This is a genomic window from Streptomyces griseofuscus (assembly GCF_014673495.1).
Lineage (GTDB): Bacteria > Actinomycetota > Actinomycetes > Streptomycetales > Streptomycetaceae > Streptomyces > Streptomyces murinus.
The window spans coordinates 6,709,461-6,766,278 of record NZ_CP051006.1; the positions used below are offsets into that span (position 1 = coordinate 6,709,461).

The 56,818-nt window shown below is 72.3% G+C and carries 54 protein-coding genes and 1 pseudogene (2 of these 55 only partly in view); 43 read left to right on the forward strand and 12 right to left on the reverse strand.

Going from position 1 to position 56,818, the window contains the following annotated elements; translation table 11 throughout:
- The 15 genes and pseudogenes from pafA to HEP81_RS30590 form a co-directional block, all read left to right on the forward strand.
- Positions 1-584: the end of a Pup--protein ligase gene (gene pafA, locus HEP81_RS30520; RefSeq protein ID WP_037651260.1), read on the forward strand. 778 nt of this gene lie to the left of the window's left edge; only the last 584 of its 1,362 coding nucleotides appear in the window; the start codon falls outside the window, past its left edge; it ends in the stop codon at positions 582-584.
- 148 nt (positions 585-732) lie between these two features.
- Positions 733-1,734, forward strand: coding sequence for an FKBP-type peptidyl-prolyl cis-trans isomerase (locus HEP81_RS30525; RefSeq protein ID WP_037651258.1), 1,002 nt, complete (start codon positions 733-735; stop codon positions 1,732-1,734).
- Positions 1,735-1,816: 82 nt separating this feature from the next.
- On the forward strand, positions 1,817-2,188 hold the full coding sequence (locus HEP81_RS30530) for an FKBP-type peptidyl-prolyl cis-trans isomerase (RefSeq protein ID WP_037651256.1): 372 nt from the start codon (positions 1,817-1,819) through the stop codon (positions 2,186-2,188).
- A gap of 148 nt (positions 2,189-2,336) precedes the next feature.
- Positions 2,337-3,314, forward strand: a complete 978-nt coding sequence (locus HEP81_RS30535; protein WP_037651254.1) for a helix-turn-helix transcriptional regulator — start codon at positions 2,337-2,339, stop codon at positions 3,312-3,314.
- A gap of 14 nt (positions 3,315-3,328) precedes the next feature.
- Positions 3,329-4,348: a helix-turn-helix transcriptional regulator gene (locus tag HEP81_RS30540; protein ID WP_051849852.1), complete on the forward strand. Its 1,020-nt coding sequence runs from the start codon at positions 3,329-3,331 to the stop codon at positions 4,346-4,348.
- Between the two features lie 124 nt (positions 4,349-4,472).
- Positions 4,473-4,775, forward strand: coding sequence for a CpXC domain-containing protein (locus HEP81_RS30545; protein WP_190276048.1), 303 nt, complete (start codon positions 4,473-4,475; stop codon positions 4,773-4,775).
- Positions 4,776-4,838: 63 nt separating this feature from the next.
- Complete coding sequence (locus tag HEP81_RS30550) at positions 4,839-5,033, forward strand: hypothetical protein (protein WP_037651252.1); 195 nt, start codon at positions 4,839-4,841, stop codon at positions 5,031-5,033.
- Positions 5,034-5,266: 233 nt separating this feature from the next.
- The gene (tatA, locus tag HEP81_RS30555) at positions 5,267-5,554 is read left to right on the forward strand and encodes a Sec-independent protein translocase subunit TatA (protein ID WP_037651250.1); all 288 of its coding nucleotides are present in this window, start codon (positions 5,267-5,269) and stop codon (positions 5,552-5,554) included.
- A gap of 47 nt (positions 5,555-5,601) precedes the next feature.
- Complete coding sequence (gene tatC, locus HEP81_RS30560; protein WP_172427346.1) at positions 5,602-6,543, forward strand: twin-arginine translocase subunit TatC; 942 nt, start codon at positions 5,602-5,604, stop codon at positions 6,541-6,543.
- 85 nt (positions 6,544-6,628) lie between these two features.
- Complete coding sequence (locus tag HEP81_RS30565) at positions 6,629-9,481, forward strand: DEAD/DEAH box helicase (protein ID WP_037651247.1); 2,853 nt, start codon at positions 6,629-6,631, stop codon at positions 9,479-9,481.
- 315 nt (positions 9,482-9,796) lie between these two features.
- The gene (locus HEP81_RS30570) at positions 9,797-11,455 is read left to right on the forward strand and encodes an ATP-binding protein (protein ID WP_243279630.1); all 1,659 of its coding nucleotides are present in this window, start codon (positions 9,797-9,799) and stop codon (positions 11,453-11,455) included.
- Positions 11,452-11,856 carry a roadblock/LC7 domain-containing protein gene (locus tag HEP81_RS30575; protein WP_037651243.1) on the forward strand — a complete coding sequence of 135 codons (405 nt, stop codon included), beginning with the start codon at positions 11,452-11,454 and terminating at the stop codon, positions 11,854-11,856. The genes HEP81_RS30570 and HEP81_RS30575 overlap by 4 nt, the downstream gene beginning before the upstream one ends.
- A complete protein-coding gene (locus HEP81_RS30580; RefSeq protein ID WP_078967128.1) occupies positions 11,853-12,380 on the forward strand; it encodes a DUF742 domain-containing protein in 528 nt (175 codons plus the stop codon). Before HEP81_RS30575 ends, HEP81_RS30580 begins: the two co-directional genes overlap by 4 nt.
- Positions 12,361-12,981 (forward strand): GTP-binding protein, encoded by a 621-nt coding sequence (locus HEP81_RS30585; protein ID WP_037651241.1) that lies wholly within the window; start codon positions 12,361-12,363, stop codon positions 12,979-12,981. Before HEP81_RS30580 ends, HEP81_RS30585 begins: the two co-directional genes overlap by 20 nt.
- A gap of 37 nt (positions 12,982-13,018) precedes the next feature.
- A pseudogene (locus tag HEP81_RS30590) lies at positions 13,019-14,518 on the forward strand (cytochrome P450).
- Positions 14,519-14,528: 10 nt separating this feature from the next.
- On the opposite strand, the gene HEP81_RS30595 reads toward HEP81_RS30590, so the two are convergent.
- Positions 14,529-15,476 carry an RluA family pseudouridine synthase gene (locus HEP81_RS30595; RefSeq protein ID WP_037651238.1) on the reverse strand — a complete coding sequence of 316 codons (948 nt, stop codon included), beginning with the start codon at positions 15,474-15,476 and terminating at the stop codon, positions 14,529-14,531.
- A gap of 47 nt (positions 15,477-15,523) precedes the next feature.
- On the opposite strand from HEP81_RS30595, the gene HEP81_RS30600 reads away from it, so the two are divergent.
- Together HEP81_RS30600 and HEP81_RS30605 are read left to right on the forward strand one after the other, a co-directional pair.
- Complete coding sequence (locus HEP81_RS30600) at positions 15,524-16,105, forward strand: GNAT family N-acetyltransferase (protein WP_037651349.1); 582 nt, start codon at positions 15,524-15,526, stop codon at positions 16,103-16,105.
- 56 nt (positions 16,106-16,161) lie between these two features.
- Positions 16,162-17,094 (forward strand): 5'-nucleotidase, encoded by a 933-nt coding sequence (locus HEP81_RS30605; RefSeq protein ID WP_037651237.1) that lies wholly within the window; start codon positions 16,162-16,164, stop codon positions 17,092-17,094.
- Between the two features lie 26 nt (positions 17,095-17,120).
- On the opposite strand, the gene HEP81_RS30610 is transcribed toward HEP81_RS30605, so the two are convergent.
- Together HEP81_RS30610 and HEP81_RS30615 are read right to left on the reverse strand one after the other, a co-directional pair.
- Complete coding sequence (locus HEP81_RS30610; RefSeq protein ID WP_037651235.1) at positions 17,121-17,966, reverse strand: siderophore-interacting protein; 846 nt, start codon at positions 17,964-17,966, stop codon at positions 17,121-17,123.
- A gap of 142 nt (positions 17,967-18,108) precedes the next feature.
- Complete coding sequence (locus HEP81_RS30615; protein ID WP_243279832.1) at positions 18,109-19,038, reverse strand: 5'-3' exonuclease; 930 nt, start codon at positions 19,036-19,038, stop codon at positions 18,109-18,111.
- Between the two features lie 246 nt (positions 19,039-19,284).
- On the opposite strand from HEP81_RS30615, the gene HEP81_RS30620 reads away from it, so the two are divergent.
- The 4 genes from HEP81_RS30620 to HEP81_RS30635 all read left to right on the forward strand — a co-directional run bounded on the left by HEP81_RS30620 (position 19,285) and on the right by HEP81_RS30635 (position 23,829).
- Positions 19,285-20,370, forward strand: coding sequence for a quaternary amine ABC transporter ATP-binding protein (locus tag HEP81_RS30620; protein WP_037651233.1), 1,086 nt, complete (start codon positions 19,285-19,287; stop codon positions 20,368-20,370).
- Complete coding sequence (locus HEP81_RS30625) at positions 20,363-22,165, forward strand: ABC transporter permease/substrate binding protein (RefSeq protein WP_037651232.1); 1,803 nt, start codon at positions 20,363-20,365, stop codon at positions 22,163-22,165. The genes HEP81_RS30620 and HEP81_RS30625 overlap by 8 nt, the downstream gene beginning before the upstream one ends.
- A 372-nt stretch (positions 22,166-22,537) precedes the next feature.
- Positions 22,538-23,110 carry a helix-turn-helix domain-containing protein gene (locus HEP81_RS30630; protein WP_037651230.1) on the forward strand — a complete coding sequence of 191 codons (573 nt, stop codon included), beginning with the start codon at positions 22,538-22,540 and terminating at the stop codon, positions 23,108-23,110.
- Complete coding sequence (locus HEP81_RS30635; protein WP_037651229.1) at positions 23,107-23,829, forward strand: helical backbone metal receptor; 723 nt, start codon at positions 23,107-23,109, stop codon at positions 23,827-23,829. The genes HEP81_RS30630 and HEP81_RS30635 overlap by 4 nt, the downstream gene beginning before the upstream one ends.
- On the opposite strand, the gene HEP81_RS30640 is transcribed toward HEP81_RS30635, so the two are convergent.
- The gene (locus HEP81_RS30640; RefSeq protein ID WP_037651228.1) at positions 23,741-24,910 is read right to left on the reverse strand and encodes a TDT family transporter; all 1,170 of its coding nucleotides are present in this window, start codon (positions 24,908-24,910) and stop codon (positions 23,741-23,743) included. The two genes, HEP81_RS30635 and HEP81_RS30640, sit on opposite strands and share 89 nt — an antisense overlap.
- Before the next feature lie 71 nt (positions 24,911-24,981).
- Here HEP81_RS30640 and HEP81_RS30645 point away from each other — a divergent pair, with 71 nt between their 5' ends.
- Positions 24,982-25,914, forward strand: coding sequence for a LysR family transcriptional regulator (locus HEP81_RS30645; RefSeq protein WP_037651226.1), 933 nt, complete (start codon positions 24,982-24,984; stop codon positions 25,912-25,914).
- Positions 25,915-26,518: 604 nt separating this feature from the next.
- Here the strand turns inward: HEP81_RS30645 and HEP81_RS30650 are convergent.
- Positions 26,519-27,205: a gamma-glutamyl-gamma-aminobutyrate hydrolase family protein gene (locus tag HEP81_RS30650; protein ID WP_037651221.1), complete on the reverse strand. Its 687-nt coding sequence runs from the start codon at positions 27,203-27,205 to the stop codon at positions 26,519-26,521.
- 44 nt (positions 27,206-27,249) lie between these two features.
- On the reverse strand, positions 27,250-27,987 hold the full coding sequence (locus tag HEP81_RS30655) for a FadR/GntR family transcriptional regulator (RefSeq protein ID WP_037651220.1): 738 nt from the start codon (positions 27,985-27,987) through the stop codon (positions 27,250-27,252).
- A gap of 95 nt (positions 27,988-28,082) precedes the next feature.
- Here HEP81_RS30655 and HEP81_RS30660 point away from each other — a divergent pair, with 95 nt between their 5' ends.
- From HEP81_RS30660 to HEP81_RS30670, 3 genes are read left to right on the forward strand one after another with little or no spacing between them, the layout of a single operon-like run.
- Positions 28,083-29,441 (forward strand): glutamine synthetase family protein, encoded by a 1,359-nt coding sequence (locus HEP81_RS30660; RefSeq protein ID WP_037651219.1) that lies wholly within the window; start codon positions 28,083-28,085, stop codon positions 29,439-29,441.
- Positions 29,442-29,499: 58 nt separating this feature from the next.
- A complete protein-coding gene (locus HEP81_RS30665) occupies positions 29,500-30,873 on the forward strand; it encodes an aldehyde dehydrogenase family protein (RefSeq protein WP_037651217.1) in 1,374 nt (457 codons plus the stop codon).
- Complete coding sequence (locus HEP81_RS30670) at positions 30,870-31,652, forward strand: 3-oxoacyl-ACP reductase (RefSeq protein ID WP_037651215.1); 783 nt, start codon at positions 30,870-30,872, stop codon at positions 31,650-31,652. The genes HEP81_RS30665 and HEP81_RS30670 overlap by 4 nt, the downstream gene beginning before the upstream one ends.
- 17 nt (positions 31,653-31,669) lie before the next feature.
- Here the strand turns inward: HEP81_RS30670 and HEP81_RS30675 are convergent, their stop codons facing one another.
- The gene (locus HEP81_RS30675) at positions 31,670-32,872 is read right to left on the reverse strand and encodes an amino acid deaminase/aldolase (protein WP_037651345.1); all 1,203 of its coding nucleotides are present in this window, start codon (positions 32,870-32,872) and stop codon (positions 31,670-31,672) included.
- A 196-nt stretch (positions 32,873-33,068) separates the two neighbouring features.
- Between HEP81_RS30675 and HEP81_RS41700 the strand changes: the two genes are divergently transcribed.
- From HEP81_RS41700 to HEP81_RS30690, 3 genes are read left to right on the forward strand one after another with little or no spacing between them, the layout of a single operon-like run.
- On the forward strand, positions 33,069-34,622 hold the full coding sequence (locus tag HEP81_RS41700) for a hypothetical protein (protein WP_243279632.1): 1,554 nt from the start codon (positions 33,069-33,071) through the stop codon (positions 34,620-34,622).
- Positions 34,619-35,779 carry a type VII secretion-associated serine protease mycosin gene (gene mycP / locus HEP81_RS30685; protein WP_037651213.1) on the forward strand — a complete coding sequence of 387 codons (1,161 nt, stop codon included), beginning with the start codon at positions 34,619-34,621 and terminating at the stop codon, positions 35,777-35,779. Before HEP81_RS41700 ends, mycP begins: the two co-directional genes overlap by 4 nt.
- 56 nt (positions 35,780-35,835) lie before the next feature.
- Complete coding sequence (locus HEP81_RS30690; RefSeq protein WP_037651341.1) at positions 35,836-36,612, forward strand: SseB family protein; 777 nt, start codon at positions 35,836-35,838, stop codon at positions 36,610-36,612.
- Position 36,613: 1 nt separating this feature from the next.
- On the opposite strand, the gene HEP81_RS30695 is transcribed toward HEP81_RS30690, so the two are convergent.
- Positions 36,614-36,970 (reverse strand): DUF1844 domain-containing protein, encoded by a 357-nt coding sequence (locus tag HEP81_RS30695; protein ID WP_037651211.1) that lies wholly within the window; start codon positions 36,968-36,970, stop codon positions 36,614-36,616.
- A gap of 383 nt (positions 36,971-37,353) precedes the next feature.
- Between HEP81_RS30695 and infC the strand changes: the two genes are divergently transcribed.
- From infC to HEP81_RS30745, 10 genes are all read left to right on the forward strand, one after another.
- Complete coding sequence (infC, locus tag HEP81_RS30700) at positions 37,354-38,025, forward strand: translation initiation factor IF-3 (protein ID WP_161257709.1); 672 nt, start codon at positions 37,354-37,356, stop codon at positions 38,023-38,025.
- A 114-nt stretch (positions 38,026-38,139) separates the two neighbouring features.
- Entirely contained in the window at positions 38,140-38,334 is a 195-nt protein-coding gene (rpmI, locus tag HEP81_RS30705) for a 50S ribosomal protein L35 (RefSeq protein ID WP_004933563.1), read from the forward strand.
- Between the two features lie 98 nt (positions 38,335-38,432).
- A complete protein-coding gene (gene rplT, locus HEP81_RS30710) occupies positions 38,433-38,816 on the forward strand; it encodes a 50S ribosomal protein L20 (RefSeq protein WP_037651207.1) in 384 nt (127 codons plus the stop codon).
- 203 nt (positions 38,817-39,019) lie between these two features.
- On the forward strand, positions 39,020-39,880 hold the full coding sequence (locus HEP81_RS30715; RefSeq protein ID WP_037651205.1) for a TrmH family RNA methyltransferase: 861 nt from the start codon (positions 39,020-39,022) through the stop codon (positions 39,878-39,880).
- A gap of 50 nt (positions 39,881-39,930) precedes the next feature.
- Positions 39,931-41,061: a sensor histidine kinase gene (locus HEP81_RS30720; protein ID WP_037651203.1), complete on the forward strand. Its 1,131-nt coding sequence runs from the start codon at positions 39,931-39,933 to the stop codon at positions 41,059-41,061.
- 131 nt (positions 41,062-41,192) lie between these two features.
- A complete protein-coding gene (gene pheS, locus HEP81_RS30725) occupies positions 41,193-42,314 on the forward strand; it encodes a phenylalanine--tRNA ligase subunit alpha (RefSeq protein WP_037651201.1) in 1,122 nt (373 codons plus the stop codon).
- Positions 42,314-44,830, forward strand: a complete 2,517-nt coding sequence (gene pheT, locus HEP81_RS30730; RefSeq protein WP_037651200.1) for a phenylalanine--tRNA ligase subunit beta — start codon at positions 42,314-42,316, stop codon at positions 44,828-44,830. The genes pheS and pheT overlap by 1 nt, the downstream gene beginning before the upstream one ends.
- A gap of 251 nt (positions 44,831-45,081) precedes the next feature.
- Positions 45,082-46,131 carry a PP2C family protein-serine/threonine phosphatase gene (locus tag HEP81_RS30735; RefSeq protein ID WP_037651199.1) on the forward strand — a complete coding sequence of 350 codons (1,050 nt, stop codon included), beginning with the start codon at positions 45,082-45,084 and terminating at the stop codon, positions 46,129-46,131.
- 194 nt (positions 46,132-46,325) lie between these two features.
- Complete coding sequence (locus HEP81_RS30740) at positions 46,326-47,666, forward strand: NsdA family TPR-like regulatory protein (RefSeq protein WP_037651197.1); 1,341 nt, start codon at positions 46,326-46,328, stop codon at positions 47,664-47,666.
- A gap of 65 nt (positions 47,667-47,731) precedes the next feature.
- A complete protein-coding gene (locus HEP81_RS30745; protein ID WP_172427347.1) occupies positions 47,732-48,268 on the forward strand; it encodes an NUDIX hydrolase in 537 nt (178 codons plus the stop codon).
- 26 nt (positions 48,269-48,294) lie between these two features.
- Here HEP81_RS30745 and HEP81_RS30750 read toward each other — a convergent pair whose 3' ends face one another.
- The gene (locus tag HEP81_RS30750) at positions 48,295-48,555 is read right to left on the reverse strand and encodes a hypothetical protein (RefSeq protein ID WP_037651194.1); all 261 of its coding nucleotides are present in this window, start codon (positions 48,553-48,555) and stop codon (positions 48,295-48,297) included.
- A gap of 195 nt (positions 48,556-48,750) precedes the next feature.
- Positions 48,751-49,611: a 3-hydroxybutyryl-CoA dehydrogenase gene (locus HEP81_RS30755; protein ID WP_037651192.1), complete on the reverse strand. Its 861-nt coding sequence runs from the start codon at positions 49,609-49,611 to the stop codon at positions 48,751-48,753.
- 173 nt (positions 49,612-49,784) lie between these two features.
- Here HEP81_RS30755 and HEP81_RS30760 point away from each other — a divergent pair, with 173 nt between their 5' ends.
- The gene (locus HEP81_RS30760) at positions 49,785-51,068 is read left to right on the forward strand and encodes a glycoside hydrolase family 10-like protein (RefSeq protein WP_037651190.1); all 1,284 of its coding nucleotides are present in this window, start codon (positions 49,785-49,787) and stop codon (positions 51,066-51,068) included.
- A 39-nt stretch (positions 51,069-51,107) separates the two neighbouring features.
- Here the strand turns inward: HEP81_RS30760 and HEP81_RS30765 are convergent, their stop codons facing one another.
- Entirely contained in the window at positions 51,108-51,305 is a 198-nt protein-coding gene (locus HEP81_RS30765) for a DUF1918 domain-containing protein (RefSeq protein ID WP_037651188.1), read from the reverse strand.
- A gap of 20 nt (positions 51,306-51,325) precedes the next feature.
- Positions 51,326-52,240 carry a DMT family transporter gene (locus HEP81_RS30770; RefSeq protein ID WP_037651187.1) on the reverse strand — a complete coding sequence of 305 codons (915 nt, stop codon included), beginning with the start codon at positions 52,238-52,240 and terminating at the stop codon, positions 51,326-51,328.
- Between HEP81_RS30770 and HEP81_RS30775 the strand changes: the two genes are divergently transcribed.
- The 4 genes from HEP81_RS30775 to HEP81_RS30790 all read left to right on the forward strand — a co-directional run.
- Positions 52,239-53,672 (forward strand): aminotransferase-like domain-containing protein, encoded by a 1,434-nt coding sequence (locus HEP81_RS30775; protein WP_172637007.1) that lies wholly within the window; start codon positions 52,239-52,241, stop codon positions 53,670-53,672. The genes HEP81_RS30770 and HEP81_RS30775 overlap by 2 nt on opposite strands.
- 82 nt (positions 53,673-53,754) lie before the next feature.
- Positions 53,755-54,198 (forward strand): GNAT family N-acetyltransferase, encoded by a 444-nt coding sequence (locus HEP81_RS30780; protein WP_037651183.1) that lies wholly within the window; start codon positions 53,755-53,757, stop codon positions 54,196-54,198.
- 73 nt (positions 54,199-54,271) lie between these two features.
- On the forward strand, positions 54,272-54,865 hold the full coding sequence (locus HEP81_RS30785; RefSeq protein ID WP_037651182.1) for a histidine phosphatase family protein: 594 nt from the start codon (positions 54,272-54,274) through the stop codon (positions 54,863-54,865).
- A gap of 225 nt (positions 54,866-55,090) precedes the next feature.
- Positions 55,091-56,818, forward strand: partial view of a YfhO family protein gene (locus tag HEP81_RS30790; RefSeq protein WP_037651181.1) — the 5' portion only. It continues 858 nt past the right edge of the window; the window shows 1,728 of its 2,586 coding nt (coding positions 1-1,728); its start codon is at positions 55,091-55,093; the stop codon falls past the right edge of the window.

Consider the following 56,818-nt stretch of genomic DNA (forward strand, 5'->3'; position numbering starts at 1 on the left):
CGGGGCGGCGCAAGGTGCGTCTGGCCAGTGGCCGGGAGGCGTCGGCGCTGGAGGTGCAGCGCGAGTACTTCGACAAGGCGGTGGACTTCTGCGAGCGCCGCGGGATCCGTACGGGCACGGTCGAGCGGGTCCTGGAGCTGTGGGGCCGCACCCTGGACGCGATCGAGTCGGAGGAGCTGGACCGGATCGAGACCGAGATCGACTGGGTGATGAAGTACAAGCTCATCGAGCGGTACCGGGCCAAGCACAATATGACGATGTCGCATCCGCGGGTCGCGCAGATAGACCTCGCGTATCACGACATCCACCGTCGGCGCGGGTTGTACTACCTGCTGGAGAAGAAGGGTCAGGCGGCGCGGGTCTGCAATGACGTGCGGATCTTCGAGGGCAAGTCGGTTCCGCCGCAGACGACTCGGGCGCGGCTGCGCGGTGACTTCATCCGGCGGGCGCAGGAGCAGCGCCGGGACTTCACGGTGGACTGGGTGCATCTGAAGCTCAACGACCAGGCGCAGCGCACCGTGTTGTGCAAGGACCCGTTCCGCTCGGTGGACGACCGGGTGGAGAAGCTGATCGCCGGAATGTAGCGATCGGGCTGGTCGTGGTGGGTGTGGCGTTGCGGTGGTGTGTGCCGCAACGCCACACGCGCGTCGTGCGTTTCGTGTGCGGCGCGCGTGTCGGTCGTAGAGTTGCGCGCACGTCATCCGCAAGACCGACCGATTACGAGGCTCTTCCGTGCGCCGACGTTCGCTTCTTCTCGCCACCGTTCCCGCTGGACTGGTCACGCTCGCCGGGTGTGGCGGCAAGTCCGGTTCGAGTCAGGCCGGTGCGTCTCCGTCGCCCTCGGCGCCGAGCGCGCCGCCGCCCAAGATCGTGGACGGTCCGCTGCCGGCGATCACGGCGGGGACGCGGTTCGGTGAGAAGCCGACGGTGGCGAAGGGCGCGGGTGCGCCGTCGAAGAATCTGGCGGTGCGGACGGCGATCCCGGGGACGGGCCGTACGGTCGCGGAGAACGACTTCGTCCAGGCGAACTATCTGGGTCAGATCTGGGACACCGGCAAGGTGTTCGACAATTCGTACGACCGGCATGCGCCGCTGGTGATGCAGTTGGCGCAGGGCAGTCTGATCGACGGCTGGCGGTACGGTCTGGTCGGGAAGAAGACGGGCAGCCGGGTGGAGATCGCGGTGCCTCCGACCTGGGGTTATGGCAAGGCGGGCAATCCGCAGGCGGGGATCAAGGGGACGGACACGCTGGTGTTCGTCGTCGATGTGATCGATTCGTTCAACTCGAAGAGCTCGGCGCGCGGCAGGGCCGTTCCGCAGAACGATCCGGCGCTGCCGAAGGTCGCCACGGTCACCAATGGCACGATTCCGGTGGTGAAGGTCCCGCACACGGCCGCGCCGGACAAGCTGGTGTCCACGTATGTGCTGGAGGGCGACGGTCCGGAGCTGAAGGCGGATCAGACGGTGCTGTGCCAGTTCCAGGGGCTGGTGTGGGAGGGCGGCAAGACGTTCCAGCGGACGTACGGTTCGGGGCGGTTGAGCCAGTTCTCGCTGCCGCAGATGCAGGAGACGGTCAAGGGCCTGGCCCAGGGGCTGGTCGGCAAGAAGGTGGGCAGCCGGGTGCTGGTGGTGGTGCCGCCGCAGCTGGGGTACGGCGACAATCCGCCGAGCGGCGGCCCGGTGGGCAAGGGGGCGACGCTGGTGTTCACGGTGGACATCCTGGCCGCGATGTAGGGGGTGTCCGTGTAGGGCGGTGGGGGTGCGGGGATGAAAGACTGTCCGTGTTTCGTGTCGTACCTACGCAGGAGCTTTTGACGTGAACATCGAGAAGCCCGAGATCGACTTCCCCGAGGGCGATGCCCCGAAGGACCTTGAGATCAAGGACATCTGGGAGGGCGAGGGGCCGGTCGCCGAAGCGGGTCAGAACGTGACCGTGCACTACGTCGGTGTCGCCTTCAGCACCGGCGAGGAGTTCGACGCCAGCTGGAACCGTGGCACCCCGTTCCGCTTCCCGCTGGGTGGCGGCCGTGTCATCGCGGGCTGGGACCGCGGTGTGCAGGGCATGAAGGTCGGCGGCCGTCGCCGGCTGACCATTCCGGCCCACCTCGCCTACGGCGACCAGAGCCCGACCCCGGCGATCAAGCCGGGCGAGACGCTGATCTTCGTGGTGGACCTGCTCGCGGTCTGAGCCGTACCCGAGCCATCGGCCGTTTCCGATCGGATCCGACCGTCTGGGGCCCATGCCTGTCCGGGCATGGGCCCTCGGCTTTTGTCCCCGCGCCCGGGAGCGGTACGGTCGACGGTCGGAAGCACAAAACAGAAGGCGAAGGGCGTCGATGGCCATTGCCAAGGCCGAGCGGCTGATGAACCTCGCGCTGTGTCTGCTCGGCGCACGGCGGCCGCTCAGCAAGCGCGAGCTGCGTGACTCCATCGAGGCATACGTCGAGGCCGCGAGGCCGGAGAAGGGCGGCAGCGGCAGCGACGACTCCTTCAACCGGATGTTCGAGCGCGACAAGGACGATCTGCGCGAGCTGGGCCTGGTGATCGAGACCGTCGAGAACCTCGACGGCGAGGTCGGCTATCTCGCCCGCCGTGACAGCAACCGGCTGCCGCCCATCACCCTGGACGCCGAGGAGGCCGCCGCCCTCGGCCTGGCCGCCAAGGTCTGGCAGCAGGCCCGGCTCGCCGGTGCCGCCAGCGGCGCCCTCCAGAAGCTGCGTGCCGCCGGGCTGCCCGAGGAGGTCGACCCGTACGAGGGGCATGCCGCGCTGGAGCCGCGCATCCCGGTGCACGAGGCCGCCTTCGAGCCGCTGATGCTGGCCTGCCGCGACCGCCGCCCGGTCCTGTTCGACTACCGCAAGGCCTCCGCCGCCCACCCCGAGCCCCGGCATGTCGAGCCGTGGGCGCTGGAGTGCTGGCGCGGCCACTGGTATCTGGCCGGTTTCGACCGGGACCGGGGCGCCGAGCGCGTCTTCCGGCTGTCCCGGATCACCGGCAGGGTCCGCTCGCGCGGTACGGGCTTCACCGCGCCCGTGCCCGATGTGGTGACCGTCCGGGAGACCGTGGCGGGCTGGGCCGGTGAGACGGCCGACCGTTCGGCGCTGATCCGGCTGCGGTCCGGTGCCGGGTACCCGCTGCGGGCGAAGGCCGCGAAGGTGCGGGAACTCGGGGACGGCTGGGACGAGTTGGAGATTCCGTACGGCCATGGTCTGGATGCCTGGCTGGTGGAGTTCGGACCCGATGTGGTGGTCGTGGAGCCGGCCGAGCTGCGGGCCGATGTGGTGGACCGGCTGCGTGCCGTGGCCAAGGGCTGAGGGGGAGCAGGACTGTGGCAGGCAAACCGGCCAGGGCCGTCAACGCCATCGACCAGACCCGGCGGATGCTCTCCCTGGTGACGTATCTGCGGGAGCGGCCCGGCGCACGGATCGCGGATGTGGCCCGCGCCTTCGGCATCACCGAGGACGAGCTGGTCGCCGATCTCGATCTGCTGCCGATGTGCGGGACCAGTTTCCGCGGCGGCGATCTGCTGGACATCGACACCGACGGCGAGCGCATCTGGTGGCACAACCCGGCGGCGCTCGGTGAGGAGGCCGCGGAGCCGCTGCGGCTGGCCGCCGACGAGGCGACCGCGCTGCTGGTGGCCGCCCGCGCCGTCGCCACCCTGCCGGGGCTGCGCGAGGGCGACCGGCAGGCGCTGCTGCGGGCCACCGCCAAGGTGGAGACCGCGGCCGGCGAGGCAGCGGGCGCCAGTTCCCGGCTGTCGGTGACCTTCGAATCGGAGGGCGGTGTCTTCGCGGACGTGGACCGCGCCATCTCCGAGCGCCGCCGGCTGTGGATCCGCTACTACTCCCCGGCCCGCGACGAGGTCACCGAGCGGGAGATCGACCCGATCCGCCTGGTCAGTGTCGGTCACACCTATGTCGAGGCGTGGTGTCGCCGCTCCGAGGCCCGGCGCACCTTCCGGCTCGACCGGGTCGCCGAGATCCGCATCCTGGACGAGCCGTCCGCGCCGCCCGAGGTGGAGCTGCGCGATCTGTCCGAGGCGCTGGTCCAGCCGGCCGCGGAGGACCCCGAGGTGGTCGTCGAGGTCGGGCCCGGTGGCCGCTGGGTCGCCGAGTACTACCCCCACGACAGTGCCGAGGAGCTCTCCGACGGAGGGCTGCGCATCACCCTGCGCACCCCCGAGCCGGCCTCCCTGCGCCGCCTGGCGCTGCGCCTGGGCCGCGACGGCCGGATCGTCTCCCCGCCCGAGCTGGCCGACAGCGCCCGTCGCGCGGCCGCCGAGGCGCTGGCGGCGTACGACGTCCCGCACGGACCGGCGCCGGAAGCCGCCGGGGCGCGCGGGTGAGCCGCCGGGCGGCGGGTCCCGCCCGCTCTTTAGGGCGTGCCCGCCGTGCGCGTCCGGGGCGTCCGGCAGGCGGGCGAGTGGCGGTTCGGCCGGTGGTCCGGCCGGTGGAAGAGGAGTGACGGCTGTGAACGAGTCCGCGGTGTCCGAGGTGTCCGAGGCGAGCGGGATGACGGTGGCGACCGCGTTCGCGGAGATGCGGGGCGTGGCCCCCGTGGTGTTCAGGGCCGGCTGCCCGGACTGCCGGGGCCGCTTCGAGCTGTCCGCGAGCGAGCTGCGCCTGGCCATCGGCGCCAGCGACCGGACCACGTTCTACTCCTTCACCTGCCCCGACTGCGGTGCCGCGGTCCGTAAGCCGGCCGGGGAGCGCATCGTGGAACTGCTCACGGACGGCGGGGTGCGGACCCTGCGGCTCCATTCGGCGGTGTAGCAGGCCGCCGCCCCGGTGCGGCCGGGTGCGGGGCGGGCCGCCGGACGGTCTAGGCTCGGCGTCATGTTCTGGCCGATGTTCGCGGTAGCCATGGGGTTCCTGGGCCTCGCCGTCCTGGGAGTCCTCGCCGTCCGGGTGTTCGTGGAGGCGCGGCGCCTCGGGCGACAGGTCGCGGACTCCGCGCAGCGCATCAACCGGGCGGCCGAGGACCTGGAACGGTCGGCGGTGAGCGCGGTTCAGGCGGTGGACGCCCTGTGATGTCGTCTTGTGATGCGCTTTGGGTCACTTCGCCCTGTCACCCTGCCGCTCCGGCCAGGTACGCTGCTGGTCGCGGCCCGGAGATCGAGGCGCGGTCCGCAGAGCTGGAGTACGCACGGGGTGTGTCCGACGTTCACCCCCGGGCGATACGATCGCTGCCGGCACGATGGTCGGACACCTGTCCGATCAGTCGGACAAGCCGTCGCCCCGCCTCAGTGAGAAGGTGAAGACTTATGTTCCGCAACGCACTTGAGCCGTGGCACCTGGTGCTTCTGGTGCTGGTCATCGTCCTCGTGTTCGGTTCCAAGAAGCTCCCGGACATGGCTCGTTCCCTCGGCAAGTCCGCTCGCATCCTGAAGAGCGAGGCCAAGGCGATGAAGGACGACGGCGGCAAGCAGAACGCCACCCCGGCCCAGTCCGCCGAGGAGCCGACTCCCGCGCAGCGCACGATCCAGGCCGCGCCCGGCGATGTGACCAGCTCCCGCCCGGTCAACGAGCCGACCGACTCCACCCAGCGCTGACGCGAGGACCGGGGGTTCCGGTCCGCTGCACGAGATGAGGATGTGGGTTGCCCAAGTCCGCCCGCACGGAGAGGGACCCCGAGGGGCGCATGCCGCTCGGGGATCACTTGCGTGAGCTGCGCAATCGGCTCACCAAGGGTGTCCTGGCGATCGTCGTCGTCACGATCGTCTCCGCCTTCTTCTACAAGGACATCATCGACTTCATCACCGCGCCGCTGCTGCGTTCGGTGGGCTGCCACCAGTCCTTCGGTGAGCTGTCGAAGGCCAGCAAGGACACCCACTGCGCGCACATCACCATCGGTGACCTGCTGGGCCCGTTCACGCTGGCGCTGAAGGCGTCGCTGACCGCCGGTGTGGTGCTGGCCTCCCCGGTCTGGCTCTACCAGCTGTGGGCGTTCGTCGCGCCCGGTCTGCACCGCCACGAGAAGAAGTACGCGTACGCGTTCGTCGGCTTCGGCGTCCCGCTGTTCCTCAGCGGCGGCTTCCTCGCGTACCACGTGCTGCCCATCACGGCGAAGGTCATGATCGACCTCACCCCGTCCGGGGTGGAGAACCTGCTGTCGCTGGACAAGCTGCTCGACCTGGTCACGCGCATGGTGGTGGTCTTCGGTCTCGCCTTCGAGATGCCGCTGCTGCTGGTCATGCTCAACCTGACGGGCATCCTGTCCGGGAAGCGCATGCTCGGCTGGTGGCGTGCCATGGTCGTCGGTATCGCCGCCTTCGCGGCGGTGGCCACGCCCGGCGCGGACCCGATGTCGATGCTGGCGCTGGCGGCGCCGATCTGGGCGCTGTTCTTCATCGCGGTGGCCTTCTCCCTGATCAACGACCGGCGCCGGGCCCGCCGTGCGGACGACGGACTGTCGGACGACGAGGCCTCGGAGCTGGACCTCACGCCCGAGGCGGTCGGCGAGGTGGAGTCCGTGAGCGCGAGCTCCGCCCCCGAGCTGCCGGGCAAGGACCACGTCAACGGCTACGACGATGTGACCTGACCCACAGAGCGGACGAGGCGTACCGCCCCCGGCCCGGGTTCTCCCGGGCCGGGGGCATTTCTCTGCTCAGCGCACGTTCGGGATAATGATCGTCCTGTTGTCGGTGGGGCCCGGTACGCTCGAAAGCACGATGACAGAGGATCTCTCACCGGCCGAGCGGTACGCGGCGTCCCGCAAGAGGGCAGCCGAGCAGGCCACCGCGCTCGCGTCCTTCCGCGAGATGTACGACTTCGGCCTCGACCCCTTCCAGATCGAGGCCTGCCAGGCACTCGAAGCCGGCAAGGGCGTGCTGGTCGCCGCCCCCACGGGCTCGGGCAAGACGATCGTGGGCGAGTTCGCCGTCCACCTCGCCCTGCTCCAGGGCAAGAAGTGCTTCTACACGACACCCATCAAGGCGCTGTCGAACCAGAAGTACGCCGACCTGTGCCGCCGCTACGGCGCGGACAAGGTCGGCCTGCTCACCGGCGACAACAGCGTGAACTCCGAGGCGCCGGTGGTCGTGATGACCACCGAGGTGCTCAGGAACATGCTGTATGCGGGCTCCCAGACCCTGCTGGGCCTCGGCCATGTGGTCATGGACGAGGTGCACTACCTCTCCGACCGCTTCCGCGGCGCCGTCTGGGAGGAGGTGATCATCCATCTGCCCGCCTCCGTGACCCTGGTCTCGCTGTCCGCGACCGTGTCGAACGCGGAGGAGTTCGGCGACTGGCTGGACACCGTCCGCGGTGACACCGAGGTGATCGTCTCCGAGCACCGGCCCGTGCCGCTGTTCCAGCATGTGCTGGCCGGGCGGCGGATGTACGACCTGTTCGAGGAGGGCGAGGGCCACAAGAAGGCCGTCAATCCCGACCTGGCGCGCCTCGCGCGCATGGAGGCGGCCCGGCCGTCGTACCAGGACCGCCGCCGGGGACGGTCGATGCGGGAGGCCGACCGGGAGCGGGAGCGCCGCCAGCGTTCGCGGGTGTGGACGCCGGGCCGGCCCGAGGTCATCGAGCGCCTGGACGCCGAGGGCCTGCTGCCGGCCATCACCTTCATCTTCAGCCGTGCCGGCTGCGAGGCCGCCGTACAGCAGTGCCTGTACGCGGGGCTCAGGCTGAACGACGAGGAGGCGCGGGAGCAGGTCCGGGCCCTGGTCGAGGAGCGCACCGCCCATATCGTCCCCGAGGACCTGCATGTCCTCGGGTACTACGAGTGGCTGGAGGGCCTGGAGCGGGGCATCGCCGCCCACCACGCGGGCATGCTGCCGACCTTCAAGGAGGTCGTGGAGGAGCTGTTCGTGCGCGGCCTGGTCAAGGCCGTGTTCGCGACCGAGACCCTGGCGCTCGGCATCAACATGCCCGCCCGCTCCGTGGTGCTGGAGAAGCTCGTCAAGTGGAACGGCGAGCAGCACGCCGACATCACGCCGGGCGAGTACACCCAGCTGACGGGCCGTGCGGGCCGGCGCGGCATCGATGTCGAGGGCCATGCGGTGGTGCTCTGGCAGCGCGCCATGAGCCCCGAGCACCTGGCCGGTCTCGCGGGCACGCGTACGTATCCGCTGCGCTCCAGCTTCCGGCCGTCGTACAACATGGCGGTCAATCTGGTCGAGCAGTTCGGGCGGCACCGTTCGCGCGAGCTCCTGGAGACGTCGTTCGCGCAGTTCCAGGCGGACCGCTCGGTGGTCGGGATCTCCCGGCAGGTGCAGCGCAATGAGGAGGGGCTGGCCGGTTACCAGGCCTCCATGACCTGTCACCTCGGCGACTTCGAGGAGTACGCGCGGCTGCGGCGCGAGCTGAAGGACCGGGAGACGGAGCTGGCCCGGCAGGGCGCCCATCAGCGGCGGGCCGAGGCGGCCACGGCGCTGGAGAGGCTCAAGCCGGGCGATGTCATCCATGTGCCCGCCGGCAAGTACGCGGGGCTCGCCCTGGTGCTGGACCCGGGTCTGCCGGCCGGCCGTTCGAACGGCCATCGCGGCTTCGACCACCAGGACGGCCCGCGCCCGCTGGTGCTGACGGCCGAGCGGCAGGTCAAGCGGCTGGCGTCGATGGACTTCCCGGTGCCGGTGGAGCCGCTGGACCGGATGCGGATCCCGAAGACGTTCAATGCGCGCTCTCCGCAGTCCCGCCGGGACCTGGCCTCCGCGCTGCGCTCCAAGGCCGGGCACATCCCGCCGGAGCGGGCCCGCAAGAAGCGCTCCCAGGCCGCCGACGACCGGGAGATCGCCCGGCTGCGCACCGCCCTGCGCGCGCATCCCTGCCATGGGTGCGACGACCGTGAGGACCACGCCCGCTGGGCCGAGCGCTATCACCGGCTGCTGCGCGACACCTCGCAGCTGGAGCGCCGGATCGAGGGCCGTACGAACACCATCGCGCGGACCTTCGACCGGATCGTGGCCCTGCTGACCGAGCTGGACTATCTGCGGGGCAATGAGGTCACCGAGCACGGGCGGCGGCTCGCCCGGCTCTACGGCGAACTGGACCTGCTGGCCAGCGAATGCCTGCGCGAGGGCGTCTGGGAGGGCCTCGCGCCCGCCGAACTCGCCGCGTGCGTCTCGGCGTTGGTGTACGAGTCACGGCTCAGCGACGACGCCATGGCGCCCAAGGTGCCCTCCGGCAAGGCGAAGGCCGCGCTGGGGGAGATGGTGCGGATCTGGGGCCGGCTCGACGGTCTGGAGGAGGACTTCCGGATCAGCCAGACCGAGGGCGTGGGCCAGCGCGAGCCCGATCTCGGGTTCGCCTGGGCCGCCTATATGTGGGCGTCGGGCAAGGGCCTGGACGAGGTGCTGCGTGAGGCGGAGATGCCCGCGGGCGACTTCGTGCGCTGGTGCAAGCAGGTGATCGATGTGCTGGGGCAGATCTCCGCGGCGGCGCCCCGCGAGGGCTCGACCGTGGCCAAGGCCGCGCGCAAGGCCGTCGATCAGCTGCTGCGGGGCGTGGTGGCCTACTCGTCGGTGGGCTGACCGGCATCTCGGCGACGACCGGCTCATCCTTCGGGGTGAGCCGGTTTTCGTATGCCTGTACGCCCTGACCGAACGTGTTCGAATGGAAGCTCAGCGTGCAAATGGGGCCGAGCGTACTCCTGGTGCCGAGGGGATTTCAGGCGGTCGCTGAATATGACACGGCGATGATCCGGTCGGACTAAGCTCGCCCGCGGCGCACCAAGTTGAGGTAATTCGCGCGCCTGTTCCCAAACATGCCGAAGATCCGGTCTGTGCCATGAATCTTCCCCCCGAAAACTCTCCCGACACCCAGCCGATCCGTCCCAGAAGGCATCCATGGTGAGTGTTCCGAAGCCGCCCGGTCGCCGGGAACGTCCCTACGCCCGCGTCCTGTTGCCGCCCGCCATAGTGATGGCCGTGGCGAGCGCGGTCGCCGTCGCCCTGGTGCCGCAGTCGGCGCGGGTCGCCGTCGGCCTGTGCGGGGCCCTCGCCGTGCTGCTCGTCCTGGTCACCGGCGCCGAGGCCGCCCGGCGCGGCCGGCTGCTCCGCGAGGAGCAGGCCGCGCACGCCCGCGACACCGCCTGTCTGGAGGAGCGGCTCGCCGAGCACGAGGCGCTGATCCACCGCTTCACCAACGACATCCTGCCGTGGGGCTTCGCCCGGCTCTCGCGCGGCGAGATGCTCCGCGACGTCCTCGCGAACGTCTATGACGCCGACCCCGACCTGCGTGTCCTGCCCGATGTCTACCGCGAGATGACCCGGGTCGCGCTGCGCGGCGCCGACCACGAGATCACCATGCGGATCGCCACCGAGCGCTCCTTCGTCAGCATCGCCCGCCGCGTCCAGGCCATCGTGCACCAACAGGCCGTGGAACTGCGGGAGATGGAGGAGGACCACGGCCGCAACCCCGAGGTCTTCGACGACCTGCTGCGGCTGGACCACGGCAGCTCGCTGATCGGCCGGCTCGCCGACACCATCGGCGTCCTCGGCGGCGGCCGCCCCGGCCGCCAGTGGCCCCTGCCGGTGTCCCTCTACAGCACCCTGCGCGGCGCCATGTCCCGGATCCTGGACTACCACCGCATCCATCTGGCGTCGATCTGCAACATCAACATCAAGGGCACCGCGGTCGAGCCGGTCATCCACGCCGCGGCCGAACTCTTCGACAACGCCACCCGCTACTCGCCGCCCACCACCAAGGTGCATGTCACCGCCGTGGAGGTGCAGACGGGCATCGTCATCGAGATCGAGGACGCCGGGGTCAGCCTCAACGAGGAGTCCCGGATCCGCATCGAGAAGATGATCGAGGACGCCAAGAACGGCGACGACGCGCACAACCTCGGCGACAACCCGCGCCTCGGCCTCGCCGTCGTCGGACGGCTGTGCAAGCAGTTCGACATGGAGGTCTCGCTGCGCACCTCCGCGTACGGCGGGCTGCGCGCGATCCTCATCGTGCCGCGCGTGATGACCACCACCGAGCCCGGTGTCGGCGTCGCCCACGGCATCGGCGCGACCGGCATCCCGATGCCCGAACTCGGTGCCGTCGAGGGCCCCAGGCGCCGGCCCAAGAAGCGCCGCCCCACCAGCCCGAAGATCCCCGCCGGGATCTCCATGGAGGACGACGTCCCCGAGGTCACCGAGTGGACGGCGGGCGGGCTGCCGCAGCGCCGCAGCCGGGTGAAGGTCCCGCTGAGCCAGCGCTGGGCCGAGGAGGCCGCCATCGAGCGGGCCGAACGCGAGGGCCGCCCCACCATCTGGTCCCAGACCCGTCAGGAACCCGAGCCCGAGCCGGAAGTGGACCCCGAGCGCCAGAAGCTCATCGAACGCCCGCCGGGCATGTGGATCGACGACTTCTTCGACGGACTGCGCAAGGGCATGCCCGAGGACGCCACCGCCCCCGAGCTGACCGACTTCACGCTCAACCCCACCAAGTACCTGCACCTGATCGATGACTCGGCCGCCCCCACCGAGGCCGACGACGAGGGGACCGTCCAGTGATCCAGCAGCGAGGCAACTTCGACTGGATGCTCAAGCAGCTCAACGACGGAGTGCCGGGCATCGAGATGATCGTGGTGCTCTCCTCCGACGGCCTGCGCATCGCCCGCTACGGCGGCGATCCCGACGCCGCCGACCGGGTGGCCGCCGCCTGCGCGGGCGTGCAGAGCCTGGCCGGCGCCATCATCCAGGAGATCCCCGGCGCCGGCGAGATGAAGGTCGTCGTCGTGGAGATCGAGGGCGGCTACTTCTATCTGATGAACGCGGGCGCCAACGCCTACCTCGCCGTGCTCGCCGACGTCACCTGTGAACCGGGCCGGATGAGCGGCATGATGCGCGACCTCGTCGTGCGGATCGGCGCCCACCTCACCAGTCCGCCCCGGCGGGACGGGCAGACCGTATGACCCCTCCACGACGACAACGGCGCCAGCCGAACCCGCCGAGCCCGCCGTCACCTTCCCCGTCCTCACCGCGGTTACGGCCGCCCCCGTACGCCGAGACGCCGGACGGCCGTACCCCGCACAGCGCGGTGGACGGCCGGTCCGCGCACGGCGTCGCGGACGGGCCGCACGCGCACGGCACCCCGGACGGCCAGCCCCCGCCCCGCAACCCCGAGCGGCTCTACGCCGTCACCGGGACCGCCGACGGCGGCCGCGCCGAACTCGACCTGGTGACCCTGATCGTGGCCCGCCGGACCCCGCCGCCCGGCGCCTCGCCGGAGCACACGGCGGTGCTCGACCTGTGCGCCGCCCCGCTGTCCCTGGCCGAGCTGTCCGCCTATCTCGCCCTGCCGTTCAGCGCGATGACCGTACTGATCACGGAGATGATCACGGCCGAACTGGTGCAGGCGCGCGCCCCGGCCACCCGCCGCACGGCCCCCGACCGTTCCCTCCTCGAAGCGGTGATGCATGGACTTCAAAAGCTCTGACACGATCCCCGGACCGCGCACCGCGGACCAGTTGCCGCACACGGCCCAGGCCGCGGTGAAGATCGTGATCGTGGGCGGCTTCGGTGTCGGCAAGACCACCATGGTCGGCTCCGTCAGCGAGATCAAACCGCTGACCACCGAGGAGACCATGACCCAGGCCGGCATCGGGATCGACGACAACTACGGCTCCGAGACCAAGACCGCCACCACCGTCGCCATGGACTTCGGCCGGATCAGCATCACCGACAAACTGGTGCTCTACCTGTTCGGCACCCCCGGCCAGGAGCGCTTCTGGTTCTTGTGGAACGGCCTGTTCGAGGGCGCGCTCGGCGCGGTCGTGCTCGTCGACACCCGGCGCCTGGAGGTCAGCTTCGACGTCATGGGCCGCCTGGAAGAACGCGGCGTGCCCTTCGTGGTCGCCGTCAACTCCTTCCCGGACGCGCCCCGTTACCCCGTCGAGGAACTGCGCACCGCGCTCGATCTGACGCCCGAGATCCCGATCATCGACTGCGATGTGCGCCGCCGCGCCTCCAGCAAGGACGTGCTGCTCACCCTGATGCGGTTCCTGCACTCGCTCGCCCTCTCCGGCGCCCTCGCCTGACTCACCCGCACTCCTTCTCCGTTCCGGAGCGATCACTGTGACGCCTGAACACCAGCCGCCGACCGGCACCCCGGCCACCGACACCCACGACCCCCTGTTCGGGCCGCCGCCCGGCTGCCCCGCGGGCGCCCTCGGCCCCGGGGGACTGCACCGCCTCTACGGCGCGGGCGCGGAGGACCTGGACGACCTCTACGAACGGCTGCGCGAGCAGTACGGCCCGGTCGCCCCCGTACTGCTGCACGACGACGTACCGATGTGGGTGGTCCTCGGGCACGCCGAGAACCTCTAGGTGGTGCGCAGCCCCTCGCAGTACACCCGCGACAGCCGTATCTGGGCCCCGCTCCTGGACGGCCGGGTCAAACAGGACCACCCGCTGATGCCGCACATCGCCTGGCAGCCCATCTGCTCCCATGCCGAGGGCGACGAACATCTGCGGCTGCGCAACGCCGTCACCTCCGCCATGGCCACCATCGACCACCGCAGCGTCCGCCGGCACATCGGCGGCCACACCCAGCACCTGGCCAACAGCTTCTGCGAGCGCGGCCGCGCCGACCTCGTCGCCCAGTTCGCCGAACATCTGCCGATGGCGGTGCTGTGCGAGATCCTCGGCATGCCCGAGGAGTACAACGACCGGATGGTGCAGGCCGCCCGGGACGCCCTCAAGGGCACCGAGACCGCCATCCAGAGCCATGCCTACGTCATGGACGCGCTGAACCGGCTCACCCTGCGCCGCCGCGCCCGGCCCGAGGACGACTTCACCAGCCACCTCGTCATGCACGAGGCGAAGCTCAGCGACGACGAGGTCCGTGAACATCTGCGGCTCGTCCTGTTCGCCGCCTACGAGGCCACCGCCAACCTGCTCGCCAACGCGCTGCGCATGGTCCTGACCGAACCGGGTTTCCGTGCCCGGCTCAACGGCGGGCAGATGACCGTACCGGAGGCGATCGAGCAGTCCCTGTGGGACGAGCCGCCCTTCAGCACCGTCTTCGGCTACTACGCCAAGCAGGACACCGAGCTGGGCGGGCAGCGCATCGCCAAGGGCGACGGGATCCTGTTCGCGCCCGCGCCGGGCAACATCGACCCGCGGGTACGGCCCGACCTGGCCGCGAGCATGCAGGGCAACCGCTCCCACCTCGCCTTCGGCGGCGGCCCGCACGAGTGCCCGGGGCAGGACATCGGGCGCGCCATCGCCGATGTCGGCGTCGACGCCCTGCTGACCCGGCTGCCCGACGTCCAACTGGCCTGCGCCGAGGACGAGCTGCGCTGGCGCTCCTCCATCGCCTCCCGGCATCTGGTGTCGCTCCCCGTACGGTTCGAACCCAAGCCGCAGCAGGACGCCGACATGCCGCCCCGCGCCTACGCGGGCCCCGGTCTGCCCGCCGATCTGCGGCTGCCCGCCCAGCGCCGGGAGTCGCAGGGCGCGGCGCTCCCCGCGGCCGTACCGCCGCCCCGGCCCGCGCCGGAACCGCCGGTCCCGGTCGGCGCCCCGGCGCGGGGGCCCTGGCAGCGGCTGCTGCGCTGGTGGCGCGGCGAGTGACCGGGCCGGTTCAGTCCGCCGCCCAGTGGGGGTAGGAGGACCAGGCCAGCAGGGTGCGCCCGCTGGTGAACGCGTGCTCGGCGCCGGTGACCGGATCGGTGAACTCCAGCCTCCGGGCGAGCAGTTGCAGGGGGCGGCGGAAGTCACCGGCCGGCACCGGCGGGAGCACCTGCGGGTAGAGCGGGTCGCCGAGGATGGGTACGCCGAGCGCGTTCAGATGCACCCGGAGCTGGTGGGTCTGCCCGGTGCGGGGGAGCAGCCGGTAGCGGCCGAGGGCGCCCCGCCGCTCCGCCAGCTCCACCCGGGTCTCGGCGTTGGGCTCGCCCGAGACCTCCCGGGCGGCCTGCACCCCGCGCTCCTTCAGGATCCGGCTGCGCACGGTCCGGGGAAGGGTGAGCGCCGCGTCGTACGGCGCGACGGCCTCGTACTCCTTGGCCACCCGGCGGGCCCCGAACAGCGTCTGGTAGGCGCCGCGTTCCTCGGGCCGCACCGTGAACAGCACCAGGCCGGCGGTGAGCCGGTCCAGACGGTGGGCGGCCGAGAGCGTCGGGATGCCCAGGTCGTGCCGCAGCCGGGCGAGCGCGGTCTGGGTGACATGGCTGCCGCGCGGGGTGGTCGCGAGGAAGTGCGGCTTGTCGGCCACGACGATGTGCTCGTCCCGGTAGACCACCGGCAGCGGGAACGGCACGGGCACCTCGGCGGGCAGCTCGCGGTGGAACCACACGAACATCCCCGGCCGGTACGGCGCGTCCGCCGGGACCGCCCGCCCGTCGGCGCCCACGATCCGCCCGGCCGCGAACATCGCCTCGATCACCCCGGGCCCGGCACCGGAGAGCCGCGCCACCAGATGCTCGCCGACGGTGGCCCACTCCTCGCCCGCGGGCAGCCGCACCCGCACGGGGTCGACCCCGTCGCGCTGGGGGAGTGGGGCGGGCGGGGGCGGCGTACGGCGTCTCACCTGGTCAAGGGTACGAGGGGAGGGGTGACGGGTGCAGTATGTCGGTCATGCCCATTCTCACCAGCCCGGTACTGACCGCCGGCGCCCTCGCCCGTATCGACCAGCCCGTCATCCCGACCGGTGACGGTCTGGTGCTGCGCCCCTGGCGGGCGGGGGACGCGCCCGCCGTGCACGCGGCGTTCCAGGATCCGCTGATGCATCGCTTCCACGGCAAGTCCTGCGAGTCCGAGGCGGAGGCCGCCGGGTGGATCACGCAGTGGCAGGAGGCGTGGGCAGGAGAGCGGGAGCCGCAGTGGGCGGTCGTGGCCGAGGGCACCGAGCGGCTGCTGGGCAGGGTCGCGCTACGGCAGATCGAGCTGGCCGACGGTTCGGCCGAACTCGCCTACTGGACCGTGGCGGGGGCCCGTGGCCGTAACGTGGCGACCCGGTCGGCCGCCGCGCTGACGCACTGGGCGTTCGAGGAGATCGGCTTCCACCGGCTGGAGTTGATGCACTCCACCGCCAACGAGGCGTCCTGCCGGGTCGCGGCCAAGGCCGGGTTCGCCCCGGAGGGCACCCGGCGCAAGGCGTATCTGCACCTCGACGGCTGGCACGACATGCATCTGCACGCCCGGGTGCGCGGGGACTGAACCCGCGCGGGCGGCCGTGGGATCCGGCAGGCGTTTCCGGTGTGAGGATAAGGCGCATGCCTGCCTATGACCTCGCGAACCGGCTTGTCGTCGGTGTCGCCTCCAGCGCCCTGTTCGATCTGCGGGAGTCCGACGCGGTGTTCAGGCAGCAGGGCGAGGAGGCCTACCGGGCCTACCAGGAGGAGAACCGGGACCGCACGCTGCGTCCCGGGGTGGCGTTCGCGTTCATCCGCAGGCTGCTCTCGCTCAACGACCTGGGAGAGCCGGGCGATCCGCTGGTCGAGGTCATCATCCTCTCCCGCAACGACCCCGACACCGGGCTGCGGGTCATGCGCTCGATACAGGCCCATCACCTGCCCATCAGCCGGGCCGTGTTCATGCAGGGCCGGTCCCCGTACAAGTTCATGCCGGCGCTGAACATGTCGCTGTTCCTGTCCGCGAACGGCGACGATGTGCGGGAGGCCGTTGCGGCGGGGCTGCCCGCCGGGCATGTGCTCGGGGCGGCGTACCCGGACGACGAGGCGGACCGGGAGCTGCGGATCGCGTTCGACTTCGACGGGGTGCTCGCCACCGACGCGGCCGAACAGGTCTACCAGGCCGAGGGGCTGGAGGAGTTCCGGGCGCACGAAGCGCGCAACGCGGCGACTCCGCACGACGCGGGGCCGCTGCGCGACTTCCTCGCCGGGGTGAACCGGATCCAGAACCGGGAGGAGGAACGGCGCAGGGCGCACCCGGAGTACGAGATGCGCGTGCATGTCTCCATCGTGACCGCGCGCAACGCCCCGGCGCACGAGCGTGCCGTGAACAGCCTCAAGCAGTGGGGCGTGCGGGTCAACGACGCGTTCTTCCTCGGCGGCATAGACAAGGGCGCCGTGATGAAGGTGCTGGACCCGCACATCTTCTTCGACGACCAGGTGACGCACCTGGAGAGCACGGCACGGACGACCCCGAGCGTGCATGTGCCGTTCGGCGAGATCAACGCACGCTGAGGCCCGGGGGGTTCGCGCCGCGCGGCTCAGGCGGCCCGCGCGCCGTCCTCCTGCTCCGCCTCGATGCGGGCGTTCCACTCGCGCTTGGAGGCCTGCCAGCCGTCCTCGTTGTGACCGAGGCGCCAGTAGCCGGAGATCGAGAGGTCCTCGCGCGGGATGCGCAGGTCGACCCGGAGCATCCGGCGCAGCTCCTTCACGAAGCCGGCCTCGCCGTGCACGAAGGCGTGCAGGCGGCCCTCGGGGAACTCCAGGGCGCGTACGGCCTCCAGCAGGGCGGCGCCGACCGGGCGGTCCCCGCGGTGCAGCCAGACGATCTCCGCGGCGGAGTCGATCTTCTGCTCCTCCTCGGGCCCGGCGACCTCCACGAAGGCGTGGGCGCGCGCGTCGGCGGGCAGCGTCTCCAGGGCGCGGGCGATGGCGGGCAGCGCGCTCTCGTCACCGACGAGCAGATGCCAGTCGGCGTCCGGGTCGGGGGCGTAGGCGCCGCCGGGGCCCGTGAAGCGCAGGCTCTCACCGGGCCGGGCGCGCAGCGCCCAGGGGCCGGCCAGGCCCTCGTCGCCGTGGATCACGAAGTCCAGGGTCAGCTCGCGGTGCTCGGCGTCCCAGTCGCGCACGGTGTAGGTCCGGGTCACCGGCCACTGCTCGCGCGGGAACTCGGCGCGGATCCGCTCCAGGTCGAAGGGCTCCGGGTAGTTGACGCCCGGGGGGCCGAACAGGAGCTTCACATAGTGGTCGGTGTAGGTGTCCGCCGCGAACCCGGCGAGTTCGTCGCCGCCGAGCACCACGCGCTGCATGTGCGGGCTCAGCCGCTCGGTGCGCACCACCTGGGCGGTATGGACCTTGCGCGGCTTTCGTTCCGGACGCTCTGCCATCACGGCCTCCTGCGAACTGGGTTAGGTATACCTAAGTTAACATCTCTCCTTACGGCCCGATCTTCCTTTGTGATTCAACGGTCGTGCTTTGCTCGAAAATTGCCGATCTGACGGCCCCGTTTACGAGGTGGACGCGCGGTTCCTACGCGCTCAGCGTCGTCAGCAGCCGCTGGAGCGAGCCGCCCAGACCCCACCGGGCCGCCAGCTCGTCCAGGCCCGCCGGATCGCGCGGGGCGCCCGGCAGCGCGGTGTCCACCTGCGGCAACGGCACATCACCGGCCACCCGCACCACCTCCGGCGCCACCGCGAGATACGGCCGCGCCTCGGTCAGCCGCTTGCGCTGCGAGGGCGTGAGCTTCGCCTTCGGGTCGTCCGCGGCCGCCATGATCCCGGCCAGGTCGCCGAACTCCGCGAGCAGCTTGGCGGCCGTCTTCTCGCCGATCCCGGGCACGCCCGGCAGTCCGTCGCTCGGGTCGCCGCGCAGCAGCGCCAGGTCCGCGTACCCCCGTCCGTCGACGCCGTACTTCTCGCGCAGCACCGCCTCGTCGGTCACCTGGAGGGTGCCCACGCCCTTGAGCGGGTACAGGACCCGCACGCCGCGTCCGTCGTCCACCAGCTGGTACAGATCGCGGTCGCCGGTGACGATGTCGACCGGGCCCGCGGCGCGGGCGGTGAAGGTGCCGATCACGTCGTCCGCCTCGTAGTCGGCGACCCCGACGCGGGCGATGCCGATCGCGTCCAGCACGGATTCGATGACCGGCACCTGCGGGGCGAGGGTGTCCGGCACCTCCTCCGCGTCCGGGGCGCCGGTGTGCTCCTCGGCGACCCGGTGCGCCTTGTACGTGGGGATCAGCTCGACCCGCCACTTCGGCCGCCAGTCGGCGTCCATGCAGGCCACCAGGTGGGTGGGCCGGTGGTCCTTGACCAGGCGGTCGATGAAGTCCAGCAGTCCGCGCACGGCGTTCACCGGGGTGCCGTCCGGCGCCCGCACGGAGTCGGGGACGCCGAAATAGGCGCGGAAGTACAGCGAGGCGGTGTCGAGGAGCATCAGTCGTCCGGTCACGCTTCGCATCATGCCGTACGCCACTGACAGTCACTCATGGATCACCCTCGCGCACCTTTCGTCCTGGAACGCGTTGCGCGATACGCATCGCGGTGAGCCCGGCCACCTATCAGTTTGCCTTTGCTTGACCTGGGAAGGCGCGCCCTCAGGAGCGAAGTAGTGCGTTTTTCAACTGTCGGGCCCCCTCGGGTCCCGGCTTTCTGACCGCCGTACGGCTTCGCCTCCTGTCCCCTGTTCCCGAGACAAGAGGTTCGCGTGCAAGCCAGGCTTGAGGCGGAGCACCTGTTCAAGGTGTTCGGCAGACGACCGGACGAAGCGGTGGAGCGCCTGAAGAAGGGCGCCGACCGGGAGGAGCTGCGCGCCGACGGCACCATGGCCGCCGTGATCGACGCGTCCTTCCGTGTCGAGGCCGGCGAGATCTTCGTGGTCATGGGCCTGTCGGGCTCCGGCAAGTCCACCCTGCTGCGGATGCTCAACGGCCTGCTGGAGCCGACCGCGGGCAGCGTGCGCTTCGACGGCGAGGAACTCACCGCCCTCGGCGACCGCGGCCTGCGCGAACTGCGCTCCCGGAAGATCAGCATGGTCTTCCAGCACTTCGCGCTGTTCCCGCACCGCAGCGTCCGCGAGAACGCCGCCTACGGCCTGGAAGTGCAGGGCGTGCCCCGCGCCGAGCGCGAACGCCGCGCCGACGAGGCGCTCGCCCTGTGCGGCCTGGCCGGCTGGGAGAAGTCCTGGCCCGACGAGCTGTCCGGCGGCATGCAGCAGCGCGTCGGCCTCGCCCGCGCCCTGGCCACCGACGCCGACCTGCTGCTCATGGACGAGTCCTTCAGCGCCCTGGACCCGCTGATCCGCCGCGACATGCAGGACCAGCTCCTTGAGCTCCAGAAGACGCTGAAGAAGACCATCGTCTTCATCACCCACGACCTCAACGAGGCCATGCGCCTGGGCGACCGCATCGCCGTCATGCGCGACGGCCGCATCGTGCAGACCGGCTCCGCCGAGGACATCCTGCTGCGCCCCGAGAACGACTACGTGGCCTCCTTCATCCAGGACGTCGACCGCTCCCGGGTGCTCACCGCGGGCGCCGTCATGGACACCGAGCTGCGCGGCGACGAGGCCGACTGCGCCTGCGAGACGGCGACCCCCGACACGCCGTTCACCGAGCTGTGCGCGATCAGCGCCCGGCTGCCGCACCCGGTCGCCGTCCTCGACGCCGGCCGCACCCTCGTCGGCGTGGTGCCCCGGCAGCGCTTGGTGGGCTTCCTCGGCGACGAACAGGGCGAGCCCACCGCCTGCGACGGCTCCGGCAACGACGGGAAGAAGGTGATCGGCCGTGCCTAGGCTGCCCCTCGGCGACTGGGTCGACTCCGGTGTGAACTGGCTGGTCGGCCACCTCTCCTGGCTCTTCGACGCCATCAAGGCCGTCATGGAGGGCATGTACAGGGGCATCGACGCCGTCCTCGGCGCGCCCACGCCGCTGCTGATGGCCGGCATCCTCGCCGTCCTCGCCTGGTGGCTGCGCGGACTGCTCGCCGGTGTCCTCGCCTTCGCCGGATTCGCCCTGGTCGACTCGCTCCAGCTGTGGGACCAGGCGATGTCGACGCTCGCCCTGGTCCTCGTGGCCACCGTGATCGCCCTGGTCATCTCGATCCCGCTGGGCATCTGGGCGGCCCGCTCCAAGGCGGTCGGCGCCGCCGTACGGCCCGTCCTGGACCTGCTCCAGACGATGCCCTCCATGGTCCTGCTGATCCCGGCCATGCTCTTCTTCGGGCTCGGCACCGCGGCCGGTGTCGTGGCCACCCTGATCTTCGCCCTCGCCCCCGGCGTCCGGATGACCGAACTGGGCATCCGCCAGGTCGACGCCGAACTGGTCGAGGCCGCCGAGGCGTTCGGCACCACCCCGCGGAACATCCTGTGGCGCGTCCAGCTGCCGCTCGCCCTGCCCACCATCATGGCCGGCGTCAACCAGGTGATCATGCTGGGCCTGTCCATGGTCGTCATCGCCGGCATGGTCGGCACCGGCGGCCTCGGTGGCGCCGTGAACGAGGCCATCGGCCAGCTCGACATCGGCTACGGCTTCGAGGCCGGTGTCGGCATCGTCGTCCTCGCCATCTACCTGGACCGCATCACCGGCGCCATGGGCACCCAGCTGTCCCCGTCCGGGCGCCGCGCCGCCGCCAAGGCGCCCGCGCGCGTGTGGTCGTACCGCCCGCGTCCGGTCGTCGCCGTCGTCGGGATCGTCGTCCTCGCGCTCGCCGCGGGCGGCATCGGCGTCTTCGGCCCCAACGGCACCACCTCCGAGGCCTCCGGCGCCGATGTCGGCAAGGGCAAGGAGATCAAGATCGGCTACATCCCCTGGGACGAGGGCATCGCCTCCACCTTCCTGTGGAAGGAGATCCTCCAGGAGCGCGGCTTCAAGGTCACCACCACCCAGTACGCGGCCGGCCCCCTCTACACCGGCCTCGCCACCGGGCAGATCGACTTCGAGACCGACTCCTGGCTGCCCACCACGCACGCCGAGTACTGGAAGAAGTACGGCAAGCAGCTCGACGACATCGGCAAGTGGTACGGCCCCACCTCCCTGGAGCTGTCCGTCCCCTCCTATGTGAAGGACGTCAACTCCCTGGCCGACCTCAAGGCGCACGCCTCCGAGTTCGGCGGGAAGATCGTCGGCATCGAGCCCAGCGCCGGCGAGATGAGCCTGCTCAAGACGAAGGTCCTCAAGGAGTACGGCCTCAGCGGCAGCTACCAGGTGATCGACGGCTCGACCCCGGCCATGCTCGCCGAGCTCAAGCGCGCCTACGCCCGCAAGCAGCCGGTCCTCGTCACCCTGTGGTCCCCGCACTGGGCCTACAGCAGCTACGACCTGAAGAAGCTCCAGGACCCCAAGGGCGCCTGGGGCAAGGGCGACGGCGTGCACACCCTGTCCCGCAAGGGATTCGCCGGGGACAACCCGCAGGTCGCCGACTGGCTGAAGAACTTCTCCATGACCGAGAAGCAGCTCACCGGCCTGGAGGCGAAGATCCAGGGGGCCGGCAAGGGCAAGGAGCAGGACGCGGTCCGCTCCTGGCTGCGCGCGAACCCCGGCCTGGTCGACAAGTGGGCGCCGGTCTCCGGCACACAGACCAAGGGATGACCCACGACCGGGCGGCCGGGTGACCCGACCGGCCCGGACCGGCCCGCCGAGGGGCGGACGGCACCGTACGACGATGGGGTACGGAGCCGTCCGCCCCTCGGCGCGTTCTCGGGGCGGGGAGTCCACGTCCCCTACGGGCGGAATCCGGCCAATCACCCAGCGTGATGAGTCTGGCTGGTGGGCATGTTCATCCCCGGGGAGGAAGCAGCGGGGGACCCCTTCGGGGCCGCCGACGCCTGGCGCGAACGTGAGGGTAGGGGGTATTCGGTGAGACGGGGATGTGACACGCGCATGAAACCGTTTGCCGAACATGCGTAGGGTGCAGTGAAGCCAATTGAGGAACCCACACGAGCGAGGGAGGGAGCCGGAGCGATGGGCGACCACAAAGAGCAGCAGCCCGTACGGGTGGGCGCGGCGGTCCGGCGGCGCCGGCGTGCCCTGGAGTTGACCCTCGCGGTCGTCGCCGAGCGCACCGGCCTGTCCGTGCCCTTCCTCAGCCAGGTGGAGAACGACCGGGCGCGGCCCAGCAGCACTTCCCTGGAGAAACTGGCCGACGCGCTGCGCACCACGGCCGTCGAACTGCTCGCCGCGGCGGACCCGGCGGCCACCGTCGACCTGGTGCGCGCCGAACCGCTCGCCGAGGGCGACTTCGCCCCCCGCACCCGCAATCTGGTCCGCGGCCACCATCAGCTGCACGCCTCCGAGTTCACCGGCGACCATGACGCGGGACGCGAGTTCCAGCATCGCAATGACGAGTTGATGTACGTCGCCGACGGCGCCGTCGAGATCGAGGCCGAGGGCCGCGCGTACCGCCTCGGCCGCGGCGACACCCTGTATCTCACCGGCGGAGTCAGACACCGCTGGCGGGCGACCGTGCCGGACACCCGGATCATCGTGGTGGCGGTGGCCGAGCACATCGAGGCCGTGCGGGACCGGTCCCGGTGAAACGCGTCGTCTCCCTGGTCCCCTCGCTCACCGAGGCGGTGGCCGAGACGCTGCCCGGAGCGCTCGTCGGGGCCACGGACTGGTGCAGTCATCCGGGGGAGCTGGACGTCGTCCGGATCGGCGGGACCAAGAACCCCAAGGTGGAGCGCATCATCGAGCTCGCGCCCGATGTGGTGATCGCCAACGAGGAGGAGAACCGCGTCCCCGACCTCGACGCGCTGCGCGCGGCGGGCCTCGATGTCCTGGTCACCGAGGTGCGGACCGTGCCGGACGCCTTCGGGGAGCTGGCCCGGGTGCTGGCGGCCTGCGGGGCGCCCGGGCGGCCGGGCTGGCTGCGGGAGGCCGAGACGGCGTGGCGCGCGCTGCCGGAGCCGGCCGAGCGCCGGACGGCGGTCGTACCGATCTGGCGCAGGCCCTGGATGGTCGTCGGCCGGGACACCTTCGCGGGCGATGTGCTCTCCCGCCTCGGCGTCGACCATCTGTACGCGGACCATCCGGAGCGCTACCCCCGCATCCCGCTGGACGAGCTGGTGGCGGCGGCCCCGGACGTGGTCGTCCTCCCCGACGAGCCCTATCGCTTCACCGCCGAGGACGGCCCGGAGGCCTTCCCCGGCCTTGCCTGCGCGCTGGTCAGCGGGCGCGATCTGACGTGGTACGGCCCGTCGCTGGCGTGGGCGCCCCGGGTGCTGGGCGAGGCCCTGCGAGCAGCTCACCGCTGAGCAGTCCGCGCACCGTGCCGGACGCCGCCGCGAGCCAGGCCGCGACGAGCAGCACGTACAGCGCGACGGACAGCGCCTGGAACGCGGTGAGGGAGGTGTGCCGGGTGAGGGCGGCCGCGCCGGTGACACAGGTGCCCACCGGGAAGGTGGCGCCCCACCAGGTCATCGCGAACCCCATGCCCTGGCGGCGGGCCCGCACCAGATGGGCGACGGACAGCGCCAGCCACATCAGCGCGAAGCCCATCACGGGCACGCCGTAGAGCACGGAGAACACGGCGAGGCCGTGCGCGTAGGAGGCCGGTACGACCCCGGGCGCGGCGTTCGCGATCGAGCCGAGGGCGGTGGTGGACTGCCCGAGCGGGCCGAGGACCAGGAACAGGGTCGGGGTGAGCGCGAGCGCCAGCGGGCCCGAGGTGATCAGCCGGCCGAGGACCAGCGGCAGCATCAGCAAGGTGGCGAACAGGCTCAGTCCGAACATCGCGAGACAGGCCAGCAGCAGGGTCGCGCGGGGCTGGCCCGGCGGCAGATGCGGCACGAGCAGCGGGCCGAGCGCGGCCGACACCATCGGCGCGACCAGCGGCAGCAGCCACACCGGGGACGCCTGGGAGGGCTCGATACGGTGCCGTACGGACATCAGGTACGGCACGGCCACGGCCGCCCACAGCCCGATCGCCGTGCCCGCCGTGTACAGCACGGTGTCAAGGGCGACGGCCGCCGGGGTGCCGAGCCAGTCGTGTCCCGCGGTCAGCGCGCCGCCGCCGACGGCCAGCAGGGCCATGGAGAGACAGCCGTAGAACGGGGCCATCGCCGGGTCGAGGAGATGGGCACGGGCCTGGTCGCGGTGGTGGATCCAGTGCAGGGCCCGGGCCGCCAGCAGGGTCACCAGCATCAGCAGCGACAGCGCCCAGACCGCCGCGAGCAGGGTGTGCAGCGCGCCCGGCAGGTCCATCGGCAGCGCGGTGCCCGCGGTGCCGACGGCGGCGGTGCCCATGACGGAGGCGTACCAGTTCGGGCCGAGATGGCGGAGCCGGGCGGCACGGGGCGCGCGGGTGGCGGGAAGGGGTTGGGCAACGGTGACCATGGCATCAACCGTGCCCGGGGGAATGGTCCCTGACCAGGGATTTCCCTTCTATGAGGGCATAAGCTGGTCTTATGAGCGAGGTGGAGGGGCCCGGCGGGCGGGGCGAGGGTACGGGGTCGTTGGCGCACCGCGTACCGGATCTGGCGGCGCTGGAACTGCTGCTCGCCGTGGCGCGGCTGGGGAGTCTCGGCGCGGCGGCGCGGGAGGTCGGGATCACCCAGCCGGCGGCGAGCAGCCGGGTCCGGTCGATGGAACGGCAGCTGGGGGTCGCCCTGGTGGACCGCTCCCCGCGCGGCTCCCGGCTCACCGACGCGGGTGTGCTGGTGACGGACTGGGCGCGGCGGGTGGTGGAGGCGGCGGCGGCGTTCGACGCGGGGGCGCGGGCGCTGCGGGACCGGCGGGACTCACGGCTGCGGGTGGCCGCGAGCATGACCATCGCCGAGTATCTGCTGCCGGGCTGGCTGCTGGCGCTGCACGCCGAGCGCCCGGACACCGCGGTGTCGCTGCTGGCCGGGAATTCGGCGCGGGTGGCGGAGCTGCTGCGGTCGGGCGAGGCGGACCTGGGGTTCGTGGAGGGGCTTTCCGTGCCCGCGGGGCTCGACGCGGTGGTGATCGGGCACGACCGGCTGATCGTGGTGACGGCGCCGGGGCATCCCTGGGCCCGGCGCCGCCGGCCGCTCTCGCCGCAGGAGCTGGGGGAGACCCCGCTGATCCTGCGGGAACGGGGATCGGGGACGCGGCAGGTGCTGGACGCGGCGCTCGGGGGGCTGGCGCGGCCGTTGATCGAGCTGTCGTCCACCACGGCGGTGAAGGCGTCGGCGGTGAGCGGTGCGGGACCGTCGGTGCTCAGCGAACTGGCGGTGCGGGAGGAGCTGGCGCTGCGGCGGCTGGTCGCGGTGCCGGTGGAGGGGGTGTCGCTACGACGTGACCTGCGCGCGGTGTGGCCGAAGGGACACCGGCCGACGGGACCGGCGCGGGATCTGCTGGCTCTGACGCGGGCGTGAGCGGGGGCGGTACGGGGGTGGGGACGCCTGCCCGTGCCGACGGGGGCGGCACCCCGGAAGCCGACGGTGCTGCGGTTCGCCAGGGGTGCGGGGAACTGCGCGAGTGGCCACTTGCGGCCCGCAGCTGCCCACCGGGCCCGGCTTTCGGCGGCGGCTTCCAGTCGGCCCCGGGAAGGGGCGCGGGGAACTGCGGCGGCTTCCAGTCGGCCCCGGGAAGGGGCGCGGGGGACTGCGCGAGTGGCCACTTGCGGCCCGCAGCTGCCCACCGGGCCCGGCTTTCGGCGGCGGCTTCCAGTCGGCCCCGGGAAGGGGCGCGGGGGACTGCGCGAGTGGTCACCTGCGGCCCGCAGTCGCCCGCCGGGCCGGGCTTTCGGTGGCGGTTTCTGGTCGGTCCCGCGGCTGAGGTGCCCTGAAGGGGCGCGGGGAACTGCGCGAGTGGCCACCTGCGGCCCGCAGTCGCCCACCGGGCCCGGCTTTCGGCGGCGGTTTCCGGCTGGTCCCGGTGCTGAGGTGCCCTGAAGGGGCGCGGGGGACTGCGCGAGCGGCCAGGACGGACCCGCGGCCGGCCACCGGCCCCGGCGCCGGCCCCCGTGGCGCGGACGAATCAGCCCGCTGCCCGCACCAGCCCCTCCATCACCCGCAGATCCTCCCCCATCTCCGGATGCCACTGCACCCCCAGCACCCACCCCCGCCCGGCCGGTAGTTCCACCGCCTCCACCGTGCCGTCCTCCGCATGCGCCGACGGCACGAGATCGCGGCCGAGGAGGGAGACCGACTGGTGGTGGTACGTGGGGACCGACACCCTCTCGGGGGCGAGGGAGGCGTACAACGTGCCCGGTACCGGCTCGACGGGGTGTGTGCCGAAGGTGCCCACCACCTCCGCGTGCCCCTCCAGGTGCTGGACCAGCGTCCCGCCGAGCGCCACGTTCAGCAGCTGCATGCCCCGGCAGATACCCAGCAGCGGTGTGCCGGAGGCCAACGCGGCACGGATCAGGGCGAGTTCCCAGGCGTCGCGGGCCGGGGCCGGCGGCCCGGTGCGGGGGTCGCGGTCGGCGCCGTAGTGCACCGGGTCCACGTCCGGGCCGCCCGCGACGACCAGACCGTCCAGCCGGGCGACCGCCGCCGCGGCGAGCGAGGGATCGTCCGGCGGCAGCATGCAGGCGAGGCCCCCGGCCCGCTGGACCAGTCGCGGATACGCGGCCGGCAGCAGCGCGGCCGCCAGCTCCCAGACGCCCCAGCGCGCCCCGGCCTCCAGATACGTGCTCACACCGATCAGCGGTCGTCCGCCCACGCCAGCCTCCAAAAGGTATATGAGAATACCTTTGCAGAATCCGCTTACGTCAGGAAGCCCCGCAGCAGCGCCGCCGTACCCGCGCAGTGCTCCCGCATCATCTCCCGCGCGCCGTCGGCGTCCCCGTCGAGCACCGCCTCCACCAGCGCGGTGTGCTGCCGCTGGGAGTGCTCCAGATTGCGCACCAGCAACGGGATGCAGTCCAGCAACTCGTTGACCTGCGCCCGCACCGCCGCGTACTGGGCGGTCAGTGAGGGGGAGCCGCACAGCTCGGCCAGGGTCAGATGCAGCAGCGTGTCCAGGCGCCGGTAGTCGGCCAGCGGCGCCTCGTGCGTCTCGGCCAGCGCCTCCCGCAGCAGCCCGGCCTGCTCCCCGGTCAGTCCGTGCGCCGCGCACAGCCCGGCCGCGCCCACCTCCAGCACCTCCCGGAACCGCAGCACGTCCTCGACGTCGACCGCCGCGATCCGCCGCCGCAGCTCGTCCTCGCCACCGGCGTCCGCGCGGGGCAGTACGAACGTTCCGCCGTACCGCCCGCGCCGCGCCTCCACCAGGCCCTGGTCCTGGAGCACCTTCAGCACCTCGCGCAGCGTCACCCGGCTGATCCCCAGCCGCTCCGCCAACTCCCGCTCCGCCGGCAGCCGTTCGCCGCCCGGCACCAGGCCGAGCCGCACCACCTGGAGGATCTGCTCCAGGGCCTCCTCGAAGCCGTTGCCCGCCCGCACCGGCCGCAGCACCGGGGCGAGCCGGTCGCCCACCCCGTGCCACTCCGTATGAGACGACATCCGCCGTACCCCCTTCCCAAGCAATGGTTCTTGGCAATACCTTATGGCTCCCGGCCCGGCCGAAGAAGCGCGAAGGCGCCCAAGGAGGCTTTTCCGTGGCAGACCGCACAGCCCCGCTCCCCGTCGAGGAACTCCGTGCCCTCGTGGAAAGCGGTGAGATCGACACTGTCGTCCTGGCGTTCCCCGATATGCAAGGGCGCCTCCAGGGCAAGCGGTTCGCCGCCCGGTTCTTCCTCGACGAGGTACTGGAACACGGCACCGAGGGCTGCAACTACCTGCTCGCCGTCGACACCGAGATGAACACGGTCGACGGTTACGCGATGTCCTCCTGGGAGCGCGGCTACGGCGACTTCGCCATGCGCCCCGACCCCGTCACCCTGCGCCGCATCCCCTGGCACCCCGGCACCGCCCTGCTCGTCGCCGACCTCGCCTGGAGTGACGGCGCCCCGGTCGTCGCCGCCCCCCGGCAGATCCTGCGCCGCCAGCTCGACCGGCTCGCCGGACTCGGCTACACCGCCCAGGTCGGCACCGAGCTGGAGTTCATCGTCTTCAAGGACAGCTACGAACAGGCGTGGGACGCGGGATACCGGGGGCTGACCCCGGCCAACCAGTACAACATCGACTACTCGATCCTCGGCACCGGCCGCATCGAGCCCCTGCTGCGCCGGCTGCGCAACGACATGGCGGGCGCCGGACTCACCGTCGAGTCCGCCAAGGGCGAGTGCAATCCCGGGCAGCACGAGATCGTCTTCCGCTACGACGAGGCGCTCACCACCTGCGACCAGCACGCCCTGTACAAGACCGGCGCCAAGGAGATCGCCGCCCAGGAGGGCGTCTCGATCACCTTCATGGCCAAGTACAACGAGCGCGAGGGCAACTCCTGCCACATCCACCTCTCGCTCACCGACGCCGACGGCACCAACGCCATGGCGGGCCCCGACGGGATGTCCGAGGTGATGCGGCACTTCCTCGCCGGACAGCTCGCCGCCCTGCGCGACTTCTCCCTGCTCTACGCCCCCAACATCAACTCCTACAAGCGGTTCCAGCCCGGCTCCTTCGCCCCCACCGCCGTCGCCTGGGGCCACGACAACCGCACCTGCGCCCTGCGGGTGGTCGGCCACGGCAGCTCCACCCGCTTCGAGAACCGCCTGCCGGGCGGCGACGTCAACCCCTACCTCGCCGTCGCCGGACTGGTGGCCGCGGGCCTGTACGGCATCGAGCAGCGGCTCGAACTCCCCGAGCCCTGCCCCGGCAACGCCTACACCGCGGGCTTCGCGCACGTCCCCACCTCCCTGCGCGAGGCCGCCGAGCTGTGGGAGAACAGCCCGATCGCCAAGGCCGCCTTCGGCGACGAGGTCGTGGCCCACTACAGCAACATGGCCCGCGTCGAGCTGGAGGCATTCGACGCCGCCGTCACCGACTGGGAGCTGCGCCGCTCCTTCGAACGCCTGTGAGCACGCCCGCCCCGAGCCCGCTCACCCGCCCGTTCGCCCGCCCGTGAAAGGTCGATCCGTGTCCGACTCCGACGAGTTGAAGGTCCTCAACCCCGCCACGGAAGAGGTCCTCGCCACCGTCCCCGCCGCCACCGCCGAGGACGTCGACGCCGCCGTCGTACGGGCCGTCCGCGCCCAGCACGGATGGGCCGCGCTCGCCCCCGCCGACCGGGCCCGGCTGCTGCGCCGCTTCGCCGACACCGTCGACGCCCACCTGGAGGAACTCGCCCGCCTGGAGGTGAGCGAGGCCGGGCACACCCTCGGCAACGCCCGCTGGGAGGCCGGCAACGCCCGGGACCTGCTGGAGTACGCGGCCGGCGGCATCGAACGCCTGCTCGGCAAGCAGATCCCGGTGCCCGGAGGCTGGAACATCACCTTCCAGGAACCCCTGGGGGTGGTCGGGGTGATCGCCCCCTGGAACTTCCCCATGCCGATCGCCGCCTGGGGCTCCTTCCCGGCGCTCGCCGCGGGCAACGCAGTCCTCCTCAAACCCGCCGAGACCACCCCGCTCACCGCCCTGCGGCTGGCCGAACTCGCCCTGGCCGCGGGCCTGCCCGAGCACCTCTTCCAGGTGCTGCCGGGCCACGGCCACATCGCCGGGCGCGCCCTGGTGGACCACCCGGACGTGGCCAAGATCGTGTTCACCGGGTCCACCCGCACCGGCCGCGAGGTCATGGAGCGCTGCGCCCGCCTGGTCAAACCGGTCACCCTGGAACTCGGCGGCAAGAGCCCCAACATCGTCTTCGCCGACGCCGACCTGAGCACCGCCCTCGACCCGTTCTCCTTCCTGGACAACTCCGGGCAGGACTGCTGCGCCCGCACCCGGATCCTCGTCCAGGAGACCGCCCTGGACGAGGCCCGGGACTTCCTCGCCGACGCGCTCGCCGCCGTCGTCGTGGGCGACCCGGCCGACGAGAAGACCCAGATGGGCCCGCTGATCTCGGCGGCACAGCGGGAGCGCGTACGGTCGTACGTCCCCGCCGGCGCCCCCGCCCTGCGCGGCAGCGCGCCCGACGGACCCGGCTTCTGGTTCCCGCCGACCGTCCTGGTGGGGGAGCGGCACGACAGCCCGGCCGCCCGCGAGGAGATCTTCGGGCCCGTCGCCGTCCTGCTCCCCTTCACCGACGAGCGGGACGCGATCCGCCTCGCCAACGACACCCCCTACGGGCTGGCCGGCTCCGTCTGGACCCGCGATCTCGGCCGCGCCCTGCGGGTCTCCGGGGGCGTGCGCGCGGGCAACCTGTCCGTCAACTCCCACTCCAGCGTCCGCTACTGGACCCCGTTCGGCGGCTACAAGCAGTCCGGCCTCGGCCGTGAACTCGGCCCCGACGCCCTGACCGCCTTCACCGAGACCAAGAACGTCTTCATCAGCACGGAGGGCCCCGCACAGTGACCGACAACAGTGTTTGCCGCCGCCTGGTCGGCCGTACCGCCGTCGTGACCGGAGCCGGCAGCGGCATCGGCCTCGCCACCGCCCGCCGCCTCGCCGCCGAGGGCGCCCATGTCGTCTGCGCCGATGTGGACGAGGTCCGCGGCAAGGCCGCCGCCGAGGAGGTGGGCGGGCTCTTCGCCAAGGTCGACGTCACCGACCCCGAGCAGGTCGAGGCGCTGTTCAAGACGGCGTACGACACCTACGGCAGCGTGGACGTGGCCTTCAACAACGCGGGTATCTCCCCGCCCGACGACGACTCCATCCTGGAGACCGGCCTGGAGGCGTGGAAGCGCGTCCAGGAGGTCAACCTCACCTCCGTGTACCTGTGCTGCAAGGCCGCGATCCCCTATATGCGCCGCCAGGGCAAGGGCTCCATCATCAACACCGCGTCCTTCGTGGCCCGGATGGGCGCGGCCACCTCCCAGATCTCGTACACGGCCTCCAAGGGCGGCGTCCTCGCCATGTCCCGTGAACTGGGCGTGCAGTTCGCGCGCGAGGGCATCCGGGTCAACGCGCTGTGCCCCGGCCCCGTCAACACCCCCCTCCTCCAGGAACTGTTCGCCAAGGACCCGGAGCGGGCCGCCCGCCGGCTCGTGCACATCCCGGTGGGCCGGTTCGCCGAGGCCGAGGAGATCGCCGCCGCGGTCGCCTTCCTGGCCAGCGACGACTCCTCCTTCGTCAACGCCACCGACTTCCTGGTGGACGGGGGCATCGCGGGCGCGTACGTCACGCCCGTGTAAGCCCCCCTCTCAGGGGCTCAGAGGAAGGTGTGCCCCTCGCCCCGGTACGTGGGCACGGTCGCCGTCACCTCGTCGCCCTCGACGAGGTGCAGCGACGCGAACCGCTCGCACAGCTCGCCCGCCTTGGCGTGCCGGAACCACACCCGGTCGCCGATCAGCAGATCGTCGGCGGGCGAGCCGAGCAACGGGGTCTGCACCTCGCCGGCCCCCTCCTGCGGGTCGTACTTCAGCCCTTCCGGCAGATACGGCACCGGCGAGCGGTCGGGGCCAGCCGCGCCGGAGGCCGGGTAGCCGCCGCCGAGCACGGTGACGACGCCCACGCCCGGCCGCCGTACCACCGGCAGCGCGAAGAGCGCCGCCGGACGGCCGCTGAAGGACGTGTAGTTGTCGAACAGCCGCGGCACGTACAGCCCGGAGCCGGCCGCGATCTCGGTGACGGCGGACTCGGCTGCGGTGTGCTGCACACTGCCGGTGCCGCCGCCGTTGACGAACTCCAGGTCCGGCGCGACGGACCGCACCGCGCGCACGGCCGCGCCGCGCCGCTCGGCCAGCTCCCGGCGGGCGGCGGCCTGCATCAGCCGGATCGCCCGCGACCGCAGCGGCCGCCCGGCGACCGCGTCACCGACTCCCGCGATATGACCCTCGTAGGCCATCAGTCCGACCAGCCGGAACCCGGGGCGTTCGGCCACCACCCGTGCGACCTCGGCGAGTTGGGCGGGGGAGTGCAGCGGGGAGCGGCGGGCGCCGACCCGCACCCGGCCGCCGAACAGCTTCAGGGAGGTGTCCAACTCCAGGCATATCCGGACCACCTCGCGCCCGTCGCCGCGGGCCGCGTCGATCAGGTCGAGCTGGGCGGGGTCGTCCACCATCACGGTGACGGCGGCGGCGAGCTTGGGATCGGCGGTCAGTTCGGCGAATCCGGAGCGGTCGGCGCAGGGGTAGGCGAGCAGGATGTCGTCGAAACCCGAACGCGCCAGCCACAGCGACTCGGCGAGGGTGAACGACATGATGCCCTGGAAGCCGTCCTTGGCCAGCACCCGCTCCAGCAGGGCACGGCAGCGCACGGACTTGCTCGCGACCCGTACCGGCTTGCCGCCGGAGCGGCGGACCAGATCGGCCGCGTTGGCGTCGAAGGCCTCCAGGTCCACGAGCGCCAGCGGCGCTTCGAGATGGGCGGTGGCCCGGTCGTACCGGGCCCGGTCGGCGGCACGCGCAGTCATGCCGGAAGCCTGCCAGAAGGGATTACCGCAGGGTAGGGGGACGTTCCGGGCAAGTGCCCCGGCCTCCCGTACTGGTTCCGCCCCGGCCCCCGACAACCCGTAGAGTGACGCGCACGTACGACGGACCCGCCCGGGACGGGGGCCCGGTCGTACGGGTACGAGGAGACGGCCCGGGTCGCGAGGAAACGGGGAACGCATGACCACGGAAGCACGCCACTCCTCCCTGCCACCGGGCCCACCGCCCTCCTCCGGCCCCCGCGCGGGCGCCGGTTGGAACGCGGGCAGCGGCATTCCGGGTGGCGTTCCCGGCGCGGACGGGCGACGGGTCACCGCCGCCGCTCCCCTGGGGGACGACCCCGGTGACGAGCCGTCCGTCTTCGCCCCGCGCGGCCCGGGGAACGGGACACCCCGGAGCCGTACCGTCCCCGAGGCCGTCGACCCCGTGAGCCCTCCGCCGCCCCCCGCCTCGGCCCGCTTCCCCGACACCCCGCCCCGCGCGGCGCGCCCGCGCACGGAGACCGACGCGCCGCGCCCCGCGCACGCCGACGAGGGGAGTACGGGTACGGGGGGTACCGGCAGCGGTCCCGGCGATCGCGCCGGTGCCGGGGGCTCCGGGCAGCCCGGTGCGGGCGGTTCCGTGCCATGGGATCGGCAGGCGGGGCGTACCGAGGTGCCCGCGCGGACCGCCCCCGGGACGGCGACCCCGCCGACCGCGGAGGACACCTCCGAGACGACCGCCCGGCTCCGGCCGGTCCCTCCCGGCCCCCCCGCCGCCGCCGCGAACCCGCCCGGCGCCGCGCCCGCTTCCGGCACGCCCGCGGGCGCTCCCGCGAGCACTCCTCCCACGGACGCGCCGGCGCATGCGACCCGGCCCAGCACTCGATGGCACCCCCAGCCGCCCGCCCCGCGCGCCCCCGACATCGCCCGGACCCGGGGAAGCGCCGCCCGGCCCCATGTCACCCTCGGGGAACCCGACCTGTTCCGGACGCGCAGACGGGGGCGGGCCGTCGTCGCCGGGGTCTGCCTGGTGCTCGGGATCGGGCTCATCGGCGGTGCCGCGGCCGGGAGTTGGATCGCGGAGGACCACGAGGACAGCGCGGCGCGGGGCTTCGCCGCGGCCGTACCCGTGTGGCACAGCGTGCCCGTCGACACCTTGTTCCCGCCCGTCGTGCAGGGAGCGGGAGACGGCCCCGGCGGGGCGGACCGGACCTGGACGCGGATCGCCGTCGCCCCGGACAGCGGCTGCGCCGACGCGTTCGACCCGCTGCTGTGGAAGGTCCTCGCCGACGCGGGCTGCCGCCGGCTGCTGCGCGCCACCTACACGGACGCCACCCAGAGCTATGTGACCACCGTCGGCCTGCTGTTCACCAGGGCCGATCCCGCTGGCATGTCCGCGCTCGCCACCCGCTTCCGCACCCAGCACCTCACCGAACGCCCCGACCTGATGCCCCGCCCGTATGCCGCGCGGAACACCCCCGCGGCCGGGTTCGGGGACGACCAGCGCGCCACCTGGACCATCTCCGTGCGCACCGACGCCCCCGTCGTCGTCTACGCCGTCTCGGGCTGGGCGGACGGCCGGAGCGTGGACACCCCCCAGCCCGCCGCCGACGCCGTGCGGGCCGGTGCCACCACCGCGCAGGCCCAGTCCGGTCTCGGCGACGAGGCCCAGGGACTGTCCGGGCAGATAGCGCAGCGGCTGCGCCGGACCGTCGGCTCCGCCGCCACGAACGCCACGAAGAGACCCTCATGAAGCGTGCCTGCGGGGCCGCGGTGAGCGCTCTGCTCGCCGGCGCCCTCACCCTGCTGCCCACCGCCGCCGCCCACGCCGACGGCATCCGCGCCCAGCAGTGGGGCCTGTCCGCCCTCCACCTCGACCAGGCCTGGCACACCACCAGGGGCCAGGGCGTCACCGTCGCCGTCCTCGACACCGGCGTCCAGGAGGACCACCCCGACCTGGTCGGCAATGTGCTGCCCGCCAAGGACATGATCGGATTCGGCGCCCGGCCCGGCGACCGCACCTGGGGACGGCACGGCACCGCCATGGCCGGCATCATCGCCGGACACGGCCATGGGCCCGGCGGCGCCGACGGCGTCATGGGCGTCGCCCCCGAGGCGAAGATCCTTCCCGTACGGGTGATCCTGGAGGACAGCGACCCCGCCCGCGCCAAGGCCCGCACCACCCGCGGCACCGCCCTCGCCGACGGCATCCGCTGGGCCGCCGACCACGGCGCCGACGTCATCAACCTCTCCCTAGGCGACGACTCCGCCTCCGCCCACCCCGAACCCGGCGAGGACGAGGCCGTGCAGTACGCCCTGAAGAAGGGCGTGGTCGTCGTCGCCTCCGCGGGCAACGGCGGCGACAACGGCGACCACGTCTCCTACCCGGCCGCCTACCCCGGCGTCGTCGTCGCCACCGCCGTCGACCGCTACGGCACCCGCGCCGCCTTCTCCACCCGCCGCTGGTACGCCGCGGTCAGCGCGCCCGGCGTCGACGTCGTCATCGCCGACCCCGACCACAAGTACTACGAGGGCTGGGGCACCTCGGCCGCCTCCGCCTATGTCTCGGGGGTCGCCGCACTGATCAAGTCGGCCCGCCCGGGGCTGAGCCCGGCCCAGATCAGGACGCTCCTGGAGGACACCGCCGACGCCCCGCCGGCCGGTGGCCGCGACGACTCCCGGGGCTACGGCACGATCGACCCGGTGGCCGCCCTGGCCGCGGCCGACCGCCTCGAACCCGAGAAGCTGAGCCCGGCGTCGTACCCCCACGAGTACTTCGGCCCCGGCCCCGACGCGCCCCGGGCGACCGGATCCGCCGCCGACTGGGCGGCGCCCCTCGCGGGCAGTGCCGGCGGGGTGCTGCTGGTCGTGGGCGTGATCCTGTGGCGCGGCCGCAGACAGCCCTTCTGAGACGGGCGCCGGGCCGCCGCCGAGCCCTGCCGTTTCCCCCGATAGGGTCGGTGACCGTGGCGAACAAGAACATCCCCGACTCCGGTTACTCCGACGACGACGGCTCCGCCGATCCCCGGCTCGGTGCCGCGCTCGCCGCGTGGGCCGAGGACCGCACCGCCGTCGGACCGGTCCTCCAGGCGCTGAAGGGCGCCCGGCTGCTGGTCCCCGTCGTCGCCGTCCTCGGTGAGGTCGAGGAGGACGATCAAGAGGGGCGCAAAGCTCGTCACAAGGGTGGTGGGAGACGGGTGGGCGGGCTGCGCCGTGAGAAGACCAGCGACATGGCGGTACCCACGCTCAAGGCCGGCGGCCGTACCGCGCTGCCCGCCTTCACCTCCACCGACTCCCTCGCCCGCTGGGACCCCGAGGCCCGCCCGGTCGCCGTACCCCTGCACCAGGCGCTCCAGGCCGCCGCGCACGAGAAGGCCGACACGGTGGTGCTGGACCTCGCGGGGCCGGTGCCCTTCGAGCTGACCGGGCCCGCGCTGCTCGCCCTCGCCGAGGGCCGCACCAGCACCGACCCGCTCGCCGACCCGGCCGTGGCCGAGGCCGTGCGTACGGCGGTGGCCGCCGAACCCGCCGTACGGCGCGCCCACCTGGTGCCCGGCCCGGCCGACGGCACCCTCGCCCTCGTCCTCGACCCGGCCGCGCCGCCCGCCGAGACCGCCCAGGCGATCGCCGGCCGGCTCGCCGCCGACGAAACACTGAGGGCCCGCCTGGTGCGCGGTCTCGACCTGGCACTGCTGCCGGCCGGGACGACGCCTCCGGGCGAGCCCCTGTACGTGAGGGAATAGCTCAGCTGTAGATCGGGCCGGTGTACTTCTCGCCCGGCCCCTGGCCCGGCTCGTCCGGGACGATCGAGGCCTCGCGGAAGGCCAGCTGGAGCGACTTCAGACCGTCGCGCAGCGGAGCCGCGTGGAAGGAGCTGATCTCGGTCGCGCCGCCGTCCAGCAGACCGGCGAGGGCGGTGATCAGCTTGCGGGCCTCGTCCAGGTCCTTGAACGTGTCGCCCTCCTCGCTGAGCCCGAGCTTCACGGCGGCGGCGCTCATCAGGTTGACGGCGACCGTCACGATCACCTCGACGGCGGGGACCTCGGCGATATCGCGGGTCATCGCGTCGAAGTCGGGGTTCTCGGCAGGGGTCTCACTCATGCCCCTCACCCTAAGGCGGGATTACGGCTTTACGGTTACGGGCTCCCGATTAGCCCTTGTCAAGCCATCCTGCTAATCTGGTGGGCGACCGGCCGGACGTAGGTATGCACCTATTGCTCGGCCCACAAGTGGAGGCTCCGATCTCCCACCCGATCCGTCCCCCGGGACGGCGGGTCTCCGGTCAGGCGGCCGCCATCGTTCCGTACGGACGATGGAGTCGCCCGATTCGCGCCCCGCGTTCATCGCGGCGGTGCTCCGGTAGTCAGGAGCCCCGCCTGTGATCGTCCGGGGCATTTTTTGTGCCTCGGCGCGGTTGGTCGGACGAACACAGACGTTACGCGGCAGTCCGCCAGGCCGTCGCGTGGTGCTATCGAGGAGGATCCATCAGCGCCGAGCCCCGCATCAACGACCGGATTCGCGTTCCCGAGGTGCGACTTGTCGGTCCCAGTGGCGAGCAGGTCGGCATTGTGCCGCTCGCGAAGGCACTGGAGCTTGCGCAGGAGTACGACCTGGACCTGGTCGAGGTGGCGGCGACCGCCCGTCCGCCCGTGTGCAAGCTCATGGACTACGGGAAGTTCAAGTACGAGTCGGCCATGAAGGCCCGTGAGGCGCGCAAGAACCAGGCGCACACGGTCATCAAGGAGATGAAGCTCCGGCCGAAGATCGACCCGCACGACTATGACACCAAGAAGGGTCACGTCGTCCGGTTCCTCAAGCAGGGCGACAAGGTCAAGATCACGATCATGTTCCGTGGTCGCGAGCAGTCCCGGCCCGAGCTGGGCTACCGACTGCTCCAGCGGCTCGCGGAGGACGTCCAGGACCTCGGTTTCGTCGAGTCGAACCCGAAGCAGGACGGCCGAAACATGATCATGGTTCTCGGTCCGCACAAGAAGAAGACCGAGGCGATGGCCGAGGCCCGTCAGGCGCAGGAGGCCCGCAAGGCCGACGCGAAGGCGAACCCCGGCAAGTCGCAGAACGCGGCCGAGGCGTCGTCCGAGGAACCCGTCGAGGCTGTCGAGGCCGAGGCGTCGTCCGAGGAAACTGCCGAGGCGTGATCCCGGGGAGCCTCACGGCTCCCGAGGATGTAACCGAAACAAGAGCGACGCTCCACCGTGCCCGGTTTTCGCGACCGGGCACCGGAGCGCCACCGACGAGGAGAGAACGGCGCTATGCCGAAGAACAAGTCGCACAGCGGTGCCAGCAAGCGCTTCAAGGTCACCGGCTCCGGCAAGGTGCTCCGCGAGCGCGCCGGCAAGCGCCACCTGCTTGAGCACAAGTCGTCCCGCGTGACGCGCCGCCTCACCGGCAACGCCGAGATGGCCCCGGGCGACGCCGCGAAGATCAAGAAGCTTCTCGGCAAGTGACGCCGCGGCGCTCGACGAGCGCCGTGCGTCTGGACCGGGACCCAATCGTTTCCGGGTCGTGTGAGGACACCCACGACCCCGCTACAAGGAGTTAACAAGTGGCACGCGTCAAGCGGGCAGTCAACGCCCACAAGAAGCGCCGGGCGATCCTGGAGCAGGCCTCCGGCTACCGTGGTCAGCGTTCGCGCCTGTACCGCAAGGCCAAGGAGCAGGTCACCCACTCGCTGGTCTACAACTACAACGACCGCAAGAAGCGCAAGGGCGACTTCCGTCAGCTGTGGATCCAGCGCATCAACGCCGCTGCCCGCGCCAACGGCATGACCTACAACCGCTTCATCCAGGGTCTGAAGGCCGCGAACGTCGAGGTCGACCGCAAGATCCTGGCCGAGCTGGCCGTCAACGACGTGAACGCGTTCGCCGCGCTCGTCGAGGTCGCGCAGAAGGCGCTGCCGTCGGACGTCAACGCGCCCAAGGCCGCGTGACGCCGCGCTGAGCTTCAGCCGAAATAACCCCGGGACCCGCAGGCTGTTGGCTTGCGGGTCTCGCTGTTGAGGTTCCCCGGCGCGTTTTCGGCCGCGGGTGCGTCGGGGTTGCTCGCGCCCACGCGGCGGAGCCGCAGATCAAGCACAGCCCCGCGCTCCTTGCGGGGCGCTGAAGCAGACGTTCTCTGGAAAGTGAAGAAAGCATGGCCCCTGCCGTCCCCGAGTTGATCTCTCCCCGTTCCGCCCGTGTCGCCGCCGCGCGGCGGCTCGCCAAGCGGAATTTCCGGGGGAAGGACCGGCTGTTCCTCGCGGAGGGGCCGCAGGCCGTGCGGGAGGCGGCCGCGCATCGGGACGGCGGGCAGGCGACGCTGGTCGAGCTGTTCGCCACGGTCGAGGCCGCGGAGCGGTACGCCGACATCGTCGGAGAGGCCCGTGCCGTCGGCGCCCGGGTGCATCTCGCCGCCGAGGACGTCATCGCCGACATCTCCACCACGGTCACCCCGCAGGGGCTCGTCGGCGTCTGCCGGTTCCTGGACACCCCGTTCGAGGACGTCCTCGCCGCCCGCCCCCGGCTGGTCGCCGTGCTCGCGCACGTCCGCGACCCCGGCAACGCGGGCACCGTGCTGCGCTGCGCGGACGCCGCGGGCGCCGAGGCGGTCGTCCTCACCGACGCCTCCGTGGACCTGTACAACCCCAAGGCCGTCCGCGCCTCCGTCGGCTCCCTCTTCCACCTCCCGGTCGCCGTCGGCGTCCCCGTGGAGGAGGCCATCGAGCGGCTCAAGGGCGCCGGGGTGCGCATCCTCGCCGCCGACGGCGCAGGCGACCGCGACCTGGACGAGGAGCTGGACAAGGGCACCATGGGCGGCCCCACCGCCTGGGTGTTCGGCAACGAGGCCTGGGGGCTGCCGGAGGAGACCCGCGAGCTCGCCGACGCCGTCGTACGGGTGCCCATCCACGGCAAGGCCGAGAGCCTGAACCTGGCCACGGCCGCCGCCGTCTGCCTGTACGCCTCGGCTCGTGCGCAGCGCGCCCCCGGAGGGTGCCGTTCCGTCACCCAGAGCTAGTAGGGTGGCCAGCTCGGGGCCCTGCGCCGTATGAGAGGTGGGGTACGGGGATGAGTGTGGCCGGCACGAGCACCGGGCCGGAGGGACGGGACACGCGGGGCGCACCCGCGTCCTCGTGCGGTGCGGGCGGACTCGATCCCGACCAGCTCCCCGACGGACTGGTGGTCGCCGACGAGCGGGGACGCGTCGTCGGGTTCAACGCGGCCGCGGAGCGCATCACCGCCGTACCCGCCGCCGACGCCCTCGGGCAGCCGCTGGAGAAGGCGCTGCCGTTAGAGGACCTGGAGGGGCGCCGCTGGTGGCAGCTCACCGACCCCTACGGGGGCCTCTCCACCCGGACCCGGCAGCCCGAGCGCAATCTGCTGCTGCCCGGCGGCCATGAGGTGCTCGTCACCGCCCGGTACGTCCGCACCGCGCCCCTCGGCCCCGTGCACCGTCTGATCATCTGCCTGCGGGACACCGAGGCCCGCCGCCGCACCGAGCGCAGCCACGCCGAGCTGATCGCCACCGTCGCCCATGAGCTGCGCTCCCCGCTGACCTCCGTCAAGGGTTTCACCGCCACGCTGCTCGCCAAGTGGGAGCGGTTCACCGACGACCAGAAGCGGCTGATGCTGGAGACCGTCGACGCGGACGCGGACCGGGTCACCCGGCTCATCGCCGAGCTGCTGGACATCTCCCGGATCGACTCGGGGCGCCTGGAGGTGCGCAGGCAGCCCGTCGACATAGGGGCCGCCGTCTCCCGCCACATCCAGGCGTACGTCGCCGCCGGGCAGAGCGCCGGGCGCTTCCTGCTGCGCATCGAGCAGCCGCTGCCCGATCTGTGGGCCGACCCCGACAAGATCGACCAGGTGCTCAGCAACCTGCTGGAAAATGCCGTGCGGCACGGCGAGGGAACCGTCACCATTGACATCACGCCCACGGCGTCCCCCCGCGAGGGCGAGGAGGCCGGCACATCGGTCACGGTGAGCGACGAAGGGCCCGGCATCCCGGAGGAGTCCATGAACCGCGTCTTCACCCGCTTCTGGCGGGGCAGCAAGCGCGGTGGCACCGGACTGGGGCTGTATATCGTCAAGGGCATCGTCGAGGCCCACGGCGGCACCATCACGGTCGGCCGCGCCCGCGGCGGCGGCGCCGAGTTCCGATTTACGTTGCCCGTGAGCGCCCCGGCGTATCTCGCCTAGCGGCCCACGGGCTCTTCGGACAGCTCCACCCCGTTAGACTCGGCCTTTGGCACCTTTGTGTCCTGCACACGGCCCTCGCGAGTCGAGTCGGTGACGGGGACCATCCGCCAGCAATCGGAAGCATGGAAGAGATGTCGGCACCCAATAAGTCGTACGACCCTGTCGAGGTCGAGGCGTTGAAACCGGAAGAGATCGAGCGCATGCGGGACGAGGCGTTCGCCGCCTTCGCCGCCGCGGACTCCCTCGACGCGCTGCACGAGGCCAAGGTCGCCCACACCGGCCCCGCGTCCGCGCTCTCGCTCGCCAACCGCGAGATCGGCGCCCTGCCCCCGCACGCCAAGGCCGAGGCCGGCAAGCGCGTCGGCATGGCCCGCGGCGCCGTCAACAAGGCCCTCGCCGCCCGCCAGACCGAGCTGGAGGCCGAGCGCGACGCCCGGGTGCTCGTCGAGGAGGACGTCGACGTCACGCTGCCGTACGACCGCGTCCCGGCCGGCGCCCGGCACCCGCTGACCACGCTGTCGGAGCGCATCGAGGACATCTTCGTGGCCATGGGCTACGAGGTCGCCGAGGGCCCGCAGGCCGAGGCCGAGTGGTTCAACTTCGACGCCCTGAACATCGGCCCGGACCACCCGGCCCGCGGTGAGGCCGACACGTTCTTCGTGCAGGGCCCGGACGGCGGCGCCGAGTCGGGTGTGGTCCTGCGCACCCACACCTCGCCCGTGCAGATCCGCTCGCTGCTCGACCGTGACCTGCCGGTCTATGTGATCTGCCCCGGTCGCGTCTACCGCACCGACGAGCTGGACGCCACGCACACGCCCGTCTTCCACCAGGTCGAGCTGCTCGCCGTGGACGAGGGCCTGACCATGGCCGACCTCAAGGGCACCCTGGACCACATGGTCCAGTCCCTGTTCGGCGCGGGCATGAAGACCCGGCTGCGCCCGAACTTCTTCCCCTTCACCGAGCCGAGCGCCGAGATGGACATGCTCTGCTACGTGTGCAAGGGCGAGTCCGTCGGCAACCCCGACCGTCCCTGCCGCACCTGCTCCAGCGAGGGCTGGATCGAGCTGGGCGGCTGCGGCATGGTCAATCCGCGGGTGCTCATCGCCTGCGGCGTCGACCCGGAGAAGTACAGCGGCTTCGCCTTCGGGTTCGGCATCGAGCGGATGCTGATGTTCCGCCACAACGTCGAAGACATGCGAGACATGGTCGAGGGTGACGTCCGGTTCACCCGGCCCTTCGGGATGGAGATCTGATGCGGGTCCCGCTTTCTTGGCTGCGGGAGTACGTCGACCTGCCGGCCACCGAGACCGGTCGTGACGTCCAGGCCAAGCTCATCTCCGCCGGTCTTGAGGTCGAGACCGTCGAGCAGCTCGGCGCCGACCTCAAGGGCCCCCTGGTCGTCGGCCAGGTGCTGACCATCGAGGAGCTGGAGGGCTTCAAGAAGCCGATCCGCTTCTGCACGGTCGACGTCGGCCAGGCCAACGGCACCGGTGAGCCCCAGGAGATCGTCTGCGGCGCCCGTAACTTCGCGGTCGGCGACAAGGTCGTCGTGGTGCTGCCCGGCGCCACCCTGCCCGGCGGCTTCTCCATCGCCGCCCGCAAGACGTACGGCAGGGTCTCGCACGGCATGATCTGCTCCAGCGACGAGCTGGGCATGGGCGAGGACAGTACCCACGGCATCATCGTGCTGCCGCCGGAGACCGAGGTGGGCAAGGACGCCATCGAGCTCCTGGAGCTGGTGGACGAGGTCCTGGACATCGCCGTCACCGCCAACCGCGGCGACTGCCTGTCCATCCGCGGTGTCGCCCGCGAGACCGCCATCGCCTACGGCCTGCCGCTGCGCGACCCCGCCCTGATCGACGTGCCCGCGCCCAACGCGTACGGCTACCCGGTCCAGGTCTCCGACCCGTTCGGCTGCGACCGCTTCACGGCGCGCACCGTCACCGGTCTGCGCCCCGAGGCCCGCTCCCCGCTCTGGCTCCAGCGCCGGCTCCAGAAGGTCGGCATGCGCCCGATCTCGCTGGCCGTCGACATCACCAACTACGTGATGATGGAGCTGGGCCAGCCGCTGCACGCCTACGACCGCTCCTCGGTCCAGGGCACCATCGGGGTGCGCCGTGCCCAGGAGGGCGAGAAGCTCGTCACCCTGGACGGCGTCGAGCGCACGCTGCACGCCGAGGACCTGGTCATCACCGACGAGCGGGGCCCCATCGGCCTCGCCGGTGTGATGGGCGGCGCCAACACCGAGATCGCCGACCACGGCGAGGACGCGGAGAACGCGACCACCGAGGTCGTCATCGAGGCGGCCCACTTCAACGCGATCTCCGTCGCGCGCACGGCCCGCCGGCACAAGCTGCTGTCCGAGGCCTCCCGCCGCTTCGAGCGCGGGGTGGACCCGGCCGCCGCGGCCGCCGCCGCACAGCGCACCGTGGACCTGCTGGTGCTGCTCGCGGGCGGCACCGCCGAGGCGGGCGTCACCGAGGTCATCGCGCCCTCCGCGCCGCACACCATCACCGTCCCGGCGGACCACCCGGACAAGGTCGCGGGCGTCACCTACGGCCGCGAGACCGTCGTACGCCGCCTCCAGGAGGTCGGCTGCGACGTCTACGGTCAGGACGAGCTGATCGTCACCGTGCCGTCCTGGCGGCCCGACCTGACGGACCCGAACGACCTCGCCGAAGAGGTCATCCGGCTGGAGGGCTACGAGAACCTGCCCTCCACGCTGCCCAAGCCCCCCGCGGGCCGCGGTCTGACCGCCCGCCAGCGGCTGCACCGCCGCATCGGCCGCGCGCTGGCCGGGGCCGGCTATGTCGAGGCGCTGAACTACCCGTTCCTCGGCGAGCAGGTCTTCGACCAGCTCGGTCTGGACGCGGACGACCCGGTCCGCCGGGTGGTCAAGCTGGTCAACCCGCTCAGCGACGAGGAGCCCGCGCTCCGTACGACGCTGCTGCCGGGCCTGCTGGGCGCGCTGCGGCGCAACACCGGCCGCGGCGGGCACGACCTGGCCCTGTTCGAGACCGGTCTGGTCTTCCACCCGCGCGAGGAGCGCCGGGCCGCCGGGCATCTGCCGGTGGACCGGCGTCCCACCGACGAGGAGATCGCGCGGCTGAACGCCGCGCTGCCCGAGCAGCCCCGGCACGCCGCCGTCGTCCTCACGGGCGCCCGTGAGCAGGCCGGCTGGTGGGGCAAGGGCCGTCCGGCCGACTGGGCCGACGCCGTCGAGGCCGCGCGCACCGTGGCCCACGAGGCGGGTGCCGAACTCGTCGTGCGCAAGGGCCGGTACGGCCCCTGGCACCCGGGCCGCTGCGCCGAGCTGCTCGTCGTCGTGAAGGGCGCTGAGCGGACCGTGGGGCACGCGGGCGAGCTGCACCCGCGTGTCGTCAAGGCGCTGGGCCTGCCGGAGCGCACCTGCGCGATGGAGCTGGACCTGGACGTCCTGGAGGAGGCCGGCGACGGCATCCCGATGGCGCCGAGCATCTCCACCTTCCCGGTCGCCACGCAGGACGTCGCCCTCGTGGTCGACAAGCCGGTGCCGGCGGCCGAGGTCGAGGACGCGCTGCGCGCCGGTGCCGGTGAACTGCTGGAGTCCATCCGGCTGTTCGACGTCTACGAGAACGCCGAGCAGCTGGGCGAGGGCCGTAAGTCGCTGGCGTACGCGCTGCGCTTCCGCGCCCCCGACCGGACGCTGACGGTGGACGAGGCGTCGGCGGCCCGGGACGCGGCCGTCGCCCTGGCGGGCGAGCGCACCGGAGCCGTGCTGCGCGGCTGACCGCCCTAGCGCGAGGAGCGCGCCCGGTCACGGACTTCCGTGGCCGGGCGCGTTTTCGTTCCGGCCGAAGGAACGTTTCTGACGCGCCGTCACCCCCTGCATAAATGCACTCCCACCTGCGCTTTCTCACTCGTTCGAGTGGATATGCGAGGCGATCCAGTCCTCCCGGGCCATGCCGTCGACAGAATCGGACCGGCCTTTCGGGGTCGGTTCGTCCGCTCTGTCAGGGACTCTCCATGGGGGACAGAGGCATGATCCGCATCAAGGCACGGGCACCTACCGCGCGAGGCGTCGTGCTTCCCACCCTCTGGGGCGCGCTCGCGGTCGCCTACAAGTTCGGCTGCCCGCTCGCCACCCAGGAGCGGCTCGGCGCCCGTATCGCCACCAGCGTCGTGTTCTTCGGCGTGGGCATCGGGCTGCTGGTCCATGTACGGCGCACGTTGCTGCGGGAGTTGCGGCTCGCCCGGCGGGCGGCGCGGGTCGCGCAGGGCGTGGTGCTGCGGCCGCCGCCCCCGCGGCTGGACGGACTCGGTGTCGCCGCGGCCCAGTTGTCCGCCGACCGGGGCGCGAGCGTCGGTGGCGATCTGTACGAGGCCGTCGCCACCGAGCACGGGGTGCGGGTGGTGATGGGAGACGTACGCGGGCATGGTCTGGACGCTCTCGGCACCGTCGCCGCCGTCCTCGGCAGCTTCCGCGAGGCCGCCCATGACGAGGCCCGGCTCGACGGCGTACTGCGCAGACTGGAGCGGGCGCTGGCCCGGCATCTGCGGGAGCGGGCCCGCGCCGCACACCCCTCGACCGGTGGCACCGCCGACCTCGACCACCCCGTCGCCGAGGAGTTCGTCACCGTCCTGCTCCTGGAGATCGGCCGGGACGGCGCGCTCGGCGTCCTCAACTGCGGGCATCCCTGGCCGTATCGGCTCACCGGCACCGCCGTAGAGCCCCTGACCCGCGCCGAACCGCTGCCCCCGCTCGGCCCGTTCCCGCTCCCCGCGGACCTCGCCCCGCACCGCTGCGAGCCGTTGCGGCCCGCCGAGTCGCTGGTGTTGTTCACCGACGGCGCCGAGGACGCCCGGGACGCCCGGGGCCGGTTCTTCGCCCTGCCCGACGCACTGCGCACCGCCGTACGGGACCAGCCGGCCTCGCCCCAGCGGGTGTTGCGGACCGTCTTCACCGCGCTGCTGCGGCACACCGGAGGCACCCCCACCGACGACGTGGCCCTGCTGGTGCTGCGCAATGAGCGGGGACCGGCGCCGAGGGCGCGGGAGCCGGCCCGACCGGCCACCACCACACACGGCTGAGGGTTCCCGCCAGGCCACCGCTGTAGGAGGGGGAGCCGGTGACCTGGCGGGCCTCTTGAGGAGGACCACCAGTGAACCGGCCCGGCCACGCTCCGCGACAGCGCGCGCACGCCCCGGATGCGGGCATTCGGTTCACACCCCGTGTGAAGGCATGGCCACTACGCTGACGGCATCAGGCACTCGGGGGTCATCCCATGCAGCCCAACACGCTCCTTGACGCCATCCTGGACGAGGCGGGGATCTCGCACGCCGGTCTCGCCGCCCATGTGAACCAGGCGGGACGCCGTCGGGGCCTCGCGCTCCGCTATGAACACACCGCCGTGGCGCGGTGGTTGAAGGGCCAGCGGCCACGCGGTCAGGTGCCCGACCTGATCTGCGAGGTACTGGCCGCCCGGCTGCACCGCCCCGTCACCCTGGACGACATCGGTCTCGGCGTGCCCGGCCGGCCCGGCACCGCCTCCACCGGCACCCTGTCCGGCTTCGTGGAGCGGGCCACCGCCCTGTGGCGCTCCGACGAACAGCAGCGCCCCCATGTGCTGGGCGCCCCGGCCGTCACCGGCACCCCCGCCGTGATGCCGGTATGGGAGTGGGAGAACCCGCCGGAGGACACCGATGTGTCCCGGGGCGGCAGACACCGGGTCACGGCGGCCGACATCGAGACGCTGCGCGCGGCCCGTGCCCACTACGAGCAGATGTACCGCAAGGCCGGCGGCATCGCGACCCGCGCCCGGATCGTCGGCTTCCTCAACGCCGAGGCGGCACCCCTGCTGCGCGGCAGCTACACCGATGCCACCGGGCGCCAACTGCACCGCGCCACCGGCGGGTTGGTCGCCGTCGCCGGGATCTGCGCCTACGACTCCGACGCGCACGGACTCGCCCAGCGCTACTTCCACCAGGCGCTGCGGCTCGCGAAGGCCAGCGGGGACCGGGGACTTGGCGCCTATGTCATAGCGTTGCTGGTCAACCAGTCCCTGTTCATGCGGGAGTTCCGGCAGGCGGTGGCCTTCGCGGAGGCCGCGCTGCGCACCGCGGGACGGCACATCACCCCCGCGCTCGCCTCCGATCTGTACGCGATGCAGGCCAAGGCGTACGCGCATCTGGGCGACGCGGGCAGCGCGCTCGCCTGCATCCGGCGGGCGGAGAGCGCCGCCGAACGCATCCGGCGCGGCCATGAACCCGACGAGACCGGCTATGTACAGCCCGGGCTGGTCAATGTGCAGGTCGCCGAGGCACTGCTCAGCCTGGGTGAACTCGCCGCCGCCCGGGAGCACGCGGCGGCCGCCGTGGACAACCCCGCCCACGACCGGGGCCGGGTGCACCGGCTGGCCATGCTCAGCACCATCGAACTGCGCCAGGGCAACGCGGAGAAGGCCGTGGTCACCGCCGTGCAGATGGCCGAGCAGGCGCGCGGTATGGAGTCCCAGCGGCTGCGCGACCGGCTGCGCGCGGTGCGCGAACATCTGGCGCGCTGCGGGTCGCCCGGCACCACCGAGGCCGCCGAACTCATCGACGGAGCGCTGCGCGTGCCCCTGTAGACGCCCTGTGGGCGCACGGCCGCTGCTGCGATATTGCCACCTACCCCCCGAAAGGTGGCAGAACCGTGCAGTGGACGAAACAGAACGAACAACCCGTGTATGAAAACCGCTGGTTCAGCGTCAAACTCGCAGATGTCGAGCTGCCCGACGGCCGGCATCTGGACCACTTCCTCATCCGGATGCGCCCGGTGGCCGTCGCCACGGTCGTCAACGAGGCCAACGAGGTGCTGCTGCTGTGGCGGCACCGCTTCATCACCGACAGCTGGGGCTGGGAACTGCCCGCGGGCGTCGTCGAGGACGGCGAGGACATCGCGCGCGCGGCCGCCAGGGAACTGGAGGAGGAGACCGGCTGGCGGCCGGGGCCCCTGCACCACCTGATGACGGTGGAGCCGTCCAACGGCCTCACCGACGCCCGGCACCACATCTACTGGTCCGACCGTGGCGAGTACCTCGGGCACCCCGTGGACGACTTCGAGTCGGACCGCCGGGAGTGGGTGCCCCTCAAGCTCGTCCCCGACCTGATCGCCCGTGGGGAGGTCCCGGCCGCCAACATGGCGGCCGCGTTACTGCTGCTGCATCACCTCAGGCTCGCCGAGGGCTGACGCGCCGAGGGGCGCCCGGCCGAGGGCTAATGGGCGCGCAGGGCCGACCAGACGGTCACCACGAGCGCGCCGAGCGCGGTCAGCGCGGCGAGCGAGGGCAGCGGCCAGCGCGTGTGCTCCAGCGAGACCATGCGGGAGTTCAGCTCGTCCAGCTCCTTGGCGGTCTCCTCGGTACGGTGACCGAGCAGGGCGAGTCCGCCCTCGACCCGGGCGTAGGCCACGTCCAGTCGGCGCCGTAACTCTGCGAGTTCTCCATGGACCACGGGATGCTCCGGATCGCCGGTCAAGGGTCCACTCCTTTCCGTAGTCGAACGGGGGGTTCCGCACCCCCTTGCATGCGCATGAAGAGTGAACTCGCCTGGTGGTCGCGTGGGGAGCGTGTGCGATGAGGCTCTGCGGGCCCGCCGCGCACACGGTGTGTGAAACGGATGTGCCCGGCACCGAATCCGGTGCCGGGCACGTCTGTTGGTAGCTGAGCGTGATCAGCCGTAGGTGTAGAAGCCCGAGCCCGTCTTGCGGCCCAGGCGGCCCGCCTCGACCATGCGCTGGAGCAGCGGGGGAGCGGCGTACAGCGGCTCCTTGTACTCGGCGTACATCGAGTTGGCGATGGAGACGATGGTGTCCAGGCCGATCAGGTCGGACAGCTTCAGCGGGCCCATCGGGTGGGCGCAGCCCATCTCCATGCCGTTGTCGATGTCCTCGCGGGAGGCGATGCCCGACTCGAACATCCGGATCGCGGAGAGCAGATAGGGCACGAGCAGCGCGTTCACCACGAAGCCCGAGCGGTCCTGGGCGCGGATGGCGTGCTTGCCGAGCGCCTTCTCGGCGAAGGCCTGGGCGCGGCTGAGGGTGCCCTCGGAGGTGGTGAGCGCGGGGATCAGCTCGACCAGCTGCTGCACCGGGGCCGGGTTGAAGAAGTGGATGCCGACGACATGATCCGGGCGCGAGGTGGCGACCGCGAGCTTCACCAGCGGGATGGAGGAGGTGTTGGAGGCCAGGATCGCGTCCGGCCGGGTCACCACCTGGTCGAGGACCTGGAAGATCTCGGTCTTCACGGCCTCGCTCTCCACGACCGCCTCGATCACGAGGTCGCGGTCGGCGAACTCGCCGAGGTCCGTGGTGAAGCTGAGCCGCGCCTGGGTGGCGTCCCGCTCCTCCACGGAGATCTTGCCGCGCTCGGCCGCCTTGGACAGGGAGTTGTGCAGCCGGGTGCGGCCGATCTCCAGGGCCTCGCCGGTGGTCTCGGCGACCTTCACGTCCAGGCCCGCGCGGGCGCACACCTCGGCGATGCCCGCGCCCATCTGGCCGCAGCCCACGACTCCGACGCGCTCGATGTCGGTCACATCGTCCCCTTCGCTGTTCTCCGGCTTGGCTGGCAGACCTCCGGGTTTCGGCGCCTGCTCCGATCGTGCACGTTACCGCGAAGTATCGATGATCGATCGTCTGGGTGCGGGCATTCTTGGCCACGGAGACCATCCGTGACCGAGCGGATCCGGAACGTCAAGGAAAGTGGCCGATGGGACCCATCTCACGCCGGGCCTTCGCCCTCGGGACGCTGTCGGCGCTGACCACGACCGGATGCGGGGCGGCGACGACCGGAGCCGCGGAGATCAAGCCGCCGGTCAGGAGGACCGGGGCCGAGGGCGCCACCGGCCTGCGCGCCGCCACCGAGATGCGGGGCGTGTGGATGGCGACCGTCGAGAACCGGGACTGGCCCTCCCGCCCCGGCCTGACCGCCGCCGCGCAGCAGGAGGAGCTGATCGCCCATCTCGACCGGGCGGTCCGCAACCGGCTGAACACCGTGCTGCTCCAGGTGCGGCCCACCGCCGACGCGCTGTGGCCCTCGCCGTACGAGCCCTGGTCCCAGTTCCTCACCGGCACCCAGGGCCGCGACCCCGGCTGGGACCCGCTGGGCACCGCCGTGCGCGAGGCCCATGCCCGGGGTCTCCAGCTGCACGCCTGGTTCAACCCGTACCGGATCGCGAACCACACCGACCCGGGCCTCCTCGCCGCCACCCACCCGGCGCGCGTCCACCCCGACTGGGCGGTGCCGTACGGCGGCAAGCTCTACTACAACCCGGGCCTGCCCGAGGTGCGCGCCTTCGTCCAGCGGGCGATGCTCGACGCGGTCGCCCGCTACCCCGTCGACGCGGTCCACTTCGACGACTACTTCTACCCCTATCCCGAGGACGGGGAGAGTTTCGCGGACGACGACGCGTACCAGCGCCACCGGGGCGCCTTCACCAGCCGGGCCGACTGGCGCAGGAACAACATCGACCTGCTGGTCCAGGAGATGGCGGCGGGCATCAAACGGGTCCGGCCCGCCGCCCGGTTCGGGATCAGCCCCTTCGGGGTGTGGCGCAACGCGTCCACCGACCCGCTCGGCTCCGACACGGACGCGGGCGCGCAGACGTACGACGACCTGTACGCCGACACCCGCACCTGGGTCCGGGAGAACCGGATCGACTACATCGCGCCCCAGCTCTACTGGGAGATCGGCGCGAGCGGCGCGGACTACGCGACGCTGCTGGACTGGTGGGCGCGGACCGCCGAGGGCACCGGGACACGGCTCTATATCGGCGAGGCCCTGTACCGGGCCGGGGCGTCCGGCGCGGACGGGCGCCCCGCGGCCTGGCAGGACCCGGCGGAGCTGACCCGGCACCTCACCCTCGCCGCCCGCCGTCCGCAGGTGGGCGGGCACATCTTCTTCGCCGCCCAGGACATGGCCGACGATCCGATCGGGGCGATGCGCCGCGTGGTCGCGGACCACTACGCGCAACCGGCGAGCCCGCCCCGCTGAACCGACGCGGGCACCGCAGGCATCGGCGGACCCCGGTGCTTACCGCTGCCCGTCCTCCTTGTGTTTGACCTGGCAGTCGGGCCCCGGCGACATGATCGCCTCGTGCCCGTCCGTGAACCGGACCCGGTAGGGCGGATTGCCCTCCTGACCCATCACCTCGACGACTTCGGACTCCTGGTCGTGTTGGCCGACCACCCTGCCGTGCTGGACAAGCCGGTCGCCCTTGGATGCGCGCATCTACAGGCCCTCCTCAACGATCACGACCGCTGGGTGACGGCGATGCACACGAGCACGGCGACGGCGGTCAGGGGAGCGGCCGCCGTGAAGTGTTCGCCCAGCAGCAGCGCCGACCACACCAGTGTGAGCAGGGGCTGAGCCAACTGCAACTGGCTCGCCCTGGGCACCCCGATGGCCGCCATCCCCCGGTACCAGACGACCAGCCCGAGGAACTGCGAACCCAGCGCCACCCAGAGCAGTCCGGCGATCCCGTGGGCGGTCACCCGGTACGGCTCGTACGACAGCGCCAGCGCGGCGGCCGGCAGCGTCAGCGGCAGGCACAGCACCAGCGCCCAGCCGATGACCTGCCAGCCCGGCATCTCCCGGGCCAGCCGTCCGCCCTCGGTGTACCCGGCGGCGCACACCAGCAGGGCCGCGAACAGATAGCCGTCGGCCGCGGTGAGCGCGCCCCCGCTCTGCACCACCGTGAACGTGAGCACCGCCACCGCGCCCGCCACCGCCGCGAGCCAGAACCGGCGGGAGGGGCGATGGCCGGTGCGCAGCGCCGAGCAGACGGCCGTGGTCAGCGGCAGCAGGCCCACCACGACGGCCGCGTGCGCGGTGGTGGAGGTGCGCAGCGCCAGCGTGGTCAGCGTCGGGAAGCCGAGAACCACGCCGAGCGCCACGACGGCGAGGCCGCGCAGGTGGCGCCGCTCGGGCGGCCGTACCTTCAGGGCCAGCAGGGCGCCGCCCGCGACCAGTGCGGCCAGGGCGCTGCGCACGGTCACCAGCGTCCAGGGGCCGAAGCCCTCCAGGCCCCAGGCGGTGGCTGGGAAGGTGAGGGAGAAGGCGGCGACGCCGAGGGCGGCGAGCGCGGTGCCGAGCGTTCGGCGCTCCGGCCGGGGAGCGGTGACCGCTATCGGTCCGGCATCAGTAGCGCTACTCTGTGTCTTCATGCATGAGCGTAGCAGTGTGGGTGAACTGGCGGAACAGCTGCGAAGGGAGCTGGACCGCTACTCGCCAGGTGGGAAGCTGCCATCGAGTCGGGCGCTGGTCGAGCGGTTCCGGGTGAGCCCGGTGACCGTCTCACGGGCGCTCGCCCAGCTGGCCGCCGAGGGGCTGGTGGTCACCCGGCCCGGCGCGGGCGCCTTCCGGGCCCGGCCGCGTACCCCGGAGGCGCCGGCCGGGGACACCTCCTGGCAGGAGGTCGCGCTGAGCGCCGACGGCGCCGCCGACCTCGTACCGCGCACGGTGGACGCCACCGGGGTCACCGTCTCGCTCGCCGCCCCGCCGCCCGGGGTGCTGGAGTTCAACGGCGGCTATCCGCACCCCTCGCTCCAGCCCGAGCGGGCCATGGCGGCGGCGCTGGCCCGCGCGGGGCGACGGCCCGGCGCCTGGGGGCGGCCACCGCTGGAGGGGCTGCCGGAGCTGCGCGAGTGGTTCGCGCGGGAGATCGGCGGCGCGGTCACCGCGGCCGGGGTGCTGATCGCGGCGGGCGGTCAGTCCGCGCTGGCCACCGCCCTGCGCGCGCTCGCCCCGCCCGGCGCCCCGGTGCTGGTCGAGTCGCCCACCTACCCCGGCATGCTGGCCCTCGCCCGCGCGGGCGGGCTGCGCCCGGTCCCGGTGCCGGTGGACCGCGACGGGGTACGGCCCGAACTGCTCGCGGACGCCTTCCGGGCCACCGGCGCCCGGGTGTTCGTCTGCCAGCCCCTCTTCCAGAACCCGACCGGCGCGGTCCTCGCCCCCGGCCGGCGCGCCGAGGTGCTGGGCATCGCCCGCGCGGCCGGCGCCTTCGTCGTGGAGGACGACTTCGTACGGCGCCTCGTGCACGCCGACGCGGGCCCGCTGCCCCGCCCGCTGGCCGCCGACGACCCGGACGGTGTGGTGGTGCACGTCGGTTCGCTGACCAAGGCGACCTCGCCCAGCTTCCGGGTGAGCGCGCTCGCCGCGCACGGGCCGGTGCTCGAACGGCTGCGCGCCATCCAGGTGGTGGACTCCTTCTTCGTGCCCCGCCCGCTCCAGGAGGCCGCCCTCGAACTGGTCGGCTCACCGGCCTGGCCCCGCCATCTGCGCACCCTGTCGGGGGAGTTGAAGGAACGCCGGGACGCCATGACGGGCGCGCTCGCGCTGCGGCTGCCCGAACTCGCCCTGCCGCACATTCCGGTGGGCGGCTACCACCTGTGGGCCAGGCTGCCGGACGGCACCGACGACGACGCGTTCAGCGCCGCCGCCCTGCGCGCGGGCGTGGCCCTCACCCCGGGCCGCCCCTACTTCAGCGCCGAACCCCCGGCACCCTACGTCCGGTTGAGCTTCGCGGCGGTGGCGGGCCTCGGGGAGATCACGGAGGGGGTGCGGCGGCTGCGGGCGGCGTGCGACGAGGTGCTGTAGGGGTTGGCGCACGGGGAGTGACCGGGCGTCGTACGGGAGTTAACGGCTCGCCTCCGGGTCCGGGGCCTGCGACGATCGCGGGATGAGTGACGCATCCCGGCTCCGGCTCCCCGACGGCTACGAGTTCTCCACCGACACGGCCCGCGTCGATGTCGACCTGGTCCACCGCTGGCTGTCGACCGACGCCTACTGGGCGAGCGGCCGCACCCGCGAGAAGCACGAGCAGGCCATGGCGTCCTCGATCAACTTCGGGGTCTACGACAGGGCCTCCGGCGCCCAGGTCGCCTATGCGCGCGGGGTCACCGACCGGGCGCTGTTCGCCTGGCTGGCCGATGTGTACGTCGACCGCTCGGTGCGCGGCAAGGGTGTGGGCACCGCCTTCGTCGCCGGTGTCCGCGACCACCTCGCGTCCTTCGGTATCCGCCGCATCCTGCTCGCCACCGCGGACGCGCACGGGGTCTACGAGCGGCTGGGCTTCACACCGCTGGAAGACCCCGGGACCTGGATGATCCACCGCTTCGAGTGAGCGGGCGCTCATCGCCGATGCATCACCGGCGGAAAACCTTGACCTGTGCCCGTCACGGCCGCACCATCACCGCATGCCACTGAGGGTGACGTTCGTCGCCGCGGCGCGGAGTGCGCCGCTGCTCGCGGAGCGGTTCGACGACGAGCGGCCGCTGGACCAGGCCGGCTGGGACGAGGTACGGCGCGCCGCCGCCGACCTGGTGCCGCTGGCCGCCGCCGAGCTGCGCTACTGCTCGCCGACCCCGCGCAGCCGTGCCACCGGCGACGCCCTGGGCTATGCCCCGCTGGCCCAGCTCGCGCTGCGGGACTGCGACATGGGGCGCTGGCGCGGGCTGACGCTGGGCGAGGCGATGGCCCGGGAACCGGCGGCGGTGGACGCCTGGCTCGCCGACCCGCGCGCCACCCCGCACGGCGGCGAGTCCCTGCTCGCCTTCATCTCCCGGGCCGGCGGCTGGCTGGACACCCGCCCCGCCGACGACGGCGCCCGGATCGTCGCGGTGGCCGAGCCCGCGGTGATCCGCGCGGCCCTCGTCTACGCCCTGAAGGCCCCGCCCGCCACCTACTGGAACCTCGACATCCGCCCCCTGTCGACCACCACCCTCACCGGCCACCGGGGCCGCTGGAACCTCCGCTTCGAGGGCCCGGCCGTACGGACGTCCCAGCTCTAGGGGTACCCCGGCTCCAGGGGCACCCCCAGGGTCATGTCACCTTGAAAACGCCTGTGAATAACGTGCAGGAAAGGTCGAGTTTCCCGGCCGGACATCATGTCCCTTAATTTCTGGTGATGTTCGCTGCAAAACGCATCAACTTCCGTTGAGAGCACAACCGATCGGAATGCTGTCCCGTCTAGGTTGGCGAAATCCAAGGTGAATTCACTGGGGGTCTGCCGACCGATGGAACGTACGACCGCGCCGGGTGCGACATGCCGGGCCGCCGCGGCACTCGCCGCCCTCGTGGCGGGCGTGGCACTGTGCGCCGGTGATCTGCTGGCCCGCGACTTCCCCTTCGGCTCCCGCACCCGCAGCGTCAATGACCTGGGCAACCAGTACGTGCCCCTGCACGCCCACCTCTGGGACCTGCTGCACGGCAGGGCCGACGGCGGGCTGCTGGTCAACTGGCAGTCCGGGTACGGCTCCAGCTTCCTGCCGGACTTCGGCACCTATCTCTCCAGCCCGTTCGCACCGCTGGTCGCGCTCTTCCCGCGCGACCGGATCGACCTCGCGGTGTACGCGATCACCGTCCTGAAGATCGCGAGCGCCGCCGCCGCGATGGCCTGGCTGCTGCTCCGGCTGCGGCCCGGCCGCTGGTGGGCGGCGGCGCTGCTCGGAGCGTCATACGCGCTGTGCGGCTGGACGCTCGCCGCCGACTACAACCCGATGTGGCTCGACGGGCTGATCGCGCTGCCGCTGCTCTGCCTGGTCGGCGAGTGGGCCCTGGCCGGACGGCACCGGATCCCCGGGGTGCTGATCGTCGCGCTCGCCTGGAGCGCCAACTTCTACACCGCCTACATGGCCACCCTCGGCGCCGGACTCGTACTGCTGGTACGGCTGTCGCTCGCCGCCCCACCGCGCCGGCAGGCCCTGGCCGCCGCCGGTCGCGCCGTGCTCACCGTCGTCCTCGGCATGGGCCTGGCCGCCCCGCTGCTCGCGGTCGTCTACCTGGGCACCGAGCACGCCTACCCGGGCCGCCTCGCCCGGTTCCATCCGGTCCCGGCCGAGAACCTGCCGGCCCGGCTGCTCCCGGCGACGTACGACTACAGCTCCCCGGCGCTCTACGTCGGCACCACCGCCCTGCTCCTCGCCCTCGCCCTGCCCTTCCACCGGGCCGTCCCCGGCCGTGTCCGCGCCGGCTGGACCGCGCTGGTGCTCCTGGTGGCCCTCTCCCTGCAATGGGCGCCCACCAGCCTGGCCTGGCACGCCTTCGCCGTCCCGCAGGGCAGCTCCTACCGGCAGAGCTTCGTGCTGTGCGGGCTGCTGGTCATCGCCGCCTGGCACGCGCTGTCGTACGGCCCGCCGGGGCTGCCCGCCCTCGGCGCGGCCGGGGCCCTGCTCGCCCTGTCCACCGCCGCCGCGAGCCGCACGAACCTGGTGCACGCGCACACCTGGCCCGTGCTCCTGCTCGGCACCGCCGGGGCGCTCACCGGACTCCTCCTGCTGCGCCGCAGCGATCAGCGCGGACAGCCCGGTCGGCGCGGCCGGCTCGCCGTACTGGCCGTGCTGGTGCTGCTCGGCGCGCAGACGGGGGAGAGCGCCGCCAGTGCCGCCGTGGCGAGCGGGCTGCGCCTCAAGCACCTGGACGACTACGCGCCCTGGGGCGAGCGGCAGCGGCTCCAGGCCGCCGCGATCGCCCGCGCCGACGGCTGGCCCCGCTACCGCACCGACCCCGGCCGCGAACAGACCGTCGCCAACGACCCGTTGGCGGTCGGCGGACAGGGCGCCGGCTACTACAGCAGCCTGACCTCCGACGTCCTGACCCGCACCCTCACCGCCCTCGGCGGCGGCTGGACCTCGGGCGGCCGGGGCGTGCAGAGCCTCGACAACGCCGTCACGGACGTGCTCTTCTCCGTCGGCGCCCGGGTGCACAGCCCGCCCGACCCGCACCTGACCCACCTGCCCGAGGAA

Bases quoted from the DNA above. Each gene is read 5' to 3' on its own strand.
- HEP81_RS30645 (WP_037651226.1), top strand. From the start codon at position 24,982: ATGAGCGAGGTGGAGGGGCCCGGCGGGCGGGGCGAGGGTACGGGGTCG.
- HEP81_RS30695 (WP_037651211.1), bottom strand. From the start codon at position 36,970: ATGAGTGAGACCCCTGCCGAGAACCCCGACTTCGACGCGATGACCCGC.
- HEP81_RS30740 (WP_037651197.1), top strand. From the start codon at position 46,326: ATGCAGCCCAACACGCTCCTTGACGCCATCCTGGACGAGGCGGGGATC.
- HEP81_RS30765 (WP_037651188.1), bottom strand. From the start codon at position 51,305: ATGCGCGCATCCAAGGGCGACCGGCTTGTCCAGCACGGCAGGGTGGTC.
- HEP81_RS30675 (WP_037651345.1), bottom strand. From the start codon at position 32,872: ATGACTGCGCGTGCCGCCGACCGGGCCCGGTACGACCGGGCCACCGCC.
- HEP81_RS30780 (WP_037651183.1), top strand. From the start codon at position 53,755: ATGAGTGACGCATCCCGGCTCCGGCTCCCCGACGGCTACGAGTTCTCC.
- HEP81_RS30580 (WP_078967128.1), top strand. From the start codon at position 11,853: ATGACCCCTCCACGACGACAACGGCGCCAGCCGAACCCGCCGAGCCCG.
- HEP81_RS30585 (WP_037651241.1), top strand. From the start codon at position 12,361: ATGGACTTCAAAAGCTCTGACACGATCCCCGGACCGCGCACCGCGGAC.
- tatA (WP_037651250.1), top strand. From the start codon at position 5,267: ATGTTCCGCAACGCACTTGAGCCGTGGCACCTGGTGCTTCTGGTGCTG.
- HEP81_RS30735 (WP_037651199.1), top strand. From the start codon at position 45,082: ATGATCCGCATCAAGGCACGGGCACCTACCGCGCGAGGCGTCGTGCTT.
- HEP81_RS30610 (WP_037651235.1), bottom strand. From the start codon at position 17,966: ATGGCAGAGCGTCCGGAACGAAAGCCGCGCAAGGTCCATACCGCCCAG.
- HEP81_RS30655 (WP_037651220.1), bottom strand. From the start codon at position 27,987: ATGTCGTCTCATACGGAGTGGCACGGGGTGGGCGACCGGCTCGCCCCG.
- rpmI (WP_004933563.1), top strand. From the start codon at position 38,140: ATGCCGAAGAACAAGTCGCACAGCGGTGCCAGCAAGCGCTTCAAGGTC.
- pheS (WP_037651201.1), top strand. From the start codon at position 41,193: ATGTCGGCACCCAATAAGTCGTACGACCCTGTCGAGGTCGAGGCGTTG.
- HEP81_RS30720 (WP_037651203.1), top strand. From the start codon at position 39,931: ATGAGTGTGGCCGGCACGAGCACCGGGCCGGAGGGACGGGACACGCGG.
- HEP81_RS30770 (WP_037651187.1), bottom strand. From the start codon at position 52,240: ATGAAGACACAGAGTAGCGCTACTGATGCCGGACCGATAGCGGTCACC.
- pheT (WP_037651200.1), top strand. From the start codon at position 42,314: ATGCGGGTCCCGCTTTCTTGGCTGCGGGAGTACGTCGACCTGCCGGCC.
- mycP (WP_037651213.1), top strand. From the start codon at position 34,619: ATGAAGCGTGCCTGCGGGGCCGCGGTGAGCGCTCTGCTCGCCGGCGCC.
- HEP81_RS30570 (WP_243279630.1), top strand. From the start codon at position 9,797: ATGGTGAGTGTTCCGAAGCCGCCCGGTCGCCGGGAACGTCCCTACGCC.
- HEP81_RS30615 (WP_243279832.1), bottom strand. From the start codon at position 19,038: ATGCGAAGCGTGACCGGACGACTGATGCTCCTCGACACCGCCTCGCTG.
- HEP81_RS30640 (WP_037651228.1), bottom strand. From the start codon at position 24,910: ATGGTCACCGTTGCCCAACCCCTTCCCGCCACCCGCGCGCCCCGTGCC.
- HEP81_RS41700 (WP_243279632.1), top strand. From the start codon at position 33,069: ATGACCACGGAAGCACGCCACTCCTCCCTGCCACCGGGCCCACCGCCC.
- HEP81_RS30775 (WP_172637007.1), top strand. From the start codon at position 52,239: ATGCATGAGCGTAGCAGTGTGGGTGAACTGGCGGAACAGCTGCGAAGG.
- HEP81_RS30600 (WP_037651349.1), top strand. From the start codon at position 15,524: ATGCCCATTCTCACCAGCCCGGTACTGACCGCCGGCGCCCTCGCCCGT.
- HEP81_RS30550 (WP_037651252.1), top strand. From the start codon at position 4,839: ATGTTCTGGCCGATGTTCGCGGTAGCCATGGGGTTCCTGGGCCTCGCC.
- HEP81_RS30715 (WP_037651205.1), top strand. From the start codon at position 39,020: ATGGCCCCTGCCGTCCCCGAGTTGATCTCTCCCCGTTCCGCCCGTGTC.
- HEP81_RS30760 (WP_037651190.1), top strand. From the start codon at position 49,785: ATGGGACCCATCTCACGCCGGGCCTTCGCCCTCGGGACGCTGTCGGCG.
- HEP81_RS30565 (WP_037651247.1), top strand. From the start codon at position 6,629: ATGATCGTCCTGTTGTCGGTGGGGCCCGGTACGCTCGAAAGCACGATG.
- HEP81_RS30785 (WP_037651182.1), top strand. From the start codon at position 54,272: ATGCCACTGAGGGTGACGTTCGTCGCCGCGGCGCGGAGTGCGCCGCTG.
- HEP81_RS30605 (WP_037651237.1), top strand. From the start codon at position 16,162: ATGCCTGCCTATGACCTCGCGAACCGGCTTGTCGTCGGTGTCGCCTCC.
- HEP81_RS30630 (WP_037651230.1), top strand. From the start codon at position 22,538: ATGGGCGACCACAAAGAGCAGCAGCCCGTACGGGTGGGCGCGGCGGTC.
- HEP81_RS30535 (WP_037651254.1), top strand. From the start codon at position 2,337: ATGGCCATTGCCAAGGCCGAGCGGCTGATGAACCTCGCGCTGTGTCTG.